This is a genomic window from Bacillus sp. EB106-08-02-XG196, from assembly GCF_013396335.1.
In the GTDB taxonomy this organism is placed as follows: domain Bacteria; phylum Bacillota; class Bacilli; order Bacillales; family Cytobacillaceae; genus Neobacillus.
In genome coordinates, this window is sequence record NZ_JABWSY010000010.1 from 43517 (window position 1) to 101187 (window position 57671).

At 38.2% G+C, this 57671-nt stretch carries 57 protein-coding genes; 43 read left to right on the forward strand and 14 right to left on the reverse strand.

The window, feature by feature from the left end:
- The coding region (locus MLOOGBEN_RS16345; protein ID WP_179159338.1) for a hypothetical protein at positions 1-338 on the reverse strand (338 nt) is incomplete at its 3' end.
- Positions 339-369: 31 nt separating this feature from the next.
- On the opposite strand from MLOOGBEN_RS16345, the gene MLOOGBEN_RS16350 reads away from it, so the two are divergent.
- The 7 genes from MLOOGBEN_RS16350 (at position 370) to gatB (ending at position 5671) form a co-directional block, all read left to right on the forward strand.
- On the forward strand, positions 370-801 hold the full coding sequence (locus MLOOGBEN_RS16350; RefSeq protein WP_179159339.1) for a YueI family protein: 432 nt from the start codon (positions 370-372) through the stop codon (positions 799-801).
- Positions 802-1097: 296 nt separating this feature from the next.
- Positions 1098-1640, forward strand: a complete 543-nt coding sequence (locus MLOOGBEN_RS16355) for a restriction endonuclease subunit S (protein ID WP_179159340.1) — start codon at positions 1098-1100, stop codon at positions 1638-1640.
- A 33-nt stretch (positions 1641-1673) separates the two neighbouring features.
- Positions 1674-2030 (forward strand): hypothetical protein, encoded by a 357-nt coding sequence (locus MLOOGBEN_RS16360; RefSeq protein WP_179159341.1) that lies wholly within the window; start codon positions 1674-1676, stop codon positions 2028-2030.
- Positions 2031-2051: 21 nt separating this feature from the next.
- Entirely contained in the window at positions 2052-2312 is a 261-nt protein-coding gene (locus tag MLOOGBEN_RS16365) for a hypothetical protein (protein WP_179159342.1), read from the forward strand.
- 155 nt (positions 2313-2467) lie between these two features.
- Positions 2468-2761 (forward strand): Asp-tRNA(Asn)/Glu-tRNA(Gln) amidotransferase subunit GatC, encoded by a 294-nt coding sequence (gatC, locus tag MLOOGBEN_RS16370; RefSeq protein WP_179159343.1) that lies wholly within the window; start codon positions 2468-2470, stop codon positions 2759-2761.
- Between the two features lie 12 nt (positions 2762-2773).
- Positions 2774-4231 (forward strand): Asp-tRNA(Asn)/Glu-tRNA(Gln) amidotransferase subunit GatA, encoded by a 1458-nt coding sequence (gatA, locus tag MLOOGBEN_RS16375; RefSeq protein WP_179159344.1) that lies wholly within the window; start codon positions 2774-2776, stop codon positions 4229-4231.
- A 12-nt stretch (positions 4232-4243) separates the two neighbouring features.
- Positions 4244-5671: an Asp-tRNA(Asn)/Glu-tRNA(Gln) amidotransferase subunit GatB gene (gene gatB, locus MLOOGBEN_RS16380; RefSeq protein WP_179159345.1), complete on the forward strand. Its 1428-nt coding sequence runs from the start codon at positions 4244-4246 to the stop codon at positions 5669-5671.
- Between the two features lie 531 nt (positions 5672-6202).
- Here gatB and putP read toward each other — a convergent pair.
- The gene (gene putP, locus MLOOGBEN_RS16385) at positions 6203-7681 is read right to left on the reverse strand and encodes a sodium/proline symporter PutP (protein WP_179159346.1); all 1479 of its coding nucleotides are present in this window, start codon (positions 7679-7681) and stop codon (positions 6203-6205) included.
- Positions 7682-7885: 204 nt separating this feature from the next.
- Here putP and MLOOGBEN_RS16390 point away from each other — a divergent pair, with 204 nt between their 5' ends.
- Complete coding sequence (locus tag MLOOGBEN_RS16390) at positions 7886-8437, forward strand: thioredoxin family protein (protein WP_179159529.1); 552 nt, start codon at positions 7886-7888, stop codon at positions 8435-8437.
- 34 nt (positions 8438-8471) lie between these two features.
- Here MLOOGBEN_RS16390 and plsY read toward each other — a convergent pair whose 3' ends face one another.
- Positions 8472-9098, reverse strand: coding sequence for a glycerol-3-phosphate 1-O-acyltransferase PlsY (gene plsY, locus MLOOGBEN_RS16395; protein ID WP_179159347.1), 627 nt, complete (start codon positions 9096-9098; stop codon positions 8472-8474).
- Between the two features lie 111 nt (positions 9099-9209).
- Between plsY and MLOOGBEN_RS16400 the strand changes: the two genes are divergently transcribed.
- From MLOOGBEN_RS16400 to MLOOGBEN_RS16440, 9 genes are all read left to right on the forward strand, one after another.
- Positions 9210-9995 carry a class I SAM-dependent methyltransferase gene (locus tag MLOOGBEN_RS16400; RefSeq protein ID WP_179159348.1) on the forward strand — a complete coding sequence of 262 codons (786 nt, stop codon included), beginning with the start codon at positions 9210-9212 and terminating at the stop codon, positions 9993-9995.
- Between the two features lie 188 nt (positions 9996-10183).
- Positions 10184-10699, forward strand: coding sequence for a sigma-70 family RNA polymerase sigma factor (locus tag MLOOGBEN_RS16405; protein WP_179159349.1), 516 nt, complete (start codon positions 10184-10186; stop codon positions 10697-10699).
- Positions 10696-11178: an anti-sigma factor family protein gene (locus tag MLOOGBEN_RS16410; RefSeq protein WP_179159350.1), complete on the forward strand. Its 483-nt coding sequence runs from the start codon at positions 10696-10698 to the stop codon at positions 11176-11178. Before MLOOGBEN_RS16405 ends, MLOOGBEN_RS16410 begins: the two co-directional genes overlap by 4 nt.
- Positions 11175-12251, forward strand: coding sequence for a DUF6677 family protein (locus MLOOGBEN_RS16415; RefSeq protein WP_179159351.1), 1077 nt, complete (start codon positions 11175-11177; stop codon positions 12249-12251). Before MLOOGBEN_RS16410 ends, MLOOGBEN_RS16415 begins: the two co-directional genes overlap by 4 nt.
- Positions 12248-12340: an LPXTG cell wall anchor domain-containing protein gene (locus tag MLOOGBEN_RS16420; RefSeq protein WP_179159352.1), complete on the forward strand. Its 93-nt coding sequence runs from the start codon at positions 12248-12250 to the stop codon at positions 12338-12340. Before MLOOGBEN_RS16415 ends, MLOOGBEN_RS16420 begins: the two co-directional genes overlap by 4 nt.
- Positions 12337-13251, forward strand: coding sequence for a hypothetical protein (locus MLOOGBEN_RS16425; RefSeq protein WP_179159353.1), 915 nt, complete (start codon positions 12337-12339; stop codon positions 13249-13251). Before MLOOGBEN_RS16420 ends, MLOOGBEN_RS16425 begins: the two co-directional genes overlap by 4 nt.
- A 178-nt stretch (positions 13252-13429) precedes the next feature.
- The gene (locus tag MLOOGBEN_RS16430) at positions 13430-14371 is read left to right on the forward strand and encodes a diacylglycerol kinase (RefSeq protein WP_179159354.1); all 942 of its coding nucleotides are present in this window, start codon (positions 13430-13432) and stop codon (positions 14369-14371) included.
- 103 nt (positions 14372-14474) lie between these two features.
- Positions 14475-15026, forward strand: a complete 552-nt coding sequence (locus MLOOGBEN_RS16435; protein ID WP_179159355.1) for a cysteine hydrolase family protein — start codon at positions 14475-14477, stop codon at positions 15024-15026.
- A 58-nt stretch (positions 15027-15084) separates the two neighbouring features.
- Positions 15085-16551, forward strand: a complete 1467-nt coding sequence (locus MLOOGBEN_RS16440) for a nicotinate phosphoribosyltransferase (RefSeq protein ID WP_179159356.1) — start codon at positions 15085-15087, stop codon at positions 16549-16551.
- 635 nt (positions 16552-17186) lie between these two features.
- Here the strand turns inward: MLOOGBEN_RS16440 and MLOOGBEN_RS28940 are convergent.
- The gene (locus tag MLOOGBEN_RS28940) at positions 17187-17507 is read right to left on the reverse strand and encodes a hypothetical protein (protein WP_218781215.1); all 321 of its coding nucleotides are present in this window, start codon (positions 17505-17507) and stop codon (positions 17187-17189) included.
- Between the two features lie 192 nt (positions 17508-17699).
- On the opposite strand from MLOOGBEN_RS28940, the gene rlmD reads away from it, so the two are divergent.
- The 6 genes from rlmD to MLOOGBEN_RS16470 all read left to right on the forward strand — a co-directional run bounded on the left by rlmD (position 17700) and on the right by MLOOGBEN_RS16470 (position 21722).
- Positions 17700-19073 (forward strand): 23S rRNA (uracil(1939)-C(5))-methyltransferase RlmD, encoded by a 1374-nt coding sequence (gene rlmD / locus MLOOGBEN_RS16445; RefSeq protein WP_179159357.1) that lies wholly within the window; start codon positions 17700-17702, stop codon positions 19071-19073.
- Between the two features lie 130 nt (positions 19074-19203).
- The gene (locus MLOOGBEN_RS16450) at positions 19204-19503 is read left to right on the forward strand and encodes a hypothetical protein (RefSeq protein ID WP_368737795.1); all 300 of its coding nucleotides are present in this window, start codon (positions 19204-19206) and stop codon (positions 19501-19503) included.
- A complete protein-coding gene (locus MLOOGBEN_RS16455; protein WP_179159358.1) occupies positions 19503-19787 on the forward strand; it encodes a type II toxin-antitoxin system RelE/ParE family toxin in 285 nt (94 codons plus the stop codon). The genes MLOOGBEN_RS16450 and MLOOGBEN_RS16455 overlap by 1 nt, the downstream gene beginning before the upstream one ends.
- A 253-nt stretch (positions 19788-20040) precedes the next feature.
- A complete protein-coding gene (locus tag MLOOGBEN_RS16460) occupies positions 20041-20412 on the forward strand; it encodes an ArsR/SmtB family transcription factor (protein WP_179159359.1) in 372 nt (123 codons plus the stop codon).
- Between the two features lie 16 nt (positions 20413-20428).
- On the forward strand, positions 20429-21442 hold the full coding sequence (locus MLOOGBEN_RS16465; protein ID WP_218781216.1) for a permease: 1014 nt from the start codon (positions 20429-20431) through the stop codon (positions 21440-21442).
- Between the two features lie 40 nt (positions 21443-21482).
- On the forward strand, positions 21483-21722 hold the full coding sequence (locus tag MLOOGBEN_RS16470) for a thioredoxin family protein (RefSeq protein ID WP_179159361.1): 240 nt from the start codon (positions 21483-21485) through the stop codon (positions 21720-21722).
- A gap of 171 nt (positions 21723-21893) precedes the next feature.
- Here the strand turns inward: MLOOGBEN_RS16470 and pdxR are convergent, their stop codons facing one another.
- Positions 21894-23273, reverse strand: coding sequence for a MocR-like pyridoxine biosynthesis transcription factor PdxR (gene pdxR / locus MLOOGBEN_RS16475; protein ID WP_179159362.1), 1380 nt, complete (start codon positions 23271-23273; stop codon positions 21894-21896).
- 127 nt (positions 23274-23400) lie between these two features.
- Here pdxR and MLOOGBEN_RS16480 point away from each other — a divergent pair, with 127 nt between their 5' ends.
- On the forward strand, positions 23401-24024 hold the full coding sequence (locus MLOOGBEN_RS16480; protein ID WP_179159363.1) for an FMN-binding negative transcriptional regulator: 624 nt from the start codon (positions 23401-23403) through the stop codon (positions 24022-24024).
- Between the two features lie 568 nt (positions 24025-24592).
- Here the strand turns inward: MLOOGBEN_RS16480 and MLOOGBEN_RS16485 are convergent.
- Together MLOOGBEN_RS16485 and MLOOGBEN_RS16490 are read right to left on the reverse strand one after the other, a co-directional pair.
- Complete coding sequence (locus MLOOGBEN_RS16485; RefSeq protein ID WP_179159364.1) at positions 24593-25921, reverse strand: radical SAM/SPASM domain-containing protein; 1329 nt, start codon at positions 25919-25921, stop codon at positions 24593-24595.
- Between the two features lie 200 nt (positions 25922-26121).
- A complete protein-coding gene (locus MLOOGBEN_RS16490) occupies positions 26122-27675 on the reverse strand; it encodes an ABC-F family ATP-binding cassette domain-containing protein (RefSeq protein ID WP_179159365.1) in 1554 nt (517 codons plus the stop codon).
- A 299-nt stretch (positions 27676-27974) separates the two neighbouring features.
- On the opposite strand from MLOOGBEN_RS16490, the gene MLOOGBEN_RS16495 reads away from it, so the two are divergent.
- Positions 27975-28937: a tRNA dihydrouridine synthase gene (locus tag MLOOGBEN_RS16495; RefSeq protein ID WP_179159366.1), complete on the forward strand. Its 963-nt coding sequence runs from the start codon at positions 27975-27977 to the stop codon at positions 28935-28937.
- Between the two features lie 112 nt (positions 28938-29049).
- Here MLOOGBEN_RS16495 and MLOOGBEN_RS16500 read toward each other — a convergent pair whose 3' ends face one another.
- Together MLOOGBEN_RS16500 and MLOOGBEN_RS16505 are read right to left on the reverse strand one after the other, a co-directional pair.
- Positions 29050-30351: a S8 family peptidase gene (locus MLOOGBEN_RS16500; RefSeq protein ID WP_179159531.1), complete on the reverse strand. Its 1302-nt coding sequence runs from the start codon at positions 30349-30351 to the stop codon at positions 29050-29052.
- Positions 30352-30468: 117 nt separating this feature from the next.
- Positions 30469-31824 (reverse strand): N-acetylmuramoyl-L-alanine amidase, encoded by a 1356-nt coding sequence (locus tag MLOOGBEN_RS16505; protein WP_256989131.1) that lies wholly within the window; start codon positions 31822-31824, stop codon positions 30469-30471.
- Between the two features lie 270 nt (positions 31825-32094).
- Here MLOOGBEN_RS16505 and MLOOGBEN_RS16510 point away from each other — a divergent pair, with 270 nt between their 5' ends.
- Together MLOOGBEN_RS16510 and MLOOGBEN_RS16515 are read left to right on the forward strand one after the other, a co-directional pair.
- Entirely contained in the window at positions 32095-33288 is a 1194-nt protein-coding gene (locus MLOOGBEN_RS16510) for a sulfite reductase subunit alpha (protein WP_179159368.1), read from the forward strand.
- 239 nt (positions 33289-33527) lie between these two features.
- Positions 33528-33836, forward strand: a complete 309-nt coding sequence (locus MLOOGBEN_RS16515; protein ID WP_179159369.1) for a hypothetical protein — start codon at positions 33528-33530, stop codon at positions 33834-33836.
- A gap of 83 nt (positions 33837-33919) precedes the next feature.
- On the opposite strand, the gene MLOOGBEN_RS29730 is transcribed toward MLOOGBEN_RS16515, so the two are convergent.
- Complete coding sequence (locus MLOOGBEN_RS29730) at positions 33920-34009, reverse strand: DUF3896 family protein (protein ID WP_179159370.1); 90 nt, start codon at positions 34007-34009, stop codon at positions 33920-33922.
- Between the two features lie 204 nt (positions 34010-34213).
- Here MLOOGBEN_RS29730 and cysK point away from each other — a divergent pair, with 204 nt between their 5' ends.
- From cysK to MLOOGBEN_RS16560, 8 genes are all read left to right on the forward strand, one after another.
- The gene (gene cysK / locus MLOOGBEN_RS16525) at positions 34214-35137 is read left to right on the forward strand and encodes a cysteine synthase A (protein WP_179159371.1); all 924 of its coding nucleotides are present in this window, start codon (positions 34214-34216) and stop codon (positions 35135-35137) included.
- A gap of 125 nt (positions 35138-35262) precedes the next feature.
- Positions 35263-36516, forward strand: coding sequence for an MFS transporter (locus MLOOGBEN_RS16530; protein WP_179159372.1), 1254 nt, complete (start codon positions 35263-35265; stop codon positions 36514-36516).
- 662 nt (positions 36517-37178) lie between these two features.
- The gene (locus MLOOGBEN_RS16535) at positions 37179-37886 is read left to right on the forward strand and encodes a M48 family metallopeptidase (protein ID WP_179159373.1); all 708 of its coding nucleotides are present in this window, start codon (positions 37179-37181) and stop codon (positions 37884-37886) included.
- 53 nt (positions 37887-37939) lie between these two features.
- Complete coding sequence (locus MLOOGBEN_RS16540) at positions 37940-38467, forward strand: YehS family protein (protein ID WP_368737797.1); 528 nt, start codon at positions 37940-37942, stop codon at positions 38465-38467.
- Positions 38468-38472: 5 nt separating this feature from the next.
- Complete coding sequence (locus MLOOGBEN_RS16545) at positions 38473-39144, forward strand: response regulator transcription factor (RefSeq protein ID WP_179159375.1); 672 nt, start codon at positions 38473-38475, stop codon at positions 39142-39144.
- A complete protein-coding gene (locus tag MLOOGBEN_RS16550; protein WP_179159376.1) occupies positions 39145-40545 on the forward strand; it encodes a HAMP domain-containing sensor histidine kinase in 1401 nt (466 codons plus the stop codon).
- 181 nt (positions 40546-40726) lie between these two features.
- Positions 40727-41761, forward strand: a complete 1035-nt coding sequence (locus MLOOGBEN_RS16555) for an ABC transporter permease (protein ID WP_179159377.1) — start codon at positions 40727-40729, stop codon at positions 41759-41761.
- 1 nt (position 41762) lies between these two features.
- On the forward strand, positions 41763-42458 hold the full coding sequence (locus MLOOGBEN_RS16560) for an ABC transporter ATP-binding protein (RefSeq protein WP_179159378.1): 696 nt from the start codon (positions 41763-41765) through the stop codon (positions 42456-42458).
- A gap of 303 nt (positions 42459-42761) precedes the next feature.
- Here the strand turns inward: MLOOGBEN_RS16560 and MLOOGBEN_RS16565 are convergent, their stop codons facing one another.
- Positions 42762-45845, reverse strand: a complete 3084-nt coding sequence (locus MLOOGBEN_RS16565) for an efflux RND transporter permease subunit (protein ID WP_179159379.1) — start codon at positions 45843-45845, stop codon at positions 42762-42764.
- A gap of 100 nt (positions 45846-45945) precedes the next feature.
- Between MLOOGBEN_RS16565 and MLOOGBEN_RS16570 the strand changes: the two genes are divergently transcribed.
- The 6 genes from MLOOGBEN_RS16570 (at position 45946) to MLOOGBEN_RS16595 (ending at position 51605) form a co-directional block, all read left to right on the forward strand.
- Positions 45946-46779: a TetR/AcrR family transcriptional regulator gene (locus tag MLOOGBEN_RS16570; RefSeq protein ID WP_179159380.1), complete on the forward strand. Its 834-nt coding sequence runs from the start codon at positions 45946-45948 to the stop codon at positions 46777-46779.
- A gap of 19 nt (positions 46780-46798) precedes the next feature.
- Positions 46799-47068: an iron-sulfur cluster biosynthesis gene (locus tag MLOOGBEN_RS16575; RefSeq protein WP_179159381.1), complete on the forward strand. Its 270-nt coding sequence runs from the start codon at positions 46799-46801 to the stop codon at positions 47066-47068.
- Positions 47069-47261: 193 nt separating this feature from the next.
- On the forward strand, positions 47262-48035 hold the full coding sequence (locus tag MLOOGBEN_RS16580; protein ID WP_179159382.1) for an IclR family transcriptional regulator: 774 nt from the start codon (positions 47262-47264) through the stop codon (positions 48033-48035).
- A gap of 58 nt (positions 48036-48093) precedes the next feature.
- Positions 48094-48981, forward strand: a complete 888-nt coding sequence (locus MLOOGBEN_RS16585) for an acetaldehyde dehydrogenase (acetylating) (RefSeq protein ID WP_179159383.1) — start codon at positions 48094-48096, stop codon at positions 48979-48981.
- Positions 48982-49003: 22 nt separating this feature from the next.
- Positions 49004-50020 (forward strand): 4-hydroxy-2-oxovalerate aldolase, encoded by a 1017-nt coding sequence (gene dmpG / locus MLOOGBEN_RS16590; RefSeq protein ID WP_179159384.1) that lies wholly within the window; start codon positions 49004-49006, stop codon positions 50018-50020.
- Between the two features lie 175 nt (positions 50021-50195).
- The gene (locus MLOOGBEN_RS16595) at positions 50196-51605 is read left to right on the forward strand and encodes a GntP family permease (protein ID WP_179159385.1); all 1410 of its coding nucleotides are present in this window, start codon (positions 50196-50198) and stop codon (positions 51603-51605) included.
- 56 nt (positions 51606-51661) lie between these two features.
- On the opposite strand, the gene MLOOGBEN_RS16600 is transcribed toward MLOOGBEN_RS16595, so the two are convergent.
- From MLOOGBEN_RS16600 to MLOOGBEN_RS16610, 3 genes are read right to left on the reverse strand one after another with little or no spacing between them, the layout of a single operon-like run.
- Positions 51662-52738, reverse strand: coding sequence for a Ger(x)C family spore germination protein (locus tag MLOOGBEN_RS16600; RefSeq protein WP_368737796.1), 1077 nt, complete (start codon positions 52736-52738; stop codon positions 51662-51664).
- Positions 52722-53822 carry a GerAB/ArcD/ProY family transporter gene (locus tag MLOOGBEN_RS16605; RefSeq protein ID WP_179159386.1) on the reverse strand — a complete coding sequence of 367 codons (1101 nt, stop codon included), beginning with the start codon at positions 53820-53822 and terminating at the stop codon, positions 52722-52724. Before MLOOGBEN_RS16605 ends, MLOOGBEN_RS16600 begins: the two co-directional genes overlap by 17 nt.
- Positions 53823-53832: 10 nt before the next feature.
- Positions 53833-55311: a spore germination protein gene (locus MLOOGBEN_RS16610; protein ID WP_179159387.1), complete on the reverse strand. Its 1479-nt coding sequence runs from the start codon at positions 55309-55311 to the stop codon at positions 53833-53835.
- Between the two features lie 327 nt (positions 55312-55638).
- Between MLOOGBEN_RS16610 and MLOOGBEN_RS16615 the strand changes: the two genes are divergently transcribed.
- Both MLOOGBEN_RS16615 and MLOOGBEN_RS16620 read left to right on the forward strand, forming a co-directional pair.
- A complete protein-coding gene (locus tag MLOOGBEN_RS16615) occupies positions 55639-56712 on the forward strand; it encodes an ATP-binding protein (protein ID WP_179159388.1) in 1074 nt (357 codons plus the stop codon).
- A gap of 223 nt (positions 56713-56935) precedes the next feature.
- On the forward strand, positions 56936-57613 hold the full coding sequence (locus MLOOGBEN_RS16620; protein ID WP_256989132.1) for a DUF2294 domain-containing protein: 678 nt from the start codon (positions 56936-56938) through the stop codon (positions 57611-57613).
- Positions 57614-57671 lie beyond the last annotated feature (58 nt).

Consider the following 57671-nt stretch of genomic DNA (forward strand, 5'->3'; position numbering starts at 1 on the left):
CTGGCGGATGGCGAGAAATACTGGCGGATAGCCAGAAACACTGGCGGATAGCCAGAAACACTGGCGGATAGCCAGAAACACTGGCGGATAGCCAGAAACACTGGCGGATAGCCAGAAACACTGGCGGATGGCGAGAAACACTGGCGGATGGCGAGAAACACTGGCGGATGGCGAGAAATACTGGCGGATAGCCAGAAACACTGGCGGATAGCCAGAAACACTGGCGGATAGCGAGAAATACTGGCGGATGGCAAGAAATACTGGCGGATGGCAAGATTTACTATCGGATAACTGCAACTTTTTTGGAAATGAACATTTTTTAGGGTATTATCATACATAATAGTAGCCCTTTTAATGGAGTTGATCTGTTTGAAAAAGCCGAACGTGGAGGAAGTCCTTCAACAGGGAATACATGGACCTTTGGAGACGAAGCCGGATGAAAGGCGGAAATTTTTAGGTACCTTACGAGAACGCATCATTCTTGCTCTTAAGAAAAGCCAAGTGGCAGAAGCAACGATTTATCCCCAAGTGGAGAAGGAAATGAAGAAAAATCCTCAGGTAAATCTCTTGCTAAATGGAAATCTGGACTATACCGTCTTATCCAAATATGTAAAATTAGCAGCCAAACACAATATTGAGCATAAAATTGTAACCAACAAGGAACATGATACTGAAGTGGGCTTATTGCTTGCGATGGACGAAGCGATTGATAAAGAAGATATTTACATCACCCAAAAAGAAATCAGTCCACCTGAACCTCAAAAAAGCAAAGGACTTTTTGCGAAACTTTTTAAACGATAAACACAAAGGAAGCAGTCTATCCCGACTGCTTCCTTTGTTATTCACAAGGTTCATTAGGAGGAGGTATTTTGAACTATATTTGGGTATAACTGGAATTTAACAAAAAATTAGAATATTATACTAGTAAGGAGATTACCATTTAAACCACTAATAAGGAAGGGAGTGCACTAAATAGCAACCTCATAATAGGAACGAAAAGAAAAATGGTCAGGTAGAAAGTAGGTATTACATTACCTTTTCCTTTTTACTAGAGATTACTAGAATGCTAACCTCTGACCAAATCTAGGAGGAGAATTATGAGAAAATGTAAATTACTCTTTATTGTGATTGTTCTAATGATTATACTTTCAGGATGCAAATATCCAACTCTGGAAAAAGCCATCGCAGAAACGATTCCCTTTGAAGTACAAGAAGTTTTATACAAGAAGAAAGTTGATGGAATCACTATAGTTCTGTACTCTACGAAAGCAGAAGGGGAAGAAGTTAAACACTTAAAAGAACCGGTACTGGGCGTTTCTTTCTTTGAAGGGAACGATGAAGAAGGATGGAAAAATGATGGTCCGAATGGGTGGGAGCATGCGGAGAGCGAAACCTATTCCATTTATCATGAGAACTACACCAAGTACGATGACAAAGGTAATGTTCTTAAAGATATTTACGTTGTGTTTGGAGAAATCAATAATGAGAATATCACTGCCATTGAAATAGCCGATCAGGATAGTGAAGAATACAAAAAGGCAAAGATAATTAAAGAAGGAAAAAAACGATACTATGTAGGAGTAGGCTACCGGCCAAAGGTCAAGGCTTTAAATGGTAATGGCGAGGAAATTCCACAATAGTTTAATGCATATTGAAATTCTGGGGATGGATATATGCTAGAAAATAAATCACTTTTGACTTCATCATTGATTTTATCGATCGGTATCATAATAGGCTGTTATCTGCTTGCTTCAAAACCAGTCTCAGAAGTAATTGATTCTTCCAGTAAATCCGAGGTACAAGGCAGCATACTACTGAATATAAAAGAAACATCTGTACTTTTAGGGATATCAGAAGATGAATTAAAAAAGATTATGGCTGAGGAAAAAAGAATATTAAATACTACAGGTTCTTATGATGGCCCCATGCTTCCATATATTGTTATTGAGGGAAAGCAGTATTTTGAAAGAACACAATTATTATTATGGGCACAAGAATCAGCGACACTGCACAAGGAATATGGATTGTAGATAGGGAGGTCTTCGAGCTGGATGGCAAAGAAAAGTTTCTTTAAATTGTTTGCTAAGAACTTAAAAAAGTCATTAGGTCCAGGGCAGTACCAAGCAAATGGAATTAATGTATCATGTGTACATTGTAAATATGATTGGTTTGAGGAAGGGAATGCTCAATTGAATACATCCTTAGCGACCTTTTTTAATCTTGACTTTGCCAATCCAACCGCAACGATACTTACCTGTCGTCAATGCGGGTATGTCCATTGGTTTTACAAAAAGGTTAATAGAATCGATTGAACAAAATCATGGAGCTGCGGCTCTTTTTTTTATGCTATCAATCTAAAAAGCGATGCTTTTGCCAATACTGATGAGGGAATCATTGCGGTAAAGCGGAAAAGTTTGGTATTATCAATAATAAAATGATTATGACAAAAAGAATTGGGGGTAAAAAAATGACACGAATCTCAAACGAGCAAGTGAAACATGTAGCAAACTTGGCTAGATTAGCGATAACTGAAGAAGAGGCTGAGAAGTTTACGAAACAGTTGGACGCGATTATTACATTTGCAGAACAGTTAAATGAATTAGATACGGAAAACGTGGAACCAACCTACCATGTGCTGGATATGAAAAATATCTTCCGTGAGGACATCAAGCAAACAGGACTGCCACGTGAAGAAGTACTAAAAAATGCGCCAGACCACCAGGATGGACAAATTAAAGTCCCAGCAATCATGGGGGAGTAGGGGGAAAGATAAGTGAGTTTATTTGATTATAAAGTTTCAGATCTTCATGAACTTTTACATAAAAAGGAATTAAAGGTCACTGATCTTGTTGAAGAGTCGTATAAAAGAATTGCTCAGGTTGATGACAAGGTACAAGCATTTCTAACGTTAGATGAAGAAAAGGCAAGACAAACTGCAAACTCACTCGATGAGAAGCTTATTGCCAACTCCACAAATAACTTGTTATTTGGGATGCCGATTGGCATAAAGGACAATATTGTCACAAAAGGACTTCGGACAACCTGTGCAAGTAAGATACTTGAAAACTTTAATCCTATCTATGATGCTACGGTTGTTCAAAAGTTGCAGCAACAGGAAACCGTAACGATTGGAAAGTTAAATATGGATGAGTTTGCGATGGGGTCTTCTAACGAAAATTCCCATTATCAAAAGACCCGTAATCCATGGGACTTAGAGAGAGTACCAGGCGGTTCATCAGGCGGTTCAGCGGCTTCTGTTGCCGCAGGCGAAGTACTGTTTTCTTTAGGTTCTGATACAGGGGGATCTATTCGCCAGCCGGCAGCTTTTTGTGGAGTAGTAGGGTTAAAGCCAACATATGGCCGTGTGTCACGTTTTGGGTTGGTTGCATTTGCATCATCCCTTGACCAAATCGGACCGATTACAAGAACGGTTGAAGATAATGCTTATCTTTTGCAAGCGATATCCGGTCTAGATCCAATGGACTCGACCTCAGCGAACGTGGATGTACCGAATTTCGTCTCTGCATTAACTGGAGATGTTAAAGGGTTAAAAATCGCCGTACCTAAAGAGTATCTTGGCGAGGGCGTAAATGAAACAGTCCGTCAGTCTGTATTAGATGCTTTAAAGGTCCTTGAAAAACAGGGGGCAGTGTGGGAAGAGGTTTCCCTGCCGCATTCTAAATATGCTTTAGCGGCCTATTATTTGCTTTCTTCTTCAGAAGCTTCTGCCAATCTAGCTCGCTTTGATGGCGTTCGATATGGCTATAGGACTCCGAATGCTGATAACTTACTTGATTTATATAAGAAGTCTAGATCTGAAGGCTTTGGTGACGAGGTTAAACGCAGAATTATGCTCGGTACCTTTGCATTAAGTTCTGGTTATTACGATGCTTATTACAAAAAAGCACAACAGGTTCGAACGTTAATTAAGAAAGACTTTGAAGATGTATTTGAAAAATATGATTGTCTAGTTGGTCCAACCACACCAACTCCAGCGTTTAAAATTGGTGAAAATATTGATGACCCATTAACAATGTACGCAAATGATATTCTAACGATTCCCGTTAATCTAGCAGGAGTGCCGGGGATTTCCGTTCCGTGTGGATTTGATAATGGATTGCCGCTTGGCTTGCAAATTATCGGCAAGCACTTTGATGAAGCGACCATTTATCGCGTAGCACATGCATTTGAACAGGCAACAGATTTTCATAAACAGAAGCCAGGATTATAGGGGGTGAAGACGATGGAATTTGAAACGGTGATTGGACTTGAAGTGCATGTAGAGTTAAAGACAGATTCGAAAATCTTTTCGGCCAGCCCAAACCATTTTGGGTCCGAGCCAAATACGAATACAAGTGTGATTGACCTTGGTTATCCAGGAGTGCTGCCGGTCCTTAACAAAAAGGCAGTGGAATTCGGAATGAAGGCAGCAATGGCCTTGAATTGCCAGGTAGCTACTCACACGAAATTTGATCGAAAGAACTATTTTTATCCAGATAATCCGAAGGCCTATCAGATTTCTCAATTTGATAAACCAATCGGGGAGCATGGCTGGATTGATATTGAGGTAAACGGCTATACAAAACGGATTGGAATTACAAGGATTCATTTAGAAGAAGACGCAGGGAAACTGAGTCACGGGAATGGCTATTCATTAGTGGATTATAACCGCCAGGGAACTCCGCTTGTGGAAATCGTTTCTGAGCCAGATATCCGTACTCCAGATGAGGCCTATGCCTATCTTGAAAAATTAAAATCCATCATCCAATACACAGGTGTTTCTGACTGTAAGATGGAAGAAGGATCCTTACGTTGTGACGCCAATATTTCGATTCGTCCAGTTGGACAAGAAGAGTTTGGAACGAAGACAGAATTAAAGAACTTAAACTCTTTTAATTTCGTCCGTAAAGGTCTGGAATTTGAGGAAAAGCGTCAGCGTGAGGTTGTCACGAGTGGCGGGACAATTGATCAAGAGACTCGGCGATTTGATGAAGCTACAGGAGCTACCTTACTAATGCGTGTCAAAGAGGGATCGGACGATTACCGGTACTTCCCAGAACCAGACTTACTTGATATTTATATTGATGAGGAATGGAAAGCACGAATTGCTGCTGAAATTCCTGAACTTCCAGACCAGCGGCAAAATCGTTATATAAATGAACTCGGATTACCTGTTTATGATGCCAAGGTGTTAACAGTAACAAAAGAAATGGCTGATTTCTTTGAAGGAGCTGTGGCAGCAGGTGCAGAGGCGAAATTGGCTTCGAACTGGATTATGGGAGATGTTTCTGCTTACCTGAATGCTGAGGGGAAAGAACTTCACCAAATTGCTTTAACACCTGAAGGCTTAGCTAGTATGATTAAGCTTATCGAGAACGGAACCATTTCTTCCAAAATCGCAAAGACTGTTTTCAAAGAGTTGATTGAAAATGGCGGCGATGCTGAGAAAATCGTTAAGGAAAAAGGGCTTGTACAAATTTCAGATGAAGGAACACTGTTGAAAATCATTTCAGAGGTCCTCGACGGTAATCCACAATCGGTAGAAGACTTTAAGAATGGAAAAAATAAGGCAGTTGGTTTCCTCGTTGGCCAGCTAATGAAGGCAACAAAGGGGCAGGCAAACCCACAAATAGTAAACAAATTATTAAATCAGGAATTAAGCAAACGATAAAATAAGAAGCTGGCAGATATTATTCTGCCAGCTTTTTTGTCGAAAAAATCTCGACATATTTTTTTGAAGTTTTCCCGGGAAAACCCATTAACTATAGGGACTTGAATAAAACTAATCAAACGTTTAATTAGACGACATAATTCATCCCTTTTTTTTATGGAAAGCTTTTAATAATTTGGCTTGAAGTATTTTTTAATCAAACGTTTGATTAGTCTTGGCGCTGGGGATTATTGTCGAGTGGTTACCTGTTGGCAGCCAATAATGATAATGGACTGAATTCGGACCGATAAATCGACAATCATTTTAAAACAATTTAGGCAAAAAGCCTTTCGTTGAAGGGTTTTACCGCTATTTAATCAAATGATTAGTTACATGACAGGATTCTACCCTTTTTTTATAAAAAAACCTATAATATCAGGGGTTGAATCAAAACTAATCAAACGTTTGGTTAACAAGAAAAGGAGGGAATTGTCGATCGGTCAGATTGAAAAAAATACCCGGATATTGATATCCAGGTATTTCTAAAAATTTCTATTCCTTCGTTAATAAGCGAACACTTTCATCAAACTCTTTTTCAATCACTTCATTTTTCTTATAGGTAACGAAGCTTACAATAACAGAAACGATAAGGTTAAGGACAAAGCCCGGAACAATCTCGTAAAGTCTGTCGCCAAGTCCAACATTTTTCCAAACAATGACGGTGACAGCACCCACGATCATTCCAAAAAGTGCTCCCCAATTGGTCATCCTTTTCCAGAATAGACTTAAGAGGATAACCGGACCGAAGGCAGCCCCAAACCCAGCCCATGCGTAGGCAACAAGGTCTAATATCGTACTGTTTTGCTTGAAAGCTAAAGCAGACGCAACGACAGCGACAAGAAGGACAGCCATTCTCCCTAAGAAAACAAGATGTTTATCCTTTGCTTCTTTATTCATTACCACTTTGTATAAATCTTCAACCAATGCACTGGATGTTACGATTAATTGAGAAGAAATCGTACTCATAATGGCCGCAAGAATCGCAGCCAGTGCGAAACCAGCAAATAGCGGGTGGAATAATATCTGACTCAATTCTATAAATACGGCTTCAGGGTTTTCTAGTACATGTTGAGGATTCTTCTCAAAAAAAGCAATCCCAATTAATCCTGTGAAAATTGTCCCGATAAGGGTTATAATCATCCAGCCCATACCAATTCTGCGGGCGCTCTTTGTTTCTTTAATCGTCTTAATCGCCATAAAGCGGACAATGATGTGAGGCTGACCAAAATAGCCGAGTCCCCATGCCATTGCAGAAACAATTCCTAAAAAGGTTGTTCCTTTTAACATATCAAGTTTAGTTGGGTCGATAGCACGAATCGTTTCAAACGTTTCTGCAGGACCACCCGTACTGAAGATTCCAATAGCCGGAACAAGCAGTAGTGCTACCAGCATCATTAGTCCTTGAATAAAGTCTGTATAACTTACGGCTAAGAATCCTCCGAATAATGTGTAGGCCACTACAACGCCGCCAACGATATAAAGACCTGTATGGTAACTCGTACCAAAGGAACTCTCAAAAAAGACCGCTCCAGAAACCATCCCAGAAGAAACATAGAAAGTAAAGAAAATAAGGATAACAATACCAGAAACAATACGGAGCAATTTCGTATTATCTTTAAAACGGTTTTCTAGATAGCTTGGAATCGTAATTGAATCATTGGCAACCTGTGTATAAGAGCGTAGTCGTGGTGCAACCAATAACCAGTTGAGATAAGCGCCAATTGTTAAACCAATGGCAATCCAGGCATCAGCTAGACCGGTTACATAAATTCCACCAGGCAAGCCCATTAACAGCCAGCCGCTCATATCTGCAGCCCCAGCACTTAAAGCGGTTACAGCAGGTCCTAAAGACCTTCCCCCAAGCATGTAATCCGTTAGATTGCTAGTTTTTCGATAAGAATACCAACCGATAAAAAGCATCATGGCAATGTAAATTCCAATCGATACTAGCTGAAGTGTTTCATTGGACATAGATTTTCCCCCTATTGTAGAAAAAAATTAAAATAATATTATCTATATATAAAATATTCTATCAACTAAAGAATACTTTTTCCATTGTTAATTTATTACTTTCTTAAAATAGGAAAATATAATAGTAGGAAAGGGATAATCCATATGTTTGTACGGAAGGATTGAAAGGATTATGATAATAGTATGTTGAAGGGAGTGTTAATGTTGGAATTAAATTCTTGGTTTCAAAAGGGATTAACAAAAGATCAGTACATTAATGCAATGACACGGAACAAAGAAGAAATGCTTTCCATTTATGAACGCTTTGAGTTAGGGGAAGAGGACAAACGAAAACTTGAAGCAGTCCAATCAAAAAAATTACGAGCTATTGTTCTAACAGAGGATTGGTGCGGTGACGCCATGCTTAACAACCCAGTATTATTAAGATTAGCGGAAGCAGCTGGCATGGAAGTGCGATTTGTTCTACGAGATCAAAACCTTGAGTTAATGGACCAATATTTAACGAATGGTACTTCTAGAGCCATTCCAATTTTTATTTTTATTGACCAAGAAGGAAATGAAGTTGGAGTTTGGGGTCCGCGTGCACCTGAATTGCAGGCTCTTGTAGAAAAGGGCCGGGCTGAACTGCCTGATAAGGATGCATCGGATTTCCAAGAGAAGCAAATGGCATTATATAAAACTCTTGGGACATCTTATCAAAATGATTCATCTATTTGGCAAACCGTTGCCAACAGCATCATGAAAGCCTTTCTATAAAAATAAATCCCTGGCATTTCAAGCCAGGGATTTTTTACATCTTTAAACCATTATTCTTTGGTGGAATTCGGTCGTTAATTAGGCTCTTGTCATTTATTTTGGGTTCGATCCCAAGAATAAGGTTACGTATATTAGAACGGTGAAGATAAATCAAAAATAAAGTAAAAAATAAAAAGATAAGTTCAAATTTAACTTCTGGTGAAATATAAGAATAAATAAGCAAGCTAAGTCCTACAGATATAGAGCCGAAAAATACGTATTTTGTTAAAAATATTACCAAGAAGAACGTTGCATAAGCAATTAAAGCCACTGGGAAATTTGCCACTGCTAAAGTTCCTGCAGTTGTAGCGATGGCTTTTCCACCGCGAAAACCGGCAAAAATAGGATAGCAATGTCCTACTACTGCCATCAGACCAAAGTAAAGTGGTGCAACATCAAGGTTGAAGTATAAAGGAAGGTAAGCAGCGAGTGCCCCTTTACCAATATCGACGAGTACCACGATAATGGCGGATCCTTTTCCAAGAACCCTTAACGTGTTGGTGGCACCAGGATTTTTGCTTCCATGGTCGCGAATATCAATCCCGTAAACCAGCTTGCCCACAATTAAAGCAGTAGGAATACTCCCAATTAAGTAAGAAGCAATGAGCAACAACCAGAGCATAATGATCATTCCTTTGTTAGAGTATCTACAGTATAAATAGCATTTTATCAAAGTTCAATGGTATTATTTTAATGAGTTCCTAATCTAGGAAAATTAAAAGGGGCGACAGACATGAGACCTATCGATTTTGGGCAAGTTGCTAAAAGTTATGCACGTTCAAGAGAAGATATTCCCGTAAGTTTAATGGATAGCTTATATATTCGAAATATTATTTTTGCTGGAAGGAAAGTTGCTGATCTCGGATGCGGTTCAGGTGCATTAACGAGAAAAATGGCAATGAGAAAAGCAGATGTTATCGGGGTAGAACCCTCAAAAGAATTACTCGAACAGGCGGGAATTTTAAATAAGGCAAAAAATTATATCATTCCTTACGTACAAGGGACCGCTGAGGATACTAAATTGCAAGATTCACAGTTTGATATGGTAACTATCATGCGAGCTTGGCACTGGTTCGACCGCCCGAGGGCGCTGCAAGAGATAAAAAGAATTTTGAAGGCAAAAGGAATACTGCTTGTAATTGATTCTCGATTTTTGCCAGGATCTGAAGTTGTAGAAAGAACGTTTAATGTATTAAGAAAATATGTGGATGGCGGTTTAAAACCTGCAGGGGCAAAAGCGGAATCTAAACAGCGGATTAACGGCTTTCCAGTTGAGTGGTTTGATGAATGGCAAATGAATGGTTTTGATTTGAGTGATTTCTATAAACTTAACTACTCGGTTACCTTTTCAAAGCAGGCTTGGGTAGAGAGAATGGAATCCGTCTCCTGGCTTGCAGGATTAGAAATGGATATAAGGGAAAAAGCACTTAATGAACTATTTGAATCTCTGTCGGATCTGAGCGAGCCATTCGTAATTCCACATGATTGCAATGTTTGCATATTAAGGCTGAAAGAATAGAAAAAAGAAAAGATATACCTAAGACGTGCGAATCACCGCGCGTTTTTTTGTGCTACTATTTTATTTATGGGAAAAATATTTTTTAAAAAAGTGTAGGGGTTTATAACAATCATCTCGTCTATTAAGGTGAAGGTCGCAAAAGAAAGGGGGAGAGAGCGATTAGTGATTCAGTTTTAATAGAAAAAGTAATGGACGGCAGTGATCATGCCTTTCGCCTTTTGGTTGAGAAATACCGCAATGATGTGTTCCGGACCGTCTTTGCTGTTCTTCGTGATCAAAAGGAAGCAGAAGATGCCGCTCAAGAAGTATTTATGAAAATATATAACTCTCTCTCCCAATACGAAAGTCAAGGTTTTAAGACTTGGATGACCAGAATAGCTGTAAATCATGCAATCGATATAAAGAGAAAGCAAGCACGAAGGAAAGAAGAAGTGATGGAGGCTTTGGAGCAGCAGGCACTAGGCACTCCTAAGGATGGTGTTGAGAAAGAACTAATCGTTAATGAAAGGCAAAGGCTCGTAAGAAAAAGACTTGATGAGCTTCCTGAGAATTATCGAGATGTCATATATGGTTTTTATATAGCTGAAAAAAGCTATCAGCAATTGGCACAGGAACAAAATGTACAGGTGAAAACAATTGAAACGAAGCTTTATCGGGCGCGTGTATGGATGAAAAAGAATTGGAAGGAGGACGATTTTTCATGAAGCATTTTAGTTACGATGAGTGGTTGAATTACGTGAAAGATGAAATAAATGAAAAGACCCGTGAGGAATTTGAAAGTCACTTATATACATGCGACCAATGTCTGGAGCTTTATTTAGAAGCAGTAGCTGTCCATGAATCATCACTTCCAATCCTTTCGAATGAGTCCAGCTTTACAGACTTGGTGATGGCAGATATATCGAAACAAAAGGCAGCCGGTAAAAAAACTTCGGCACCAAAACAAACGGTAAAGGCTAAAAAGCCATTTTATCAACAGGCGGCGTTTCATTATTTATTAGCCGCAGCAGCTACTTTATTGCTTACCTTTTCAGGTGTGTTTCAGTCGCTGGCTACGTATGCAAGTGCTGTAGAAGCACCACAGAATATGAAGGAAAAAAAGCCTTCGGTGACAGAAGGCGTTATTGATAAAACTTTTGCATGGATGGATTCTTTGGAGAAAAAGGAGGCAAATAAAAAATGAAAAGTTCAACGAAGGCGTTAACACTATCGCTATTCCCAGGCCTCGGTCATATTTATTTCGGTAACATGATACGGGGAGTACTTTATTTAATGTCTGTGGTGGGTTTAGCATTCATTACCGTCATAGCGTTATTTTCCAACAATGGTGAAGTAGCCATATTATGCTTTATGGTGGGTATCTTCATTTATTTAGTTAGTTTTATTGACTTGGGTGTTCAAATTTCCAAACAAAAGAAAGCAATAAGGACAACAAATCCCGATGAACCTCAAGCACAGGCTACTCAGGAATCAGAACGGTTCTATACAATTGTGTTGTCGTTTGTCCCAGGCTTAGGCCATTTCCAGCTGGGACTGATGAATCGTGGACTTACCTTGTTAGCAACATTTTTAGGACTTGGTGTTATGGTGATTTTCATAACGGCTCTTAGTAGTCGCTCAGAGTTTCTCGTTTTCTTAGCAGGGTTGCCGATTATCTGGGTGTACGGCTTTTTCGACTCAGTTCAACAGCTGAATAAAAAACAGCGTGGCGAGGAGCTTATTGATCGAACTATTTTTGAAGACTTTGAAACACGCAGAGAAGATGGAAAGAAGAGCAAATCCATTGCCACTTTCCTTTCCATTTTCCCTGGTGCTGGACACTTGTATTTAGGCTTACAACAACGCGGGATTCAGTTAATGGCAGCCTTCTTGTTTTCTATCTATATTTTAGATGTGTTACGTCTAGGAATATTCTTGTTCTTGATACCAATTATCTGGTTTTACAGCTTTTTTGACGCCATGCAAAAGGTATCTAAATACGGTGAGGAAGAAATTGACGATATTCCGATTATTTCTTACTTAATTAATCATCAGAAGTGGGTTGGAATTGGATTAGTTGTTATGGGGCTTTACTACCTATTAATGAATGTGGTGATTCCTGTTTTCTCTCCAATGATCTCTAATATCATCCAAATTGATTTAATGTTTTGGCTACAACGATATTTTCAAACGGGTCTCGTCTGTTTGCTGTTAATTGGCGGGGGTATAAAGCTGTTATCCGGAAGCAAGCAAAAAAAGGAGGAAGGGAAATCATGAAAAAATGGAAGCATACACTAACAGGAGTTCTTTTGATCGGAGCTGGAATTGGTTTTCTTTTTAGAAAAAGGAAGGAGGGGCAGGCATGAGAACATGGCGTGTTGGTACATTTTCAATGGGGGCCTCACTTGTTTTCCTTGGCCTTTTCCTTTTTCTCTCGCATTTTCTAGGTTTTGATTTAGTCCATGTGATGACGGCATGGTGGCCGATATTATTAATTGTCCTTGGAATAGAAATTCTCCTCTACTTATTTTTCTCGCGGCAGGAGAAGCCAGTGTTAAAATATGATTTTTTAAGTATTATCTTTGTTGGTTTGTTAGGAACAGTGGGAATTGTGTTTGCGATGCTTAGTGCAACAGGAATCATGGAGAAAGTAGAAGATGTCGTTGCGAGGGAAGAACGGTCTTTTGAATTGCCTGACTTTTCCTATCAAATGGATGATAGTATCAAACGGGTTGTATTAAGAACGGTAGGCTACCAAACAACGATTGAAGCAACCGAGGAGCAAGAGGTCTCTATGTTTGGAACCTACCGGATACAGACACCGAAAAAAGAAAAGCTCATAGCAAGTGCAGATGACTATGTGTATGCCAATAAAAAGGGAGATACACTTTATATTAATATTAAGACTCTTCCTAATCAATTGGGACCATTTTATAGCCACCAGGAAATGGCCTCCACCATTCTAATTCCAAAGGGTGTGAAGCTTGAGGTAATAGGTAACGGAAATGAAATAGCGTTAAACCCGCGGTCACTTGAAAATGACTGGAGTATAAATGGAGCTGGATCAATAGATGTAAAGGTTGAAGAAGACAGCAATTTGAACATTGCAGCAGTTGGTGTAGGTGAAGTCAATGGTAAAGATGGAGCATGGAAGGTAACAGAAAAAGTAGACCCGAATGTGGAAGGTGTAGAAAGAAACGCTGTATTCCAGTCAGGCGAAGGTCAATATCATATTAATATCACGAATACTTATAATGTTAGTTTAAATACGAATTAATTCACATCTTATTTTTTGCAAAAAAATAAAAAAAGGTTATGATAGGAGACGGTAGCAATATGGATAGAATAAGATATATTGCTTGGGTTAATAATTGTAAGCCAAAGGGTAAATTGGTAGAATATAGGATGGACCCATCATATGCCATTATTGATTTCAAAGAAATAGGATGATGAAAATGAAACGAGCACGATTGATATATAATCCCACTTCAGGACGGGAAATTCTAAAGCGCCATCTAGCGGAGATTCTGGAAAAGCTTGAAGCTGCCGGGTATGAAGCTTCTTGCCATGCGACGACGGGTGCAGGTGATGCAACGTCTGCTGCTAGGATAGCAGTTGAACGACAATATGATGTTGTGATTGCTGCAGGTGGCGATGGTACCATAAATGAAGTGGTCAATGGCCTTGCAGAACAGGAGTACAGACCAAAGCTGGGGATTATTCCAGCAGGTACAACGAATGATTTTGCCAGGGCTTTGCACATTCCAAGAGACATTGGTGCCGCGGTTGATATTATCACCAAAGGCGAACGGATTCCAGTGGATATTGGTCGAATCAATGACAGGTATTTTATTAATATTGCTGGCGGCGGCAGGATCACGGAGCTTACATATGAAGTTCCAAGTAAATTAAAAACGATGCTGGGGCAGCTTGCCTACTATTTAAAAGGGATGGAAATGCTCCCTTCCATTAAGCCCTCAGATGTTAGTATTGAGTATGATGGAAAGCTTTTTGAAGGGGAAGCAATGCTATTCCTTGTGGGGCTGACGAATTCAATCGGCGGCTTTGAAAAGATTGCGCCAGATTCATCGATTAACGATGGTTTATTTTCATTGCTGATATTGAAAAAAATTAATTTGGCTGAGTTTGTTCGGGTAGCAACTTTAGCGATTCGCGGTGAACATGTTAATGACCCTAATGTCATTTATGCGAAAGCGAGCCGAATTAAAGTTCATTCTACTGAAAAGGTACAATTGAATCTTGATGGTGAATTCGGTGGATTGCTTCCTGCTGAGTTTGCAAACTTGTACAGGCATTTGGAAGTATTTGTACCACTCGATGACATTCGTCCGCTCGATAAACCTACTGATTGGGTGCCGGGAACAAGATACAGTTGACATAAGTTCGTTCCACTATGGAGCGGGCTTTTTAGTTTAGAGGAATAAATGGTTTCAGCACAGAAATAGTTATTGGATATAAATGTGAAGGGGAGGCAGCGTAATGGAAAAGAAGGCATTCATTAATATCGATTATACGTATGATTTTGTTGCAGATGCGGGGGAGTTAACCTGTGGTGAACCAGGGCAGGCAATTGAAGAGAAGGTTGTTCAATTAACGCGTGAGTTTATTGAAAACGGTGATTTTGTTGTTTTTGCAATCGATGTTCATGATGAAGGGAATTCCTTTCATCCAGAAACAAAACTATTTCCACCGCATAATATTCGTGGAACGGCAGGAAGAGATTTGTTTGGTAAATTGCAAACACTTTTTGAAGAGAAAAAAGAGCGAGAAAATGTATATTACATGGATAAAACACGGTACTCCGCTTTCGCAGGCACCGACCTTGAAATCAAGCTGCGGGAACGAGGAATTACGGAGGTACATCTAGTTGGAGTTTGCACGGATATTTGTGTTCTTCATACTGCTGTAGACGCATACAATAAAGGCTTTAAGATTGTGATTTATAAAGAAGCCGTTGCTTCCTTTAATCTAAAAGGCCATGAATGGGCATTAGGGCACTTTGAACAATCACTTGGAGCGCTGGTTAAATAGTTTTTATAATGGTAAAATTATTTAATATGTTGAAAAAGTAGTGGTTCGGAGGGTTAGAATGAAAAACATTTATCAGGATGATAGCTTAGCATTGCATACTGATCTATACCAGATCAATATGGTAGAAACGTATTGGAGAGACGGAAGATATAATAAACGCGCAGTGTTCGAATTGTTTTTCCGTAAGCTCCCTTTTGGGAATGGATATGCGGTGTTTGCTGGTTTGGAAAAAGTCATTCAGTTTATCCAGGGCTTCCGCTTTTCAGAGGATGATTTGGAGTATTTAAAAAACGAAGTCGGCTACCAGGATGACTTTTTAGACTACTTAAAGGGCTTGCGCTTTACGGGTACGATTCGCTGTATGAAAGAAGGCGAGCTTGTTTTTGGAAATGAGCCAATTTTAAGCGTAGATGCTCCGCTTTGTGAAGCACAGTTGATTGAAACGGCACTATTAAACATCATTAATTATCAAACATTAATCGCAACGAAGGCTTCACGTATTAAGCAGGTGCTTGGAAGTGAAATTGCAATGGAGTTCGGTACTCGCCGGGCTCAGGAAATGGACGCGGCCATTTGGGGTACGCGAGCCGCTTACCTAGCCGGTTTTGATGGAACAAGTAATGTTCGGGCGGGTAAATTATTTCAAATCCCTGTTTCAGGTACACATGCTCACTCGATGGTTCAAGCCTATAAGGACGAATATATCGCATTCAAGAAATATGCTGAATCTCATAAGGATTGTGTCTTTTTGGTTGATACATATGATACTTTACGTTTGGGTGTTCCGAATGCGATTAAAGTCGCCAAGGAGATGGGTGATTCTATTAATTTCATAGGAATCCGTTTAGACAGCGGGGACTTAGCCTATCTTTCAAAGGAAGCACGAAAATTGCTTGATGAGGCAGGGTTTAAGGACGCAAAAATCTTTGCTTCCAGTGATTTGGACGAGTATACGATCCTGAACTTAAGAGCACAGGGCGCGAAAATCGATAGCTGGGGAATTGGGACTAAACTGATTACGGCCTACGAACAAGCAGCACTTGGGGCAGTTTACAAAATTGTTTCGATTGAAGGCGAAAACGGTAAAATGGAAGATACAATAAAAATCTCTTCCAATCCGGTGAAAGTAACGACTCCGGGGATTAAGAAAATTCTCCGTATTATCAATAATAAGAATAACCATGCAGAAGGGGACTACATTGCGCTCGAGGATGAGAAATTGCCGGAGAAGCGCCTGAGAATGTTCCACCCAACGCATACCTATATGAACAAGATCGTGACAAACTTTACCGCAAAAGAGCTTCATGAAGTGATTTTCTCTAAAGGTGAGCTTGTCTATGAAATGCCATGTCTGGAAGAATCGCGTGAATATGTAAAGCAAAATCTTGCTGCCCTCTGGGATGAGTATAAACGTACGATGAATCCAGAGGAATATCCAGTTGACCTTAGTCAAAAATGCTGGGATAACAAGATGAGAAATATTGAAGAAGTAAAAGAGAAAGTGGCTGAAATGAAGGCTGAATAGTATTTAAAAAAAGTAAAACTCGCCGCAGTGATGATTGGCGAGTTTTTTTATTAGGAATACAAAAACCCTTACTTTCTTGTGATACGGGTCACCGTAATGTAACAGAATGAGGTTCTCATTGATTTTTGAGATAAAGCTCATTCCCTTTTAATTAGAATGTTTTGTCCTTAATCGAGTAACCCGCAAAGGGTAAAATAAGCGGAGGTTTTCCGGTTAAATGCAGAATGGAGTTCATTTCGAGTTATATAAGCGGAAGTTTTCCGGTTATGCAAAAGAAATTCATCATTTTTCACGTTTTTCAAGTCTATAGGCGGAATCTCTCCGTCTATTTAAGCCCCTTTTAATAATCATTAGCAATTAAGCGGAATTTCTCCGCCTATTAGTCAGAACAGATGCTTAATCTGATTTCCCAACATTTCGCGGGCTTAATCCATTTTCACGCGGGATAAATATGAAATCCCGCGGGAATATTTCTAAAACCCGCGGGATTCCTGATTATTTTTGTTTAAAGAAATCCATAAAAGCATGGTAGATTTCTATGCCTTGAAAGGTTAGCATTCCTGCTGCTGTTAATGAAAATACACCAATCATTAAAAAGCGAATCCACATTTATTTTTCCTCCCTTTTTGTAAGTTTTAACTTATCAAATCAGGGGAGGAGATAACATAATTCGACTGATGAAAAACGGGTAGAAGGAAGATAAGACTCTTCGTGTATATCCTAGGAGAAATTCTGTGAATGGTGACTACGAGCTGTGAAATTAAGGTAAGTACTCCAATAAGGTAAAGATGGTGTAAATGTTTATCTTCATCATCGGAAGTTGATTTCGTATTCCAATCATCAATTGTTAGAACTGCTTTATGTTCATGATGTAGATGAGTCATTACCTTAGACTGATGAAGAAAAACTGTAAAGAATATGAAGGCAAGGAGCAATGCGATGGGAAGTATTTTCACCTTCTTTATCGTAATCACCTCCTTTCGGGAATGTTTTAATTATAAACACTTTTGTTATGTTGTTAAATTAAAATGCTCCGACATTTTACGCGCGAAGGTAAAGAGGTTAGTTTCAATTTATGGCTGTTTTCGCAATTAGATTGGGTTTATGATACAATCTTGCTAGTCAAATCGGAGTAAAGGAAGTAAAAAATGAAAAAAACAATACCGGTTAATAAAAATGATTATATAGATGTGGTATTTGAGGATTTAACCCATGATGGTGCTGGGGTCGCGAAGGTGGATGGATTTCCAGTGTTCGTACCGAACGGGCTTCCCGGCGAAAAAGCGCAGGTTAAAGTGATTAAAGTGAACAGGGGTTATGGCTTCGGACGTTTGATCGAAATTTATGAAAAAAGCCCATACCGCGTTGAAATTCCTAACAGTGAATTGCATAAGTATGGCGGCTGCCAGCTTGAGCATATCAGCTATGAAGGACAGCTGAAATATAAGGAAAATCAAGTCAAGCAAGTGCTCACCCGTATTGGTAAACTGGAGAATGTTATCGTGCACCCGATTCTAGGGATGGACAACCCATGGCATTATCGAAATAAAGCACAAGTCCCAGTCGGTGAAAAGGATGGGAAGCTGATTGCTGGATTTTTTAAACCTAGAAGTCATGAAATTGTTGATACAGATGAAAGCTTGATCCAGCTCCCAGAGATAAATGGGGCAGTCCAAGCTGTAAAGGAAATCTGCAATGAGCTAGGGATCGCTGCTTATCAGGAAGAGTCACATAAGGGAGTACTCCGCCACATCATGGCCCGTTTTGGAAATCAAACTGGCGAGCTTATGGTTGTGCTCATTACGAGAACGGCGGATATTCCGAATAAAAACAAACTGGTCGAAGAGATTATCGCGCGGCTGCCGAAGGTAAAGTCGATTGTACATAACGTGAATTCAAAGCGAACAAATGTGATCCTTGGCGAAAAAACCACCGTCCTTTGGGGCAATGAAGTAATTTATGACTTAATAGGTGATGTTAAGTTTGCCATTTCTGCTTTGTCCTTCTATCAGGTGAATCCTGTTCAAACGAAGATTCTTTATGATAAGGCACTTGAATATGCAGGGCTTAATGGGGAAGAGTCAGTCATCGACGCCTATTGTGGGATTGGAACCATTTCCTTATTTTTAGCACAAAGGGCAAAGAAGGTTTTCGGAGTAGAAGTCGTTCCTGAGGCGATTGAAGACGCAAAACGGAATGCAGAGCTCAATGGAATGACGAATGTTGAATTTGAAGCTGGGGAAGCAGAGGTTGTGATTCCAAAGTGGTATAAAGAGGGGAATTCTGCTGATGTGCTCGTGGTGGACCCGCCGCGCAAGGGCTGTGACGAAACCTTCTTGCAAACGATTATTGAAATGAAGCCGAAAAAGGTTGTCTATGTATCCTGTAACCCAGCCACACTTGCACGGGATTTACGGATTTTAGAAGACGGCGGATATAAAACGGTTGAAGTTCAACCGGTTGATATGTTTCCACAGACTACACATGTGGAGTGCGTGGCGCAACTCATATTAAATTTTTAAAATACATACAAGCTCTCTAGTTAAACTAACCTCAATTTCGTTAGGATTCGCTTTCGAAATGGGGGTTCTTTTTTTCTCTCCCCTTGGCTAGTGAATCCCTGTTTATTTTCTTGATTTTTGATGATATGATGTGAATAAATACACCTTAATCGGCGGTGATGAAGTGAATAAAGTTTTATCTTCAGAAGAACTCATGAAACATATTGATGATATGGATCGCGAAAATTCAGTCATGCAATTTTCTATCCCAGGTAAAGGGAGGTTTACCCTTGTTCTTCAAGAGGAAGACGATCATTCAATAGAAGCTGATGTAAAGAAAAATCCGCAGCTTGAAATTATGTTTAAGGAAAGTGAAGTGCAATACAAGGAAGGACTTGGAATTACCACCTCAGACCTTTTAAAGTCACTTTCAGAAAAGGATTTCAGGTAATGGGAATCCGTAATGTAATTTGGACTCCAGCTGTGAGAGAGAAACTTATTGAATTTAGTAGTTCAAGATTTACTCTAGAAGAAACTCTCGATTTTATTTCTCAACTTGTATTAGAAACAGAGGATTTATTAACAAATCCTCTTATAGGAAAAGCATATACTGAGGAATTCGGAAAATACAAAGGGATTTCAAGAATTGTTATTAAAAAGTTTCAAATTTATTTTAAACAAGTTAAAAATGATCTTGTTATTATTGCGATTTTGTTTCCAGGTGAGAATAAATAGAGATAAAATTTAATTGAAAAATTGGAAGGGTCAGTCCTCCATCACCTTAAAAGAGTGGGGGTCTGACCCTTATTGTACATTTTGTACAGCAATTTATTCAATATCTTCCATTTTCTCCATTTCCTCTTACGTTATTCCAAAAGGGGCAGCTAGTTATAATGACTAACTGCCCTTTTAATTGTAATAAATTCGACACAACCAAAACTATAAAACTAGAAAATTAGTTTTATAATATTACATAGGGGGGATGAAAATGAACTTAACTTGGAATATAAAGTCAAATGAGAATATGTCTGAGATTCGGGCAAAAGCTGAGGATCAATTTCCAGTCATGACAGACAAGGAAGCACTGAAGAAAGCCGCCGATTTCTTCAAGGCTATAGCAGATGAAACACGCATGAAAATTATAACTTTGCTATACATCGAAGATTTGTGTATGTGTGAAATTGTAGCTGCATTAGGCGGAGCTTCTTCAACGATTAGCCACCACCTAAGGATTATGGAAAAGGGAAATATCATTCAATCACGTCGTGAAGGGAAGTTTACGATTTATAGTGTAAATAAGGATAAATTAACACCTTTATTGCCGTCCTTACTAAACGGCAGCTCCTTTTTGGTAGGTTAGAATAATCAGTCTGGAGATGACTCTTGTGAGTATTTTTGAATGGTTAAATAACCAATTACTTAAGATGGACTGGCTAAGTAACTCGGTTGCTTATCTAGTTGAAGATGTATTCGGGTTAAACGTAAATGAACCTGTTGGAGGAAGTATTTACTTCTTTATTTATGATGTAATAAAAATCTTTATCTTACTTTCAGTTCTCATTTTTATTATTTGTTATATTCAAAGTTATTTTCCACCTGAAAGAACGAAGAAAATCTTAGGCAGATTTAATGGATTTACCGCCAATATATTAAGTGCTTTACTAGGTACTGTTACCCCGTTTTGTTCCTGTTCATCGATTCCTTTGTTTATAGGTTTTACAAGCGCGGGATTACCAATTGGGGTTACTTTTTCATTTCTAATATCCTCTCCCCTTGTTGACATAGCCTCTGTTATCTTGCTAGCTAGTATCTTTAATTGGAAAATTGCGTTTGCCTATGTCATTGTTGGTCTCGTCTTAGCTGTTTTAGGTGGGACGATTATGAGTAAGCTAAAACTAGAAAAGTATATTGAACCGTTTGTTTTTAATAATAAAATGGTGGATGTTGACCCGGTGGGGTTAACTGCTCATGAGAGAGTGGGATTTTCAAGGGAACAGGTTACGGATATTATTAAGAAAGTTTGGTTATATATTTTCATTGGTGTTGGTATAGGTGCAGCCATCCATAACTGGATTCCTGAATCTGTGATAAGCGCAGTACTAGGTCAAGACAAATGGTACTCTGTTCTATTAGCGACTATTGTTGGAATACCAATGTATGCAGATATTTTTGGGACACTTCCGATTGCAGAAGCTTTGGTTGGTAAGGGTGTAGGCATTGGAACGGCACTTGCATTTATGATGGCAGTAACCGCACTCTCACTTCCATCGATCATTATGTTAAAAACGGTCGTTAAACCAAGGCTGTTGGCGATATTCGTAGTTATTGTTTCAATTGGTATTCTCATTATTGGATATATTTTTAATATATTTAGTCACCTATTCTTGTAAAAATGATCTTAAAGATTTTAAAAACAAGGAGTGATTTATTATGTTGATTAAGATTTTAGGTACTGGGTGCAGAAACTGTGTTACTTTAGCGGAAAATACAAAAAAGGCACTTGAAGAGTTAGGTAAGGTTGCGGAAATAGTGAAAGTTGAAGACATCAAAGAAATTATGAGTTATGGAATTATGTCTACCCCAGCTTTAGTCATTGATGAAAAGGTAGTCTCTTATGGAAAGGTTCTAAAGCCTAAAGATATTGCTAAATTAATTGAAAATGCACAGTAAATGGAATTGGAGTTACTACCTCGGATCTATTAAAGTCACTCTCAGAAAATGATTTTAGCAACAAAGACCTTAAATTTGAAAACTACCAGCACCCACTGTGCTGCCACATACACTCTAAGTGGAACTACTGCCCCGCAATCGTTATACTCAACTAACGACGACGGGGGTTTTTTACCCCCAAGCCTTTTTTAAGAGCTCGACACCAAGCTCAATTTCATCAGAAGAAAGATGACTAAATCCAAGTTTAATGATTGGGTTATCGGAATTATTGTTAATAAAGTAGAGTGAGGTGGGATACACTTTTACACCATAAGAAGCAGCACGCCCGATTAACCATTCTTCTGAACGGTTTAGGTGTAATTTGATTAATAAGTACAAACCAGACTGCTCACCTATAATAGAAATAGTTTGGCCGAATTGGTTTCTTAATTCAGAAACTAAGTGCAGCATTTTTCTTTTATAAACAAGACGCATTCGTTTAACGTGGCGATTCCATTCTCCTACTTCCATAAATTTCGCCATTGTGAGTTGGCTGAGAAGCGAAGTGGGACTCTCAAAATGAATAAAACGCTTTTTATAACGAGTTAAAACTGGCTCTGGCAATACCATATAGCTTAAACGGATTCCTGGAAGAAATGACTTTGAGAAATTCCCTAAATAGATAACTCTTGCTGAATCTATGGAGGCAAGAGCAGGAAATGGTTTTTGTGTATAGCGGAACTCACTATCATAATCGTCTTCGATAATAATCCCGCGCATCTCGTTAACCCAATGAATAAGCATTTGCCGTTGTTGAATGGACATGCTTACTCCAATTGGACTTTGGTGGGAAGGGGTTACATAGATTAATCGTGATTGCGTTTGTTCTAATTGTGAAAGGTCAGCACCTGTTTCATAAACCGGCAAAGTTTCAAACCTAAAATGATGGAATTGAAAAGCTTCCCTAGCCCCGTCGTAACCAGGGTCTTCAACGATAATACTCTGGAATTCATCCTTCAATATATGTCCAAGGTATATAAGCATTTGTTGGGTGCTGCTTCCGATAATAATTGCATTCGGATTTGTTTTCACTCCCCGTGATTGGAATAAATAGGTGGAGATTTGTTCTCGCAAGGCTATTTCCCCAAAGGGTTCTCCGTACCGAAAGCTATCCTGTAATGTTAATACTTGATTGGCAATTCTCCTCCAAATTTTCACTGGGAAGTGTGTTTGATCTACGGCATCTGCCCTGAAATTAACTACCGGAGGTTTCTTAGACTCTGTTTGCTTTTTATTATGTGAGATTGAAGCCTTCTGAAATATTACGGGTTCTAACTCATTTACCAAATAACCTTTGCGGCCCTCTCCACGAATATACCCTTCAGCAACAAGCTGTTCATATGCCATTAAAGTTGTATTACGGCTTACATGTAAGGACTCTGCAAGTTGACGAATGGAGGGCAATTGCTCATTCGCCAAAATGTCTCCTTGTTCAATAAATGATTTAAATTTTTCGTAGATTTGTTTGTATTTTGGGGAGTTACCTTTAAAAGTAAAAATAGTATTATTCAATTGCATTCCCTCTGACATGTATATTTGTTTATTATTGTACCTTTTTTTATGTCAGTTTGTATAATACTATTTCTTTATTGGAAGTTTATTCATTAAAATTCATTTGCTAGTTGAAAGGGTGATTATTGTGTACATTCCTAAGCAATATCATATGGATCAAGATGAGGCAGTTCAATTTATGAAGTCTCATCCGTTTGCATTATTAGTTACTGTCGATAAACATCGTCCCATTGCTACACATATCCCCTTAGAGATTCGTGAAGATGGCGGGAAAGTCTATGCAATAGGGCACATCGCCTTTGGAAATTTGCAGAAAAAGACTTTGGATAATAATGCTGATGTGTTGCTTATTTTTCAAGGACCGAATTCTTACATATCATCAAGTTGGTATACGGTCGAAGAGGTACCAACATGGGACTATCTAGCCGTACATGCGTATGGAACAGCACGCATTGTTACTGGCGATGAGTTGATTTCGGATTTGAAAATGCTGCTCAACCGTTACGAGGCTCACCGGGAAAAAGGGAGGCTGTGGGATACATTCGATCCTGAGTTGCTTGAGAGCGAAATGAAAGGCATTGTTGGTTTTAGAATAGAGATTACCTCAATTCAAGCTTCAGCGAAAATGAGTCAGAATCGAAGCGACACAGATTACAAAAATATCGTTACAGAACTTGGAAAATCAAAAGAACAAGGGGAAACTCAGGTTGCCAAGTGGATGCGTGAGCAACGGAAAGGGTTGTTTGAATGATTTGTAGAAGAGTATGATGTGTTGTGTCGTATTTTGGCTCTTAAGACTGGTGCCAAAGTGATCTCTGTTGGGAAAATGCGATGGGGATGAAAGTGGGAAAATGTTTATTGGAAAAATAGGTAAGACATGGCATCAACATAAAGTTGTAGATTTTTTTTTGTGAAAAAGTGTTAATTGGAATACCGGGTTGCTCTTCAACCAATTTAGATACGGACTTATACGAAGAAATCGGGCTTATGCTTGATCTAGAAAATGCCATCACCACTCAAGCTGCGTCGAATGCTGCCTGTTGCTAACCTTACGATAATTAATAGCAGATGGGAACGAGAATCTATAAAAGATTCACGCTCAGTGTGTTTCTCATTTAAAGAAAGGCAACCCACCCTAGCGGGGGAGTTGCCTTCTACTGTTTTATGCTTATTTTAAATTGCCTGGGACTGATTTCATTATTTTTCCAGTGTTCTGGTTGTTAACTGGAGATATAGCTGGGCGTAATACACGCATGTAACTCACCACCTTTCCATATTGATTAATTGTTAGTCACCTAGCAATTGTTTAGATGTTTTCTTTACTCGATATTATTTTTCCATATTAAGTTTAATACTTTTTTGATATTTCTTTTTTCATAAGGGCAAGGTCTTTCTCCGGTTCTCATCCGGTATAACGGACAATGGTTGCCTTGGCATGCAGGTCGGTAGAAGCAGGATTGGCAAACAGTATCTGTTTCCTCACCTGATGTTACCCAACTGGCGATTTTATCATAGTCAAGTTCTAGAGTACCATCTTCTTGTAATATTCCAACTTTATTAAACTCCTCATTTAGTGAGAGGGTACATTTATATAATTGTCCATCAGAGCCAACTACTAATGAGTGTGGTTTTGCTGCGTAGCAGACCGATGCGGATGGCATCAAGGACTCTGTTATCATGGAACTCATTCTGAATCCTTGTGTTATCGCTTCATCCGTCAGTTCCCAAATCTTTTTGTTTGCCATCGTGCGGCTGCAAACGGGGATGTCATCATCGTTTTTTCCACCCCATTTTCCAACAGGTCGAAACATAATTCCAAAACGGCCGTCATCTGCAAAATGATCTTTTAAGAAACTAGTTAACTTGGATGCCTCTTGTAAGTTTTCTTCATCAAAATTAGTTCGAATTGTAATATCGAATGAACCGGTGACATCTTTTATGGCCATTAGATTATCGATGATTTTATCAAATGTTTTCCCGCCGCTTGTTAAGTGTCTTCTACTATCGTGAACCTCTCCAACTCCATCGACCGTAATCATAAATTGGTTAATGTTCCAAGAGAGCAATCGATTGAAAACTTCTTTTGTTAATAAATAACCATTTGTAACAAGGTCACAAGAGTAATGGATATTGTTTTCGTTTGCAATCGAAATAAAGCACTCGGAAAGTTCCTCAATGACATCTAATGAGGTTAAGGGTTCACCGCCAAACCAACTAATATGCAGGGCTGATAAATTAGTTGCCTTCTCTTGAACAAAAGCTTTTAAGCCGTTTATTATTTTTCGATTCATTTTTCCACGTTCAAACGTTTCGTAACAATATGTACATCGGAAATTGCAGGCTTCGGTAGGCATTAGGACAAGATGCATGATATCTGTTCGATGCAACGACTGATGAAGAAACTGTGCCCTTCTCATTTCATCCACACTACTAGAAACTAAAAAACCATTAGTATATAAATCTTTTTGTATTTCGTTTTCTAAACAATCGGTACCAAATCTTTTTAAAGAAGATATAACAGCTTGCTTTTCTTTATCAGAGAAATAAGTAATGGCACCAGTATAACTATTAAATAACACAACTCCATTGTCATCTGTATGAGATAGAGCATTAAATCTAGATGGAACATATCTGTTTTCGTTTTCCATATTTTCACTAACCTTCATTGAACATAGTTTGATAGACTAAAATATTATAAGGTTATCGATTGTAATGGTCAGTGAGTTCTATCACTAAGTAGAGAATGAGGAAAGATGTAAATGTATTTGAGAATGAATTAAGTAAAAGAGAGGTCTCTAAATATTAATAAAAGGGGTATCCAAGTCACTGGATACCCCTTAATCTTTATTTAAAACACTTTCGTTGTCCAATCCTCGCAATTCCAAATATCAGTCGCAATTTCACGATAGAAATCAGGTTCGTGGGATACCATCAAGATACTTCCGCGATATGCCTTTAAAGCACGCTTCAATTCTTCTTTAGCATCCACATCCAAGTGATTGGTAGGTTCATCTAGAATTAATAAATTCGTTTCTGTGTTTAAAATTTTGCACAAACGAACTTTTGCTTTTTCGCCACCAGAAAGGACTTCGACTTTACTTTCAATATGTTTCGTCGTTAATCCACATTTTGCAAGCGCAGCACGGACTTCAGCCTGATTCATACTTGGGAACTCGCTCCAAATCTCTTCAATACAAGTGTTGTAGTTGGATTGTTTAACTTCCTGCTCGAAATAACCGATGTGTTGATACTCACCACGTTCCACTTTACCCGAAATGGGATTAATCAACCCAAGAATACTTTTTAAAAGAGTAGACTTACCGATACCGTTTGCACCCACGAATGCAATTTTTTGTCCGCGCTCCATTTTCAAATTCAGAGGGCGGGAAAGAGGTTCATTGTAACCTATAACAAGATCTTCAGCCGTGAAAATCCAACGACTAGCTGCTCGAGATTCTTTGAAATGAAACTCTGGTTTCGGCTTTTCTCTCCCCAATTCAATAACTTCCATTTTGTCGAGCTTCTTCTGACGAGACATAGCCATATTACGAGTCGCCACACTTGCCTTGTTACGAGCAACGAAATCCTTCAAATCAGCAATTTCTTGTTGTTGACGCTTGTAAGCAGACTCTAGCTGCTGCTTCTTCATTTCATATATTTTTAAGAAGTTATCATAATCCCCAACATAGCGATTCAACTCTTGGTTTTCCATGTGATAGATCAAGTTAACAACATTGTTCAAGAATGGGATATCATGCGAAATCAAGATAAATGCATTCTCATATTCCTGTAAATAGCGCTTCAACCATTCGATATGCTGTTCATCCAAATAGTTTGTAGGCTCATCCAGTAATAGGATTTCAGGCTTTTCTAGCAAAAGCTTAGCTAGCAACACCTTTGTACGCTGCCCGCCGCTGAGATCATCTACATCTCGATCCAGTCCAACATCGTCTAATCCTAGACCACGAGCAACTTCCTCCACTTTTGAATTAATTTGATAGAAATCATTACTATCTAACGTTTCTTGCAGCTCCCCAACTTCAGCAAGCAGTGCATCGATATCAGCACCATCATCACCCATTTTTGCATAAAGTTCATTAATCTCTGCTTCAGCATCAAATAGATATTGAAATGCAGTGCTCAAAGCTTCACGCATCGTTGTACCTTTTTGAAGAACAGCATGCTGATCTAAATATCCAACACGAACCTTTCGGGACCACTCTACTTTCCCCTCGTCGGGTTGCAGCTTTCCAGTAACAATATTCATGAAAGTAGACTTACCCTCACCATTTGCTCCAACTAGTCCAACGTGTTCACCTTTTAAAAGGCGAAAAGATACATTATTAAAAATTGCACGATCACCGAAACCGTGGCTTAAATTTTGTACGTTTAATACGCTCATTTTTTTAACCCCTTATCTAATGTCACATGTAGATATCTTACTAGATTTTGGCTGCTTTTTCTATCTTGAACTTTTTGTAAAAAATGTAATTCGATTTTTAACTGACAGAGGAACCGGTTGGGGAATCATGTTAAGTATGCTATCATAGTTTTTCACGAATGATAAATGTCCATATGTATTTGTGTTTGATAAAAAGTTATGATGCATGATATAAGTGTAAAATAAGTGAAACATTTGGCTTTATATTTTTTGACCGAGAGTTTGAAGTTGTATCCATAGTGAGAGGATTTGAGTTTGAAATGATAGATAATTTTTGGCGTGATTTACCACGGCCATTTTTTGTACTTGCCCCAATGGAAGATGTGACAGATGTTGTTTTTCGTCATGTAGTAAGTGCAGCCGGCCGACCGGATGTATTTTTCACAGAGTTTACAAACTCGGATAGCTATTGTCATCCAGAGGGCATGAAAAGTGTGCGCGGCCGTTTGACTTTTACAGAAGATGAACAGCCAATGGTGGCACATATTTGGGGGGATAATCCTGAATATTTCCGTCAAATGAGTATTGGAATGGCAGAGCTGGGTTTTAAAGGCATCGATATTAATATGGGCTGCCCTGTACCGAATGTGGCTTCGAGAGGGAAGGGCAGCGGTCTAATTCTGCGCCCAGACGTTGCAGCAGAACTTATTCAAGCAGCAAAAGCGGGCGGCCTGCCTGTCAGCGTGAAAACACGACTTGGTGATAGGGAGGTTCAGGAGTGGGAGGAGTGGCTGACGCATATTTTAAAACAGGATATTGCGAACCTTTCGATTCATTTACGTACAAGAAAGGAAATGAGCCAAGTAGATGCGCATTGGGAGCTCATTCCTGAAATCAAAAAATTACGTGACACTATCGCACCAAATACGCTACTAACCATCAATGGAGACATTCCTGACCGTCAAACGGGGCTGCAGCTTGCGGAACAATATGGTATTGATGGCGTTATGATTGGGCGGGGTATTTTTAAAAATCCTTTTGCTTTTGAAAAAGAGCCAAAAGAGCATAGCAGTAAAGAATACCTTGACCTTTTAAGACTGCAGCTTGATCTTCAGGATCAATATGCGGAAGTACTGCCACGTTCAATCACAGGGCTTCACCGCTTTTTCAAAATTTATGTCAAAGGATTCCCTGGGGCTGCGGAATTAAGAAATCAATTGATGAACACAAAATCAACAGATGAAGTGCGTGCATTGCTGGATAACTTCGGAAAAGAATGTTGACGGATGAAAAAGCTCAATCAAATTTTTGATTGAGCTTTTTAAAGATCATTTCTTATTTAAGCATTGTGTTCCATTAATTTAGGCATAGTTCGAGGTGTCAAAGTCCCCTTGATTAATGTTGTCTTACCTCTAAATTCAATATATTTGCAGCGTCTAAATAACCATTGCCTTGGATGTAGGAGGCTTGTCCCATATCTTCACATGCCCTAATAAGCTGTAATTTGATGTCGTCGGGAGATTGGTTGGGGTTATTTTGCAGCATTTGTGCTACTACGCCTGCACATATCGGAGTGGCCATTGAGGTCCCGGATAATGAAAAATAGTTTGTATCGACACGTGATGATGAATTTGTTTTATCAAGAAAAGATCCCGGTGAACGCAATGAAATAATATTTACGCCAGGCGTTACAAGATCTGGTTTCATAAGCCCATCAATGGTTAGACCGCGGCTTGAAAAATCGGCTACAGTATCGTCGGAACGATCTATTGTATTATAATCGTTGGCTGCTCCCACTGTAATAACCTTTGGGCTTATCCCAGGGCTGGCAATCGTTTGCTGTGAAGGGCCTGAATTACCGGCTGCCACACAAACTACCATACCATTATCCCATGCTTTTTCAACAGCTTTTACGACAGGATCATCTTTGGCAGACTGTTGTGCATCGCTGCCAAGCGATAATGAAAGAATATTGATATTTAATTGTGCTTGATTTTGGATGCACCAATCAATACCGGAAATGACAGTTGAAAGTGAACCAGAACCCATTTTATCGAGAACCTTTACTCCCACTAAATTCGCTTCAGGTGCTGGACCTTTATATTTTCCACCGGATAATGATCCGTTGCCTGCTGCATCTCCTGCACAGTGGGTACCGTGACCATTATCATCATATGGAGCCGTTCTATTATTAATAAAATCTTTAAATCCTTTGATCCGCCCTTGTAAATCTTCGTGTGGATGGATGCCTGTATCAATGATTGCCAGGGTTACATCCTTACCTGTTAAGCCATTTTGCTGTAATTGGTCTGAGTGAATGGAAGGAGTGGCTTTATCGAGGAGGGTTGTCACTTTTCGATCATAGTATACTTTTTTTATGTGGCTACAATTATCGAGTAAATACTCTATTTTTTCGATGGATAATGTAGTAGAACAACAGGAAATGGAAGGGTGCTGATTTAGTTTCCTGGAATTTGCATTTTTAACATCATCAATCCCCTGCTCAAAACAGTCTGCCTCAAACTCAATGACTAATGGTAACTTCTTTGCCTTCTTGCTTAAATATTCAAGGGGTCTGTGCAAAAAACATGGAATATTCCGAAATGGGGAATAGATTTGAATTAATTCCTTCCGTAAGTTTCTATCAAGTTTATGTCCATTTCGCCGAACCAGTTGAATAATTGAAAAACCTAACATGAACATTCATTCCTCTCTTAAAAAATTTTGAAACAAGATATTCTATGCAATTTTTTAATAGAGGGAATGATTAAAACGTTTATAAAAAGATAAAAAGGGCAAAAAACTAGAAAGAAATTAGCCTTTTAGGTCTTTTAAGACATTTTCTAGATTTTGCCTTGCCCCATTAATCATTCTTTCATATAGACCTAAAATAGATTGACCATAATTAGTACCCGGTACAGCCCATTTTCCATTTAAACCAACCCATGTTGGAGCAGACCCTCTTGCTACAAGGTCAAAACGGGGATCCACTAATGGATATTCATCTGGCAGTGGTTTAGTAGATGCATAGGCAAATAAATGTTGCAAATGGGCGAGTACTCCTTCCCTTGGGGTATCAAAGCTTGCACCAGGATTATCCGGTCCAGTTGCGCCTAACCCGCAAAAATTGTTCTGCTCAGGCTGCACGACCCCAGTAAATCGAAGATAGTCTGTTTCGTGCATGGCTTGTGCGAAGGCAATGTCACCTCTGATTCCGTAATATTCTCCGAAGGTTAAATAATAAATCCCTAATTCAAGTGCAGCTGGATTGATAGTTTTAACAAATAGATTCATATGTTCGGGTGAGAGAAAGGTTTGCCCTTGGATGGAATACCCCTTTGGAGCTTCTTCATTAGAAGTGCCGCTTGTGTTCTCAGCAATAATAAAGGCATCTTGAATCCCCGCATTTTTAACTTCAGTCAAACGGTTTTCAGCATTTTGACGGTTTGAAAAGGCCCCTGCTTGAACCCGATACCACGTCTCACCTGAGATCAAAACGGTATTAACAAACGATTCAATCCCTTTAGTGCGAAGAAATGCAACACGTTCATCTGCATTATCTTTTGACTTGAATGAACCGGCTATTACTTTGTAAATCGTTCCGGTATCGGGATTAGTTGGTTTACTTTTAAGATTAAAGGCTTTTGCTACCCCATTTGCATGACCTTGGGCTACTTGTTGACGCCATGATGACTGTTTCATTAGTGCGGCATCTTGTGCATTGTCGATAAAACCATTTTCCGATAAAAGGGCAGGCATAGCAGATTCGCGTAGAACATGGAAATTTGCTTTTTTCTGTCCGCGGTCCTGGAGCTGGTTCAATTTCATAACCTCTGCATGGATAATGGTCTGATATTGCCCAGTTACGGAAGAGCTGGATTGGCTGGTGTGAATATAGTCTTCGTACCCCCTCGCAGCGCCATTAAAAGCATTGCAGTGAATCGACAAATAAAAATCGGCGCCCCAAGAATTCGCCTCATTTGTCCGCTGGCTTAAAGTCTTACTTGTATCGCCTGTACGGCTCATCATTACTTGAACATTTTCATAATTATTCGTTAAGATTGAACGTATTTTCAGCGCAATATCTAATGTAATATCCTTTTCTCTTAGTCCGTTGCCTACCGCACCGGGGTCTGAGCCGCCATGACCTGGATCTAAATAAAGTTTCATCAAATATCCTCCAATCTTTTTAAAATTAATCTTCCATTTATATTTATATGGTAATATTCAGAAATGGAATGGGACAAAGTGTTATTTTATTACGATATAATGTTTTTTCCGCTTAAGCATATATATAAGGTTAAAGCTTTTTAAAATGCGAATGAAATCATCAATACGCCAAGATTACAAATATTAGTTATTGTGTGTAAAAAGGCACATCTGATATTCTAGTACTGTGTTATTTTTATTTATATAAAACATTTGGGGGTTAGATGAACTATGCAACTAACTTTGGAAAACACCAAAAATACCAAAGGCGACAAACTTCCATTTTCAAGGACTAATCCATTTTCAAGGACTAATCCATTTCAAGCGAAGGTCCTTAAAAATATTAATTTAAACGGATCAGGTTCTACCAAGGAAACAAGACATATTGAATTATCATTAAAAGGTTCAGGTCTTTCTTATAACCCTGGGGATGCACTTGGAGTTGTTCCTTCTAATGAACCAGAACTTGTGGCTTCCATTCTCAAAGAAATGCAATGGGATGAAGAAGAGGTTGTAGTTGTCGGAAAACAAGGGGAAACAATGCCGCTGAAGGAAGCGGTAACAAATTATTTTGAAATTACACTGTTGACTAGGAAGATTTTGCAACAGGCGGCTGCTCTGACAGAAAACGACGAATTACAAAAGCTTGTATTGGCTGAAAATGCGGATGAACTTAAGGAATACTGCTATGGGCGTGATTTGCTTGATATGCTTCGTGATTTTGGCCCTTGGAAGGCATCTGCACAGGATATCGTTTCATTATTAAGAAAAATGACTCCGCGTCTTTATTCGATTGCAAGCAGCAATGCAGCTAATCCAGATGAAGTTCATCTTACCATCGGTGCTGTACGGTACACGGCGTACGGCCGCGAGCGAAAAGGCGTTTGCTCCGTTTTATGTGCTGAACGAGTTCAGGAAGGGGATATGCTGCCGGTCTTTGTTCAAGCAAATAAACATTTCCATTTGCCGGAGTCCCAAGATAAAGATATTATCATGGTGGGGCCAGGGACAGGCATTGCACCATTCCGTTCTTTTATCCAGGAACGTGCAGTAAATAAAGCGGCTGGCCGTTCGTGGTTATTTTTTGGGGATCAGCACAGAGAGGTTGATTTCCTTTATCAAAATGAATTTGAAAAATATCAGCAAGATGGGATTTTGACAAGGATCGATACAGCATTCTCCCGTGACTCAGATCAAAAGGTATATGTACAGCATAAAATGCTTGAAAATAGTAAGGAATTATTTAAGTGGTTTGAAAATGGAGCTTACTTCTACGTTTGCGGAGATAAAGAACGTATGGCGAAGGACGTTAACGAAGCACTCATTAACGTGATCGAAAAAGAAGGCGCCATGTCACGAGAAGCAGCCGAAGCATATCTAAAAGATATGCAAAAGCAAGGACGCTATCAACGTGATGTCTATTAAGACCGTGGAAAGACCTTGGGGACGGTTCTTATGGCTTTAATAGATAAGATCCCAAGTTATAATATGACCATGAGAACTGTCCCCATGACAAACATCTGCATAAAAGTGCAGGTGTTTTTTGTTTGATTAACATTTGCAGGGTTAGTTATTCCTATTCTCTTGATGTAAATCAAGTTAAAGGGTTTAGAAGTATGATTGAATGATAAGTAAAGAATATATATATGATGGAGGGAATAAAAATGGCTGCCATACGGATAGAGAAAAATGAATTAATTCTAGAAGCTGGATTAGAGGATTTAAAAGAAATTATTGATGAGGCAACTGCTAATATCGATTTATATAAGGAAGAGATTGCAGTTATATACGAAAAGATGCCCAAATTTGATTACAAATATTTCTGTTTTTATGCCTATGCTACTTATCGTCTTTTGGAAAATTCATTGAAGTTCAATACAGATGAAGTCGGACATTTTCGTCTAATTGCACCAGAATCCTTTTATTACGCTTTTTACGGAATGATTGCTGCTTTGCACACCAGCCAAATGTAAATAAAGGATGAATTTCCTTGTAGCATTAAAAGGCAACTAGCCCAATCTAGGAGTTGCCTTTTTTTTGTTACCCCATTTTCTCTTTAATGAACGGACCTACGCTCAAAATGATTCATATCTGTTAGTTCAATGATATATTCATAATTATCAATAGCATGTATTTTCCTTAACAAGATACGGAAGATTCCAAATGAATGGTTGTTTTTTTTATGGAAGTATAATAAAATAACCTACAATACAGAGTAAACTAATGGGGATTTAATGATTTTATGAGACCATCGGTGAACCATCGGGACGGTTCTTATGGACTTATCTAGTTATAGTATGACTATAAGAACCGTCCCTATGACACCCATGATACGAAAGGCGGAAGGGCATTGAAACTTTACAGCTCCATTCTAGATTTAATTGGAAAAACTCCGATTGTTAAATTGAATAAATTACCTGATTCAGCAGGTGGGGAAGTTTATATAAAATTGGAATCGTTTAACCCTGGAGGAAGTGTAAAAGACCGTGCGTCCATTAATATGATTGAACGTGCAGAAAAAGAGGGTCAATTAATTCCAGGAAAGAGTACCGTTATTGAGCCTACTTCAGGTAATACTGGGATTGGAATTGCTATGGTATGTGCGGTAAAAGGGTATCGATGTATTATTACGATGCCTGATAATGCTACCTTAGAGCGTGTGAAAATTTTAAAAGCGTATGGAGCGGAAGTCCATCTAACTCCAGCAAGTCTGCGAATGCAAGGCGCTATAGATGAAGCAAACCGATTGGCTGAATCCATTAATGATAGTTTTATTCCTATGCAATTTGAGAATCCTGCAAATGCCGATGCTCATCGTGAAACGACTGCGGTTGAGATTCTAGAAGCCTTTGATGGGAAATTGGACGCCCTTGTGTTGACAGCAGGAACAGGTGGAACGGTAACAGGTGTAGGGGAAGAGCTGAAAAAGCATATCCCTAACTTAAAAATATATGTAGTAGAACCGTTCGGATCGCCTGTGTTATCAGGTGGTGAACCTGGGCCGCATAAAATCCCGGGAACTGGTCCTGGTTTCATTCCTAACATTTTAAATCGTTCTATTTTTGATGAAATTTTGCTCATTAAGGATGAAGATGCCCAAGTGACGGCACGCCGGCTTGCTGCAGAAGAAGGGATCTTTGTAGGTGCATCAGGAGCATCTTCTGCGTATTTTGCTGTCGAGGCAGCAAAAAAACTTCCATCTTCAGCAAGAGTACTTTGTTTAGCACCGGACACAGGAGAACGTTATCTGTCCTCTGACTTATTTCTGGCTTGATTTTACATAAAAAAGGCAGCTTCCCTCGAAGGATGCTGCCTTTTTTTATGCTTTTTTAAAACTGTGTTTCTACACTTATAGGAAACCCATATATATAAGAGTAAAAGCTAACAGGAGTAGATAGCATGGACAAACAAAGTAGCAAATTTAGATGGATTGTATTTGCTTCTGTATTGTGGACTTATGTATTAATGGCGAGCCAGCGAACTGCTCCGGGATTGATTACTGACCAAGTGATGATGGAGTTTAGTGTAACAGCGTCAACGATTGGGTTACTGACTAGTATTCAATTTTTTGTATATACTGGTTTGCAAATCCCGATGGGTATACTGGCTGACCGATATGGACCAAATCTCTTCTTAATCGCAGGTGCAATCTTAACGGGGTTAGGTACAATGATATATAGTTTAGGAACGCATGAATTTGTCCTGTTTTTTGCCAGAATCCTTACGGGGATAGGGGATGCGACGATTTGGGTTAATATGGTGTTGATATTGGGCCAATGGTTTAAAGTAAAGGAATTTGTTCGTTTAATTGGTTTTGCGGGAATGGCCGGAAGTCTTGGATTCCTCTTGGCAACTGTCCCGTTTACGGCATGGATTAGTTTACTAGGCTGGAGGCCAGCATTTTTTTCAGTAGGATTATTATTGTGCCTATGCGGGATACTTCTTTATTTCGTCCTCATAAAAAAACCAAAACAGCTTAATGACCCGGCAGGAGAAAAAATTAAGATTCACCGTGAAAAAACTTTGGCTTTACTTCGTAGAATCTTTTCGAATCGGCAGGCATGGGCCTTATTCTTTTGTCATTTTGGTATTGTAGGCGCATATGTAGGATTTATCGGTTCATGGGCTGTGCCATATGGGATGACTGTGTATGAAATGACCCGTTCAGATATGAGCCAGCTTATTATGATTGGTATGATTGGGGCACTTATGGGCGCTCCGCTGACTAGTTGGCTTTCAAGTCGTTTGGGAACAATTAAACGGCCATATGTTGTTGTTCATATCACTATTTTATTGTGTTGGGCAACCTTTCTTTTATTTAAAGGAAATCCCCCATTATTCATGCTCATTATGCTGTTATTCATTATTGGCTTTGGGTATGGAGCGAGCGCTTTAACCTTCGCGATCGTCCGTCAATCATTTTCGATAATAGATTCTGGTGTTGTCTCTGGTTTTGCGAATACGGGCGGTTTCCTAAGTGCGGTTCTGCTGCCAAGTATCTTTGGAATAGTATTGGATCATTTTCATGCTTCTCCAGGAAGTGTGGGTGATGGATACTTCTATGGTTTCATTACTCCAGTTATCTTCTCTATGATTGGCTTGATAGGAGTAATTTCTCTTAAGGAAAAACGTCAGGAAGCTATAGAACATTAAGGTAAACAGTACTCCATTTCGATAAAATTCTGCTGGCCTTTAGCGCTAGAACCATTGATATAGAGAGGTTTATTATAAAACTAATCAAACGTTTAATTGATATCAAATTTGGTCGGATAGTAGGAAAGAATGTATTTATCTAGTTTTTACAGAAAGAATGATCGGTTGTTTAATAAAAAGTAATTATTTCCTCGACAATTATTGCATGGGAAATTAGCCGGGAACTACTTTAAAAGAAGAGCTTCACCTGTTTTTAATCAAACGTTTAATTAGTGACTTTCATTAACAAATAAGTAGATTTATAGGAATTGATGTAGAATTTAATGTTTTTATAAAAGAGATGAACAATTAACTGAGATGTAATCGACAAGTTTTTTTCTTTTTAAAAAGGTAAATCCAGTTATGACGCGAATAGAGGCTGTTTTAATCAAACGTTTAATTAACAAATAATTGCAATGAAATTTGTTGATATATAAGTGTTAGTGATAGTACAAGTTTTTTTATCATCGAAATTTGCTAACAAAGAGACTGGGTATTTATAATAGGATAAGAGTACGCTTGTTTACAATCATGATTGAGTTAGAGTAGAATGATTACTTCTACTCTAATTTTTTTGAAATTTGTGGCCAGGAGAACCGTCCCCATGGTCTTGAGGTGATAAGATGATTCATACTTATTTAGGTCAAACGATTAGCTTTGAGCTAAGGTATAAAAACCGGACATCGATGAGCATTCATATAGATAGTAATGGTTATGTTGAAGTCCATGTTCCTAAAGGGATGTCGGATGAACGTGTGATTCTAGCATTAGAGGGAAAATGGGATTGGATTCAGCTAAAACTAAAAGAAATGAAGGCTAGAACCCTCGGACCAACGGTGAAAACCTATGAACATGGCGAGAGCTTTCTTTATTTAGGAAAAGAATATCCCATTCAGATTACTCAAGATACGGAAATCCAGCAAGACTATGCCGTATTTGAAGAGGAAAAGTTACATATATTTGTGAAACAACATGAAGATGAAAAAATAAAACAAGCTTTGAAACGATTTTACTATCAGCAGTGCAAAATGTTAGTAGAAAGAAGTATTAAATCCTATCAAAACAACTTCAAAATAAAACCAAGATCAATCAAAATTACAGATAATAAGACCAACTGGGGAACATGTGATTCCAAACTGCAGTTAACCTTTAATTGGAAACTGGCGATGGCACCACAAAAGGTGATTGACTATGTAGTCGTCCACGAAATGTGCCATATGGTTCATCTGAATCATGATCGCTCCTTTTGGCGTCTTGTGGGTAAAATAATACCTGATTATGAGCAGCAGGAGAACTGGTTAGCTTTATCAAGCTGGAAAATGACTGTCTAACATTTGAAACGGATATACTTGTGCTAGGCAAATAGCAATCATATTGGAGGATTATAAAAATGGAGAATAATGATATATTAATTCGATTACGGTATGCACTGGATATAAAAAATACAGATGTGGTAGAAATATTTAAACTTGGCGGAATTGATGTAACGAAAGATGACGTACTCAAAATACTGACAAAACCAAAAGACAGTTACGATGATGAAGATTACTATTATGATGATTTAACGGAGGATGAAGAGTACATTAAATGTACGAATAGTATGTTAGAGTCATTTCTCAATGGTTTTATTACTTTTAAAAGAGGCAGACAGGAACCAAGACCAGGACAACCTGATGCACCAGCGCCCACAAAGAGTAAGGAAAGTGTAAACAATATCCTGCTAAAGAAAGTGAAAATCGCATTATCATTAACAAGTGAGGATATGCTCGATATATTTGAAAAGGCAGGAATTACAGTAACAAAAGGGGAATTAAGCGCGATATTAAGAAAAGAGGGGCATAAGAATTATAAGCAGTGCCTTGATAAATACGCCAGAAATTTCTTGAAAGGCTTGGCTATTGTATATAGGTGAGTTCCATGAAGAGTATTCTAGTTGTTGATGACGATCAGCATATCCGTTATTTAGTTAAGGATTTATTAATGAAAGAGGGCTACAAGGTTTTAGAGGCAGCGGATGGAGCAGCGGGAATAAGGCTCGTTGAGAAGGAATTATGCGACTTGGCTATCATAGATATCATGATGCCGAAAATGGATGGGTACAGCATGACCGAAGAACTCCGTAAATTCAATGATATCCCTATCATTTTGCTTACTGCCAAAAGTCAAATTGAAGATAAGGAAAAGGGATATCAATCAGGCACAGATGACTATTTAGTAAAACCTTTTGAGCCGAAGGAATTGCTTTTTAGAGTAAATGCGCTGTTAAGAAGATACGGAAGATTAAATGAATCCGATATAAAAATAGGAAATCTTTTTATTAATAAAAAGAGCTATGAAGTGGAAATCGCTCAAAAAACGTATATGCTGCCTTTAAAGGAATTCGATCTACTGTATTTCCTTGCCTCGCACCCTAATCAGGTTTTCAATCGAAATCAATTGATTGAGCAAGTATGGGGATTGGAATATGAAGGAGACGAAAGGACAGTTGACGTTCATATTAAACGTTTAAGAGAAAGGTTTAAGCATGTATCTGAAGCGTTTTCCATCAAGACTATAAGAGGTGTAGGCTACTCCTTGGAGGTCCATTAAATGAAATCTCTTTATGGAAAGTTTGCTCTTACGACCATATTTATCATGGTGCTTAGCGGAGTTTTATCCTTTGTTATTTCAAATGTGTATTATCAACATTCGCTTAAATCCCAAAATGACCTTAAAATCACAAATATTGCATTGGAGATTTCGGAATATATTCAGAAGGATCCAAACATTGATTTGAATGATTACTTGGATCATATTGGGTCCATTGGTTATCAACTATATATCGTGAATGATCTTGGAAGGGAACAGTTTCATGGGACTCCATATCGGGAAGAAAACCTTCCAAAGAAGGCAATTGCCGCTGTTCATGCTGGTGATATCTATCATGGTATTGAGCATTTTCCACATAAGACATTTGTTACTGGATTCTTTGCCAATGAATTAAAGAATACTGTAGGAGTTCCTTTTACATACCAGCAACGAAAATTTGCCCTATTTATCCGTCCGGATATTAAAATGATGTTTAATGAGATGCATTTATTGTTTGCCTGGCTATTGCTTTCTTCCATTTTATTAAGTATTTTATTTGTTTTAATAAGCTCGAAATACTTAGTAAAACCGATAGTCAAATTAAATCAGGCAACCAAAACACTTGCTGAGGGAAATTTCACGATTCATTTGGATATTAATCGCAAAGATGAAATAGGTGACTTAGCCGGAAGCTTTATGAATATGTCAAGAAAGCTGGCTAAGGTAGATCAGTTACGAAAAGAGTTTATATCAAATGTCTCCCATGATATCCAATCTCCGATCACGAATATAAAAGGGTATATGAACTTATTAGATGATGAGGAAATTTCCTATGAGAAAAAGCAAAATCACATAAAAGTCATCCATTCGGAACTCAATCGTTTATCTACTCTTTCAAAACAGCTGCTACTTCTCTCTTCGATTGAAAGCAAGAAGGATTTAATGGACGTAAAAGAATTCAATGTGGCCGAACAAATTAAAAGTGTTATTCAGCAATATCGCTGGAGAATAACTGAAAAGGAACTTATGCTAAGCTATTCCCTCCCAGAGACAAAAATGAAGGGGGATCCTTTTTTGTTATATTCGGTGTGGGAAAACCTATTAACCAATGCAATAAAATATAATGTGGAGAATGGCAGTATTGATATTATCGTAACGAGTCTGAATGACTCCATTGAAGTCCAATTTAAGGATTCAGGAATCGGATTGGCAGTTGAACAAATAGAGCGAATCTATGACCGTTTTTACCGTGGAGACCCTTCAAGGACTAAAGCTGTGGAAGGGACAGGATTGGGTCTATCAATCGTTCAAAGTATTGTACAATTGCATCAAGGAAAAATAGTTGTGGAAAGTGGTAAAGATAGCGGCACTACTTTTACAGTAAATCTTCCATCCAAAGATCCAGACACAAGTAACCTTTAGAATTAGCAGCTATTCTATGTAACTAGAATTTAGGGCCATTCCTCGTGAATGGTCTTTTTGCGTAGAACAGAAAAGATTTTAGATAAAGTTGCAAACAGTTTAAATGTAACTTCCTGTTCATCGTCAGTTCACATGGCAATTATATACTAAGGATGTCAAAAAGAGATCGGGAGGAATTAAGATGAACATGGCTTGGAAAGAAATTAAAAAAAATAAAGTAAGGTTTTTGATTTTAGGTTCAATCGTTTTTCTCGTTAGTTTATTAACGTTTATTATATCTGGTTTAGCAAATGGGCTATCACAAGACAATGCTGCATTAATTAAAGATTTACCAAGCGGGCAATTTTATATGAATGAAGATGCAGACGAAACCTATAATCTGTCAAAAATAGATACCCGTATACAGGATAATATCTTAAACAAAAAGAAGGATGCTGTAGCATTATCCATTCAAATGGGCTTCTTAAATGACGAGAAGGGTAAGCAGCGAAGCGTCGCCTTTGTTACATCGACAGATTCAAGGTTATTTAACAATGTTAAAAATGGAGAAATTGTGCTTGATCGCTCATTGGAGGATGAAGGTATAAAGATTGGAGATACCTTAACGAATAATCAATATAGTGGAAAGTTTGTTGTAAAAAGTTTTGTCGACCAAAAGAAATACAGCCATGCCCCTGTCGCTACTATCAGTATCGAGGACTACAGAGAAATTTACAGAGTCGGAGAAATGCAATTGGTTTTCGTACCGGGTGGGGATTCCCCGCAGGAAATCGCTGGATTACAATCTTTCACGAAAAAAGATTTTCTCAATACCATTCCGAGTTATAGTGCAGAACAAATGTCTTTAAATATGATTGTTTGGTTTTTAGTTATCATTAGCGGAATGTTGTTTGCTATATTTTTCTACATGATGAATGTTCAAAAAGTTGGCTTATACGGTATTTTAAAGGCAATCGGTGTAAAAACAAGTACGTTGTTCAAAATGATGTGGACACAAATGGTTTTTATTACAGTTATTGCGCTTGCCCTATCTGTTACATTGAGTCAAGTTTTTAATTTGATTGCACCTGAAGGAATGCCTTTTAGTTTAACCCCTGAAACAACATTTCAATTATCGGTAGTCTTCCTAATAATCGGATTTATTGGAGCTACGCTATCAGGTGTACAAATAAGAAAAGTAGAGCCATTACAAGCGATTCAACAAGGAGAGGTTTAATATGGCAGTATTTACGATTAATGAAGTTAGAAAAACATTTACGAATGGTGAAGTGAAGGAAGAAATACTAAAAGGGATTAATCTATCTCTTAGAGAAGGGGAGATAACAGCATTAGTGGGTGCATCAGGTTCGGGTAAAAGTACACTCCTTACAATCGCTGCAGGGCTTCAACCTGCATCAGATGGACAAGTAATATTCGAAGGTGAAAATATGATGACCATGGGTTCAGAGCAGGTTCGGAAGATACGAGCAAGTAAATTCGGTTTCGTCTTTCAATTTGCCCATCTTGTTCCTTTTCTCACGGTAGAAGAACAACTGCTGCTTATACTGGATGTTTCTGGATCGAAATTAAAGAAACATGAACAAAAAAAAGAAATTGATAAAATACTAAAATTAGTTGGAATGGAGCATCGGAAAAATGCTTATCCGTCTTCCTTGTCAGGCGGGGAAAAACAACGCGTTGCCATTGCTCGTGCAATCATCCATAAACCTAAAGTTCTCTTCGCAGATGAACCAACGGCAAGTTTAGATTCAAAAAGGTCTAAGGATGTTATGTCGTTAATCCGAGATTTAACGAAAACGCTGAACATTACGACCCTAATGGTTACACATGACGAAGAAATGCTGGCATTTGTTGATCATGTAATTAAAATGAGCGATGGACAGGTTTTGCAAAGTGCAGGTGAAAATCTATAGATTTCTTACCAGTTTAAATGTAAAACCTCTTACCTGCGGATTTCTGTCGCTTACCTGCATAATTCTCCTCTTTACCTGCGGAGATATCCTTTGTTTACCTGCCTAATCAATTCCTCGGTCAAACTTGGTGATGAAATAGCCATGCCACGGCCTGGCTTAGGTAACTAAATTCCCTGTAAATGGTTAATCTGTCTGTTTTTTGAAACCAACCGAGTCTGAATGCGCCTGCGCTAAACAATAACATAGCCACATAATAAAGCAAAGCCCTGTAAAGTGACATTGTCATCTTACAGGGCTTTTAGATTAGTCTTCTACAATATCTTTACGATTTTTCTTGAAAATCTTAGATAGTACTTCATAAACAATTGGGACAACAATTAGTGTTAATAAGGTTGAACTTGCTAAACCGCCGATAACGGTTATACCAAGACCCTTCGAGATTAAACCGCCGCCGCCTGAGCCAATGGCTAATGGGATTAGTGCTCCAATGGTTGCGATAGCAGTCATTAGGATTGGACGCAAACGAGTTGCGCCAGCTTCTAGTACAGCTTCTCGCATCGTCATGCCATCACGTTCCATATGAATAATCCTATCAACGAGTACAATCGCATTCGTAACAACGATACCGATTAACATCAACAGACCCATCATGACAGATACAGAAATGGTTTCACCTGCGATTAATAAACCAACAAATGAACCAATCACTGCAAATGGTAATGAGAAGAGGATCGCAAACGGTGCGACACCTTCACGGAAGGTTACAACTAGGATAAAGTATACAATCGCGATTGCTGCAAGCATGGCCATACCAAGCTGTGTAAAGGTCTCGGTCATATCTGCCTGGACGCCGGCAACGCCGATCGTAACACCTTTCGGTAAATCTAATTTATCAATTTCCTTATCTACTTCAGCTGTTGCTTTTGAAATATCCTTATCAAGGATGGTTCCTGAAACCGTTGCATAGTATTCACCTTTGCTGCGTGCAAGGGTATTTAATGTTGTACCTTTTTCAACGGTTACCAGTTCTGATAGCGGCATGGTCGTACCAAGCGCTGTCGGTACTTGTGTTGCTAAAATATCGTCAATGGATTTTGGCTGCGCAGCTTGTTCCTGCTGAACGATAACTTCTAATTCATTACCATCTTTTTCAATCGTTGTTAATACATCTAGAGTTTTTGTTGGGTTTAACATCATGACGATTTGACCGGTTGTTAAACCATATTGGAGTAATTCATCTTGTTCTACTTTGAATGTATATTCCACGTAAGCTTCCTCAGCACTTGAAGAAACATCTTCTAGGCCGTCATTTTTACTCAGAACGCCTTCCACCATTTTTACAGCTTCATTTAGTTTATCTAAATCTTCACTGTAGAAAGTGTAGCTAACTTTATTTGTAGACATCGACATAGCAGCGAAATTTTGACTCTTCCACTCGCCAGTCTGACCTATGTTAAATACATATTCTTCAATTTCTTCACGGACTTCCGGGAAGTTATCCATTTCTGGGTCAAAGATTAGGTACATTAATGCACCATCTCCGCCGCCGCCCATCATTGCGGCCATCGGGTCTCCAGCTTCGGTTACAGATATCTGAACGATATCAATATCATCACGTTTTAGCATTTCTTCCTCTACTGCTTCAACGTTTGCTAATGTTTCATCCTTTAGCTCGCCAGCTTTTGGTGTGTACGTTAAGTACATAACCTTTTCTTCTTCACTGCCCATAAAGCTAAAACCGATTAATGGTGTTAACGCCAAGCTGCCTGCTAACAAAACAACTGCAATAACAGAGGTAATCACTTTATGGTTAAGTGTCCATCCAAGGATGCCTTTGTACCAGTTTGCTAATTTACCAGCTTCTTTATGGCTGCTTTCTGTTTTTTCACTATATAACTTTTTCTTAAATAAGAAGTGAGACAACGCAGGAACAATTGTAATCGCAACAATTAATGAAGCGCCAAGAGCAAATGTCATCGTTAATGCGAACGGCATAAATAGCTCACCAACCATACCGCCAACAAAGATAAGAGGTGCAAATACTGCAACCGTTACTAATGTTGAAGACAGGATTGGTTTGAACATTTCGATTGTCGCTTCACGGACAAGCGCACGACCTGATAATTTTTCTTCTTTTAAATGTAGACGTCGATATATATTTTCAACTACTACGATTGAGTCATCGATTACACGGCCGATGGCAACCGTAACGGCGCCGAGCGTCATGATATTGAGTGTAATTTCCATCCAGTTAAGCAATAGGAATGCCATGAAAATGGAAACTGGAATTGAAACGATTGAAATAATGGTTGATTTAAAATCGCGTAGGAATAAAAGTATAATTAGTACCGCAATTAAACCACCAAATAATGCTTTTTCAACCATCGTTTTAACGGATTCTTCAATTGGTGCACCTTGGTCAAGTGATACATCGATGACCAGACCATCAATTTTTTCCTTTTGTTCCTTGATTAAATCCTTTACACTGTTTACAACATCTACAGTGTTTGCTTCTTGACCTTTGACAATTTGAATGGCAATGGCATTTTCACCATTTGTACGTGAAATCGATTGTACTTTCCCTACTAATTCAATTTCAGCAATGTCACTAAGCTTCACAAATGGTAAAGGCTGTGCTGCTGATGGTGTTACAGGAATAAGCATTTCCTTTAATTCATCAGCGGTCATGAACTTACCATCTATGGCTACAGCTTGTTCGCCTTCTTCAAATTCGTACAGACCTAATGAAACCGCAAGGTCACTTGCTTGAATCATTTGTTTTACCGTATCTTCTTTCAAGCCAAATTGAGCCATTTTTGCTTCGTCATACGTAAGCTGAACTTCCTCAATATGCTGACCTGTAATGGTTGCAGAAGCAACACCAGCAATTTTCTCGACTTTTGGAAGAATAATTTCCTCAACGGTTGACGTTAATTCAACGATATCCTCAGTTGTGCTGCTAATACTTAGTGCCATAACTGGCATCATGTTCATGCTAATCGCTGTAATGATTGGTTCTTGTGCATTTTCGGGCAGCTTCACGGACTCTAATGCAGATTTTAATGCACGATTTGCTTCGTCCATATCTTCACCGTATTCGTATTCCACTTGAAGACTAGCCATGTTAGCATTTGAATTGGAATATACGGATTTTACACCTTTTAAGTTTTCTATCGCTTTCTCTAAAGGTTTGGAGACATCTTCCATTACTTGCTCTGGAGTTGCCCCAGGATATACATCCATTACCATTAGATATGGAATTGAAATATCTGGAATGGTTTCCATATTCATTTTTGTACCTGAATAAATACCAGATACCGTAATGATGATTGTAAGTAACCATACTGCTAGTTTGTTTCCAAGAACAAAGTTGACTAAACCTTTCACGATTACACCTACCCTTAATTGACTTATCTAACCCATTTACTTATAATACTGACTAACCGGTCATCTGTCAATGATTGAACCTAGGAGTGAAGAATGAAGTATGAAGAAACAGTTAATAATGGAAAAGGCAATAGAACTCTTTGCTAAACAGGGTTTTGAAGCTACATCTGTCCAACAGATAACAGAACATTGCGGCATTTCCAAAGGTGCCTTTTATCTATCTTTTAAGTCAAAAGATGAATTAATTATCGAGATAATCGATCACTTTATGATTCAGTTCACCTCTGAAATTGACTATCTAGTCAGAAATGCGAAGGATGGAGAAAATCTACTGTATAAATTTTATTATGCGATATTCAACTCATTTCAAAAGCATTCTGATTTTGGAAAAATACTAATCAAGGAGCAATCTCGTTCTTTTAATGAGGATTTCATCGTGAAAATGCGTTACTACGACAGATTGATGGATAAAACGATTCTTTCGATGGTAGAGTGTTTGTATGGAGATGATGAAGTAAAAGAGATAAAATATGATTTAGTATTTTGTATAAAAGGCTTTATGAGTATGTATTCTCAGCTATTTTTGTTTTATAACGTACCATTAGATCTGGATTTGTTGTCAAAATCGTTGGTGGAAAAAACAAATCTGCTTGCTAGGAACTCCACCATTCCTTTTATTTCAAAAGGGCTGATCAATGTGATGGAAGAACCGACATTGGAGAATTTTACAAAAGAAAAGATTCTCTTACTAATGGATCAAGAAATAAAAGAAATGGAAGAGTCTATAGAAAAGGAATCTTTAGTACTGTTAAAACAGCAGCTGCATGAACCAACATTTGGTAGGGCGATTGTTAAAGGGTTACTAAAAAATATCCGAAATCATCCTCAAACCAAATGGATTTCATATTTACTGGGTAGTTTTTTTGATATGTAGACTTAAAGGTGGGCTAAAGGTGTTTATTTTAACAGAGGCTGCAAAAGCAGAAATACAAAATCGGTTGGAGTTATCAGATTCTGCTAAGTTTATCCGATTACAAATGCGTAAAAGTTGTTTTATGAAGGTGAAATTGACATTAGAAGAAACGATTCAAGAAAATGATAGTGAGATAGTTAAAGATGCCTTAAATTTCATCATCGACAAAGGTGAATGTCATTATTTTCGTGATAAAAAACTAGATTTCATCCCGGATCAAACAGGTTTTAAACAGTTTGAAGTAATTTAATATTCTCTAAACGATAAAGAGCTCATTCTAAAAAAGATGAGTTCTTTTTTATTTTGCAATAGAAATGCAACTCACTTTGTAGGGATAATGAAGTCAATTTTATTGACATACTAATAGTTGCGAGGTAGTATAAGTACATCGATTAGATATTTACGAACGCCGTTCGACAATGGCGAATGAAAGAAGGAAGATGATGTCTGAACGTTTAATTCAATCGATAGAAAGGGCAGCGGATGTCCTAGAATTGTTTTTGACTACAAGTCCAGAGCTAAGTGTTAAAGAGATAAGTGAAAAGCTTCAATTATCAAAAAGCACTGTTCATGGAATTATTAAGACTTTGGAACATAGAGGTTATTTGCAGCAGAATCCAGAGGATTTGAAGTATAAGCTGGGGATTAAACTTTTCACATTAGGTAACTTTGTAGGTAAACATCTCGATATTGGAAATATAGCAAGACCTATTATTAGAGATTTGGCGGATGAATTAAATGAAACCGTTCACCTAGTTACATTACAGCGCGATGAAGTTGTTTATATTGAAAAAGTAGAAGGGCCAAGAGCTCTTACGATTTACTCCCATATTGGAAAACGAGCACCTGTTCATTGTACAGGTGTGGGGAAGGCAATACTTGCTCATCTAAGTGAAAAAGACGTTGATAGGCTGTTATCAGAAGCAAGTTTAAAAGCATTTACAGAGTATACAATGACAGATGTTAAAGAAATAAAAAAACATTTAGTTTCTGTTCGTGAGACTGGCTATGCTGTTGATGATGAAGAAATCGAGTTGGGGCTGAAATGTATCGCCGCACCGATATTTAATCATAAAGGAAATGTAATCGCTTCAATTAGCTGTGCAGCTCCTAAAATGCGACTGGATGAAGAAATGCTCCCTAAAGTCATAGCGGGGATTAAGAGAGCTGCATCTGAGATTTCAAGTTCGTTAGGGTACAAAGGGAATTCCTATTAAAAGGAAGTTAGAGTAAAAAACATACAAAAATAAAGTAATTTCTAGGAGGAGAATTATTTTGTCAAAAGTTAAAGTTGCTGTTCTTGGCTCAGGTAACATTGGTACAGATTTAATGATTAAGCTTGGTCGTTCTGAATTACTAGAATTGACTGCAGTAATTGGGATTGACCCACAATCAGACGGTTTACGCCGTGCAAGAGAAATGGGGTATGCAGGGGTTGCAACTGGGATTGATGGTTTTCTAGCAGATCCTGAACTAGAAGCCGATATCGTTTTTGATGCTACTTCTGCAAAAGCTCATCTTTATAATGCAAATGTGTTAAAAGAAGCGGGGATTAAAGTAATTGATATGACACCAGCTGCGGTGGGTCCATATGTCTGTGCGGCAGTTAATATTGACGAGCATTTAGAAAAAGATAATATCAATTTGATTACATGCGGCGGTCAGGCTACCATCCCAATGGTTCATGCTGTAAACCGTGTAAGTCCAGTAGAATATGCTGAAATCGTTGCGACCATTTCTAGTAAAAGTGCTGGCCCGGGTACTCGTGCTAATATCGATGAATTTACCGAAACAACTTCCCGTGCGATTGAAGTAGTCGGTGGAGCGAAAAAAGGAAAGGCAATTATGATCTTAAACCCTGCTGAACCTCCAATCATGATGCGCGATACAGTCTATACCCTTGTAGAAGAAGGAAAAGTGGACGAAGAAGGTATTAGAAAATCCATTGCGGAAATGACAGAAGTTGTTCAATCCTATGTTCCGGGTTATCGGCTACGTACCGAACCTATTTTCGAAGGTAATAAAGTAACGATTTTTATTCAAGTAGAAGGTGCTGGTGATTACCTGCCAAAATACTCAGGAAACCTTGATATTATGACAGCTGCTGGTGTGAAGATTGCCGAAGAGTTTGCTAAAAACCTATTAAAGAAAGAAACAGTTTAAGCTGTAGAAAGGGGAAAATAAAATGACAAACGAAAGAGATATTTTAATCACTGAGGTTGCATTAAGAGATGGGAGTCATGCAGTCTCTCACCAATTTACAGTAGATCAAGTTCTAAAAGTGGCTAAAGCATTGAATGATGCAAACGTCCCATTTATCGAAGTATCTCATGGTGATGGTTTAGCGGGATCTTCCTTACAGTATGGACTTTCACACACAAATGAAATGGAATTAATTGAAGCGGCCGTTTCAGTTGCCGATAAATCAAAAATTGCTGTCCTCTTATTGCCTGGTATTGGTACATTGCATGACTTGAAAGAAGCAGCTAATTTAGGAGCAAAGATGGCACGTATCGCAACGCATGTAACAGAAGCGGATGTGGCTCCACAGCATATTGCTTATGCGAAAGAACTAGGCATGGAGACGGTTGGATTTTTAATGATGAACCATATGGCTCCAGTTGAAAAACTAGTGGAACAAGCTAAATTAATGGAAAGCTATGGAGCAGATACAGTCTATGTAGTAGACTCAGCAGGATATTTGCTGCCAGGTCAGGTTCGCGAACGAATTCGTGCACTTAAACAATCTGTAGGCATTAACATTGGTTTCCACGGTCATAACAACTTATCTCTTGCAATGGCGAATACACTTGTTGCGATTGAAGAAGGAGCTACGCGTATTGATGGAAGTGTTCGCTGCTTAGGAGCCGGTGCCGGTAATACGCAAACAGAAGTACTTGTAGCCGTTTGTGAACGGATGGGAATTAAAACTGGAGTGGATTTATATAAAATGATGGATTTAGCTGAAGACATCATTGCACCACTATTACCAGTACCGCAAGAAATTACTAAAGACAGCCTCACACTAGGGTATGCAGGCGTATACTCAAGCTTTGCCCTTCATTCAAAACGTGCGGCTGAAAGATATGGTGTAGATTCTCGTGATATTTTAATTGAACTAGGCAAACGTAAAGTGGTTGGCGGTCAAGAGGATATGATTGTAGAAGTAGCAGCGGAAATTGCAAAAAACAAGAATCGCTAATAAAAAATAGATTAGTAGATTTAAAGAGGGACAAAAATACAATTAAAAAATTAGTGAAGCAGGAACACGATTTCTTGCTTCACTAACAAATTGATATGTTTGGAAACGCTTTAGGATTTGTTCAAGTAGTTCCTTCATGTAGAGTTAGGCATCCCAGGGGTAGAGGAGAAATATTATGGAATTAGTCATTATACTTTTAGCACTCGGAATGCTGATGTTTATCGCATATCGAGGATTCACCGTTATCATTTTTGCACCTATTTGTGCATTATTTGCCGTACTTTTAACAGAACCAGGATGGATTCTTCCTTTTTACTCGAATGTATTTATGGGGAAAATGGTTGAATACATTCAGCTATACTTTCCAATCTTCTTATTAGGAGCGATTTTTGGTAAAGTAGTAGAAATGTCAGGACTTGCTAAAACCATTGCTTCTACTATTGTCCAAGCTGTTGGTCAAAAAAGAGGAATGTTAGCCATCGTTTTACTTGCAGCTATCTTAACATATAGCGGAATTAGCTTAGTAGTGGTGGCATTCGCAGTCTATCCATTTGCTGCACATCTTTTCAGAGAATCAAATATTCCAAAGCGGTTAATTCCAGGTACAATTGCACTTGGTTCATTCACCTTTACAATGGACGCATTACCTGGTTCGCCGCAAGTACAAAACGTAATTCCAACAAGCTTCTTTAAAACAGATCTTTATGCTGCACCTACGCTTGGGATTATCGGAGCTATTTTTATCTTCATACTTGGAATGTGGTATTTGAACTCTCGCCGTATTAAAGCGGAAAAAGCTGGTGAAGGTTATGACAGCTTTGGTACCATTAAAGATAACGATGAAGTAACGATTAATTTAGAGGAACAAGAAAGTATCGGCCGTAAGATCTTTGCTTTTGTTCCTGTTCTATTAGTAGCAGTTTTAAACAAAGTATTAACAACGGTTATTCCGAAATGGTATCCGAATGGTTTTGACTTCGAAGCGATCGGAATGAGTTTTCCAAGCATTGAAACTTCAAAGGTTATCGGAATTTGGTCGGTTGAAATCGCTCTTTTAGTCGGTATTATCGCGACTATTCTTTATAATCGCAAGCCTGTTATCATGAATTTCAAAGATGGAATGAAAGTCGGAGTAGCGGGTGCGCTTCTAGCCATTATGAACTCAGCGACAGAATATGGATTTGGGGCTGTTATTTCCAATTTACCTGGTTTCTCTATTGCGAGAGATGGAATTGCCAAAGTGTTTGGTCATCCATTGCTAAATGGAGCTGTTACAACTAATATTCTTTCTGCTATCTCTGGTTCAGCGTCTGCTGGTATTGCTATCACTCTTGGGATGATGTCAGAAAAATATATTGAACTAGCAAATCAATTTGATATTCCGCTCGAAGTAATGCACCGTGTCATCTCAATGGCTTCCGGTGGTATGGATACACTGCCGCATAATGGGGCGGTTATTACCTTATTAGCGATCACAGGTTTAACACATAAGCAATCATACCGTGATATTTTTGCTATCACCATCATCAAGACAATTGCTGCTTTCTTCGTCATTGCCGTTTATCTGTTAACTGGAATTGTTTAAGTGTTATAAGCAAGTAGATCAAGTCTATCTTTGGACGAGTCTACTTGCTTTTTTATTTATTCAATTACACCAGACTCTGCGATTTTGACATCCGCTTTTATCTTTACGACAAGGTCTTTATATTGATTTTCTCGCCAATTATTAAAGTCAAAGTTCCTTGTCTGTGTTTTTACGAAATGGCCGAATCCTACTGGGTCAATTTTTTTATCTATAAAACGCCGTATCAGTTTAAGGGATTCCTTCTGAATGTCCTTTTCGAATTGTTTTTGTAATGCCTTTATCGAGTTTGGGGTCAGCTCTTGACCGGTAAATTCATTAATGTTTCCGTCAACTTTTATATGAATGGTGATTTCAGTTGGATTTCTTTTAGTCAATTCAAAATTATGGGAGGAATGAATGCTTCGGACGGCTGCTTCACCACTATCTATTTTGACTAGGTGCATACCTTCGCTATACTTGTCTACAAGCAGCTTGAAAAAAAACATTTCTTCCGGTGAAATAAGATCAACCATTTTTCCGTGTTTAAGCAAGGATATCCCATTAATTTTCAGTTTATCTTTTCCAATTTGCTTTAGCTGCGGTATAAAGGGGGTTTTTCCTTCTTGATAAAAATCCGCAAGAAACAGTTGTAAATTCGTTTTTGGAAGATCTTCATTTTTGATATTATGTTCCATTAAATTAGAGATGTAGGTGGCATTACCCCTTATACCATAATTCCCTGATAGTAATTCCTTCGTTTCTCCATCTACCACCGCTAAATATAGACCAGATCCTACACCTGGATCTCTTTGAAAGGGATCTACCAAAGGGAGAATACCTACCTTTTCTGATAATGTCTTACTAAATAAGACGACCTCAAGGCTTCCTGTTACAATCGGGTCAGCGGATTGCCGTTGAACCTCCTGTAGAATTGACTTTTTAATCTCAGCTTTAGCAGAGTATGTATTATTTTTAGGTGGCTGGTCAGGCAGGTAAACGGGAATGATTACTGTCCCAAGGATGTTTTTTTTATCAACATAGTCGAAACCGATTCCTTCAATTAAGCTAATATCATCTAATACCTCTTTCTTGACGCAGCCAATTAAACCGAAGGCTACAAATACAGAAGCAATCAACTTAAGTATGCGTTCCACGATTTCTCACCTTCTTTGCTATTAACGTACCTGCAAACAATAACGGAACATAAATGATATTGAAGTAAAAACCAACCTTTGCTGTATAATCAGTCAGTAAATCAATTTGTTCTCTTGTTGATACCAAACTGACGGCTATTAAACAAAGAGTGGCGATGGCCAGAGACGATGTCTTTTGACGAATGGAAAAAACCTTCTTGGCTATTCGACTTGCACACCATAGACAAATACATACATTGGGTAATATCACTAAACCCCAGTTTGTAATTCCGATATATTCAAAGCGTTCGACGAAGGGTAATTTAATAATTTTCCACATTGTTAATGTTGGCCAGACGTTTTTTTGCAATTGTGCCTCCGAAAAAAAGCCAAAGGCTAGAATAGCTAAATAAAAACAAAGTATTGTTGTAAATAATGCACCAAAGTGAGCCCACTTCTTGCTCTTTTCAGGGTTTTGTATAAACGGATAAAAAAATAATAAGGTTTCAAATCCTAAGAGGGTAAACGTCATATCACGACTAGCAAGCAATAGCTCCTTTACCGAATGATCGAAAATAGGCAGGAGATTGGTAAAGTCAGCATGCGGTATGATAATAACAAACAGTACAGCAATGTAGAATGGTAAGATGACTGAAAAAAAAGCAATCCCTGTAACCGTCCTAAAACCCCCAAACACAATATAGATAACTAAAATAAGAAAGGCAAGAGCAAACCAAAAAGTTCTTAGTTCTGGAAACATCCATACTTGAACAATTTCTATATAGCTGCGCAGGACGGTTGTGGCGAATAAACTAAGGTAAAGAATAAAAAAGCTGCTAAAGATTCTCCCGATTTTTTTTCCAAGTACGAAGGTATGAATCGAAGTAATGTCGCCATCTGCTATTTTTAACATTCTAAACATCATCCACAAAATGATATGGATAAGTATTCCGCTTAGAATGATGGATATCCAAGCATCATATCCTGCCGTTTTTGCAATAAATCTTTGAAATCCCAGAATTCCTACCCCTGACTGCGTGGCTTGAATAAGAAAAAATACGAGAAAGGGGGATATCTTTTTACTATCCGGAACGTTAGAATTCATAATGGTCCCTCTATTCATCTTCTATATCTTTCTTTTCTTTTACAGCCTTTTTATGAAAACGGTTGGGTTGCTTTGTATTTAGAAGGAATGGCCGTTTTCTTTGTTTATCAAAAGATAACCGAATAAAAGCATCCTTAAGGTCTTGCATCCTAGGAGGGTACAAAGGTTCTAAATAAGGCCTTCCTAGTGAAGAAAGACGAATAAGATGGGTCAATAAAAAACAAAAGCAGACTAGTATTCCCAGCAGTCCCCAAACTTCCGCAAAAATTAAAAAGGGAAAACGCAGTAATCGAATCGTGTTGCCTATTCTGTAGACAGGGGTTGTAAAGGAAGCGAGTGCTGCTAATGCAATGAAAATTAAGAGAATGTTACTCGTAAGCCCTGCTTCGACACTTGCTGTCCCAATAACAATCCCGCCAACGATACCAATTGTCTGACCGACCTTTGTCGGCAATCTAGCTCCAGCTTCTCGTAAAAGCTCAATTGTTAATTCAAGAAATAATGCTTCCAAAATAGGAGGGAAGGGTATAGCTCTTCGGGATGCTACTAAGGTACCCATTAAGTCTTGCGGAATTAATTCATAATGATAACTAAGTGTTGCGACATATACGGGTGTAACTAAAATAGAAAACACAACGGCGAATAGTCGAATCAAGCGAAAGAAGGAAGAGAGAATCCAGTTTAGATAGTAATCCTCAAATGAACTGAAAAATTCTACCAGTGTAGTAGGTCCAATTAATGCATGTGGTGATCCATCAACAAAAATCGCTACTTTGCCTTCAGCGAGAATGGCAGAAATTCGGTCTGGCCTTTCCGTATCAAGGAGCTGAGGAAAAGGTGAATTTTGATTGTCAGAAATAATTTGGACGATATAGGAGCTATCAGTAATTTCATCAAATTCAATGTTTTTAATTCGCTGACGGACAGTATTTACATTCTCAGGGTCTGTAATCCCATCTAAATAAAGAATTGCTACTTTTGACTTAGATAGTGTTCCAACCGTTAATTTCTCCATGATTAATTCTTTAACAGGAATCCTTTTTCTAATAAGATTTAAATTCTGGTCAATTGATTCTACAAAGGATTCCTTAGGTCCGATTACACTGAATTCAACCTCCGGGAGACTCACATTCCGCCCGATTTCTTTCTTAGCTCCCAAAAAACAAAACTTATTATCTTTACCGTTCACAATTAATAAAACAGAACCATTAAAAAGCTTTTGTTCGATTAATGAGATATCCTCTGAAAGCTGTACATCAGCCAGTGGAATAATTTGTTTTACATCTTCTATTTGTTTAAAATTTTCATCTAATAAATAAGGAAGGACACTTTCTTGGATGGTTTTTTCATCCACAAGGGTGGAAAGGAATTTCAAGGTAAAGGAAATGTTTGTTTTATTGTTAACATACTCAACACATTTAAAATCGTCGGATTTTGCTAAAAGTTTTTCTAAACCTTCTCTTTCTTTGTTTTTAAAAAGTTTAAACATACTTCTTTCTCCTTTTTTGGAAGAGACTAAGAGTAGTGTTACCAATATTGGAAAGATTATGTTTCAGAAGGAGCTTTGCTGCAATAGATAGTAAATCCTTATTATTTGAAAATTTGGTCAAAATAGTATATTATAAAGGTGGATATAGGGATATATGCTCTAATCTCCTTATTTAAACTCTTTTTACTATTGAGATTCGCTTATTATTAATCGGTAATGATTTTCTAGATATATAGATGCTAGAATTTAAGCCAAAATAAGCCGTAGGGATAACTACGCTTATTTTGGCTTTTTTTATTAATCTAAAATGGGAGGGCAGGTACTAACATGGATAAGGATGAACTGAAACGATTAAACTCCTTACTTGAAATATATGTCGATGTGAATGTAGATAAAGACTTCTCAGTACTATCAAAAGGCTCTGATTCATTCTTTATATTAAACATGACTGGTCAATTAATTTATGTCAATGAAGTCTGTGAAGAGCTTTTGCAATACTCTCGAAACGAACTAAACAATATGAAACTGAGTGATATCTTCATCTCTTCTGCTTTAAGTGTACCTCAAACCTTTTTTATTGAAAAACAACGGGAACAACTCGTGAATTTTGATTCAAAAGTCAATAGTAGATTAGGAAATCCTATTGAAGTTAATGTAACAACCTTTCCAATCCTTTTTAATAATGAAGTGGTAGGGAGTTACGTGGTGTTGAAAGATATAACATTGCTTAAAAGGGAAAGACAATTACTGGCGGAAAAAAGAGCAGCGGCAGGTCAATTAGCCGCTGGGATTGCACATGAAATTCGTAACCCAATGACCGCAATAAAGGGCTTCCTGCAGTTAATAATGGGTGAGCATAAAGGAGAAAAGACATACTTTAGAATTGTGGAATCAGAAATAAACCGGGTGGAAATGATTCTAAAAGACCTAATGGTTCTCGCAAAGCCAACAAAAATAGATTATAAAAAGCTGGATATACGTTCTCTCTTAGACAAAGTCCTAACGTTGATGGAGTCGCAGACGCTGTTAAAAAATATTGAAGTGATAAAAAATTTCCATGCTTTAGAGGTAACGATAGTAGGGGACGAGAATCAAATGAAACAAGTGTTTATAAACTATATAAAAAATGCAATTGAAGCTATGAAGGATGGCGGAAAGCTAATCGTTGAAGGGATTCACCAAAATGAAAGTGTTCATGTTCGAATTATTGACCATGGCAGCGGAATTCCGCCAGAGATTTTAAAACGAATAAATGAACCATTTTTTACAACGAAGGAACAGGGCATGGGGCTTGGGATGCAAGTAAGCAATGAAATCATCGAGGAGCATAGTGGAAAAATTAATATTATCAGTAATACGGAAGGGACCTGTATTGAAGTGATATTACCGACCGCTACCTAAACAATTGCAGTATAGTAAAAACAATGGTAAGATAATATAGTCTAATGTCTTGCAGTCATTAGTTTTGCATTCTTATATTTTACATAAAAAATAATACTCGTAAACTGTGTGGTAAATGGAAGAAACTATTAATAGTCGTCTGAGCCGTGGCCTAACTTCTTTTTGAAGTTAGGCCATTTTTTATTTGTAAGGAGGAGTACATATTAAATCTAAACATGAAAATTTGGTCTATCTTAGCAGTACATTTAGTAAATTGCTCAAACGAAGATTCGGAAAAGGTCCAGAAGCCTGTAATGTTATCTTAAAAGGTAATAGACTTTACGTGTATATGCGAAATTTTATTACCCCGGCTGAAGAAGTATTAATAAAACAGGACAAGTTAGAATTGGCGGTGAATTTTCGTTCTGCCATAATCAATGCAGTAACGGAGGAATACTTACCGGAAGTATCAAAGGTTTTGGGGATATCCTTTGATTACTTTTTTCATGACTGGAATTATGATAGAAATACAGGAATTCTTCTATTAGATCATTCTCAATTGGACCATGAGGAGAATATAGATAACAGTTTTGAAAGGAATCTTTTTAGCTTAATAGAGAATGTTGGGTCAAATTACTATAAGAAACCTGCGAGCTTAAAGATTGTAAAGCTCACACAAAATATTTGTGCAATTGAATCCAAAGAAGTATTGCTGCCACTCGAGAGATTAGTTTATGAAAAAGGGAATGCGGAATTATTGATCCATCAGGCTTGGGAAATCAAAAAAGGATATTGGAGGAACAAGGTACTATTTGAAGGTCTCTTTAATCGTTTGATTGAGGATATGTTTATCATGTGGGATTATAAAAATAATCGAAATTATCTTGTGTTTATCTTTAACAAATTATATACAATGAAGTAATTGAAAAAAACATGTTGTAAGAAGGACTTCCTAAAATACAATGTGTTTTTTTTATGTC

Coding starts and splice junctions, on each gene's coding strand:
- MLOOGBEN_RS16430 (WP_179159354.1), top strand. CDS start 13,430: ATGAAACGAGCACGATTGATATATAATCCCACTTCAGGACGGGAAATT.
- MLOOGBEN_RS16405 (WP_179159349.1), top strand. CDS start 10,184: ATGGACGGCAGTGATCATGCCTTTCGCCTTTTGGTTGAGAAATACCGC.
- MLOOGBEN_RS16490 (WP_179159365.1), bottom strand. CDS start 27,675: ATGAGCGTATTAAACGTACAAAATTTAAGCCACGGTTTCGGTGATCGT.
- MLOOGBEN_RS16355 (WP_179159340.1), top strand. CDS start 1,098: ATGAGAAAATGTAAATTACTCTTTATTGTGATTGTTCTAATGATTATA.
- MLOOGBEN_RS16470 (WP_179159361.1), top strand. CDS start 21,483: ATGTTGATTAAGATTTTAGGTACTGGGTGCAGAAACTGTGTTACTTTA.
- MLOOGBEN_RS16365 (WP_179159342.1), top strand. CDS start 2,052: ATGGCAAAGAAAAGTTTCTTTAAATTGTTTGCTAAGAACTTAAAAAAG.
- MLOOGBEN_RS16415 (WP_179159351.1), top strand. CDS start 11,175: ATGAAAAGTTCAACGAAGGCGTTAACACTATCGCTATTCCCAGGCCTC.
- MLOOGBEN_RS16360 (WP_179159341.1), top strand. CDS start 1,674: ATGCTAGAAAATAAATCACTTTTGACTTCATCATTGATTTTATCGATC.
- MLOOGBEN_RS16560 (WP_179159378.1), top strand. CDS start 41,763: ATGGCAGTATTTACGATTAATGAAGTTAGAAAAACATTTACGAATGGT.
- MLOOGBEN_RS16485 (WP_179159364.1), bottom strand. CDS start 25,921: ATGGAAAACGAAAACAGATATGTTCCATCTAGATTTAATGCTCTATCT.
- MLOOGBEN_RS16500 (WP_179159531.1), bottom strand. CDS start 30,351: ATGTTAGGTTTTTCAATTATTCAACTGGTTCGGCGAAATGGACATAAA.
- gatC (WP_179159343.1), top strand. CDS start 2,468: ATGACACGAATCTCAAACGAGCAAGTGAAACATGTAGCAAACTTGGCT.
- MLOOGBEN_RS16605 (WP_179159386.1), bottom strand. CDS start 53,822: ATGAATTCTAACGTTCCGGATAGTAAAAAGATATCCCCCTTTCTCGTA.
- rlmD (WP_179159357.1), top strand. CDS start 17,700: ATGAAAAAAACAATACCGGTTAATAAAAATGATTATATAGATGTGGTA.
- MLOOGBEN_RS16515 (WP_179159369.1), top strand. CDS start 33,528: ATGGCTGCCATACGGATAGAGAAAAATGAATTAATTCTAGAAGCTGGA.
- MLOOGBEN_RS16595 (WP_179159385.1), top strand. CDS start 50,196: ATGGAATTAGTCATTATACTTTTAGCACTCGGAATGCTGATGTTTATC.
- MLOOGBEN_RS16510 (WP_179159368.1), top strand. CDS start 32,095: ATGCAACTAACTTTGGAAAACACCAAAAATACCAAAGGCGACAAACTT.
- putP (WP_179159346.1), bottom strand. CDS start 7,681: ATGTCCAATGAAACACTTCAGCTAGTATCGATTGGAATTTACATTGCC.
- MLOOGBEN_RS16495 (WP_179159366.1), top strand. CDS start 27,975: ATGATAGATAATTTTTGGCGTGATTTACCACGGCCATTTTTTGTACTT.
- MLOOGBEN_RS16570 (WP_179159380.1), top strand. CDS start 45,946: ATGAAGAAACAGTTAATAATGGAAAAGGCAATAGAACTCTTTGCTAAA.
- MLOOGBEN_RS16580 (WP_179159382.1), top strand. CDS start 47,262: ATGTCTGAACGTTTAATTCAATCGATAGAAAGGGCAGCGGATGTCCTA.
- MLOOGBEN_RS16555 (WP_179159377.1), top strand. CDS start 40,727: ATGAACATGGCTTGGAAAGAAATTAAAAAAAATAAAGTAAGGTTTTTG.
- MLOOGBEN_RS16610 (WP_179159387.1), bottom strand. CDS start 55,311: ATGTTTAAACTTTTTAAAAACAAAGAAAGAGAAGGTTTAGAAAAACTT.
- MLOOGBEN_RS16435 (WP_179159355.1), top strand. CDS start 14,475: ATGGAAAAGAAGGCATTCATTAATATCGATTATACGTATGATTTTGTT.
- MLOOGBEN_RS16400 (WP_179159348.1), top strand. CDS start 9,210: ATGAGACCTATCGATTTTGGGCAAGTTGCTAAAAGTTATGCACGTTCA.
- MLOOGBEN_RS16505 (WP_256989131.1), bottom strand. CDS start 31,824: ATGAAACTTTATTTAGATCCAGGTCATGGCGGCTCAGACCCCGGTGCG.
- MLOOGBEN_RS16545 (WP_179159375.1), top strand. CDS start 38,473: ATGAAGAGTATTCTAGTTGTTGATGACGATCAGCATATCCGTTATTTA.
- MLOOGBEN_RS16535 (WP_179159373.1), top strand. CDS start 37,179: ATGATTCATACTTATTTAGGTCAAACGATTAGCTTTGAGCTAAGGTAT.
- gatB (WP_179159345.1), top strand. CDS start 4,244: ATGGAATTTGAAACGGTGATTGGACTTGAAGTGCATGTAGAGTTAAAG.
- MLOOGBEN_RS16460 (WP_179159359.1), top strand. CDS start 20,041: ATGAACTTAACTTGGAATATAAAGTCAAATGAGAATATGTCTGAGATT.
- dmpG (WP_179159384.1), top strand. CDS start 49,004: ATGACAAACGAAAGAGATATTTTAATCACTGAGGTTGCATTAAGAGAT.
- MLOOGBEN_RS16530 (WP_179159372.1), top strand. CDS start 35,263: ATGGACAAACAAAGTAGCAAATTTAGATGGATTGTATTTGCTTCTGTA.
- MLOOGBEN_RS16465 (WP_218781216.1), top strand. CDS start 20,429: ATGACTCTTGTGAGTATTTTTGAATGGTTAAATAACCAATTACTTAAG.
- MLOOGBEN_RS16410 (WP_179159350.1), top strand. CDS start 10,696: ATGAAGCATTTTAGTTACGATGAGTGGTTGAATTACGTGAAAGATGAA.
- plsY (WP_179159347.1), bottom strand. CDS start 9,098: ATGCTCTGGTTGTTGCTCATTGCTTCTTACTTAATTGGGAGTATTCCT.
- MLOOGBEN_RS16425 (WP_179159353.1), top strand. CDS start 12,337: ATGAGAACATGGCGTGTTGGTACATTTTCAATGGGGGCCTCACTTGTT.
- MLOOGBEN_RS16440 (WP_179159356.1), top strand. CDS start 15,085: ATGAAAAACATTTATCAGGATGATAGCTTAGCATTGCATACTGATCTA.
- MLOOGBEN_RS16420 (WP_179159352.1), top strand. CDS start 12,248: ATGAAAAAATGGAAGCATACACTAACAGGAGTTCTTTTGATCGGAGCT.
- MLOOGBEN_RS16615 (WP_179159388.1), top strand. CDS start 55,639: ATGGATAAGGATGAACTGAAACGATTAAACTCCTTACTTGAAATATAT.
- MLOOGBEN_RS16455 (WP_179159358.1), top strand. CDS start 19,503: ATGGGAATCCGTAATGTAATTTGGACTCCAGCTGTGAGAGAGAAACTT.
- MLOOGBEN_RS16550 (WP_179159376.1), top strand. CDS start 39,145: ATGAAATCTCTTTATGGAAAGTTTGCTCTTACGACCATATTTATCATG.